We start from the raw sequence: 57,671 nt of genomic DNA, 5'->3' as shown, positions 1-57,671 counted from the left end.
ACCCCTTCTTGTTCTGTCGTTACTCTCCATTTTGAAAGAGAAGGATAAGACTAATGTTTTTATTTTGTTATTAATCATAACTGGCGTATTCATATCTCTTTTCTGTGAATTTTTTTATATTCAGGATGCGCTCGGAAGCGCAGATCCGATTTATATTCGTCTGAACACTGTTTTTAAAATGTATCTCCAGAACTGGATATTCTGGGGTATTTGCGCCGGTTATATCGTATTCCATCTGCGTGATTTTTTTAATTCAAAAAAAGCATGGGGGATCGCAGCTGTCGCCCTCATCCTGCTGGTTTCCATATATCCTGTTTTTGCTACAATCGGAAAATCCGGCAGTTTCAGGGGTGTTCCTGAACTTGACGGCATGGAGTATGTTAAAAAAGAGCATCCACACGACTACCAGGCGATATTATGGTTCGGGAATATCACAGGGCAGCCCGTTATCCTGCAGGCGCCGGGTGAATTATACGAATGGAATACTGCCATAACAACCTTTACAGGACTTCCAACAGTAATAGGATGGGCCGGGCATGAACTTAACTGGAGATTCCCGAAAAGGAGCGAGATAGACATGCGCTGGTCAGATGTTGGTAAAATATACACATCGAGTGATATTACAGAAGTAAGCGGGCTTTTGAGGAAGTATAACGTTTCGTATGTTTATTTTGGTGAGGCTGAGGCAAAACGATTCAGGAACCCTGGGCTTTTTGAGGAACACCCTGAGTTGTTTGAAAATGTGTTTGAATACGGGGATGTGCGGATTTTCAAATTAAACCGTTAAAGCTTTTTACTAATAAGTTGTGCAAAGTTGAGAAAATAATGAAAGAATGGTATAATCCGCATGAAATAGATGAAAAATGGCAGCGCAAATGGAGTGAAGCCAGGATATTCGAGCCTGAACCTGATGATCGTGAAAAGTTTTTCATTACGATCCCATATCCATATTTGAACGGTAATCTTCATGCAGGGCATACAAGGACATTCACTATTGGCGATGTAATTGCGCGGTATAAACGCATGGTTGGATATAATGTCCTTTTCCCGATGGGTTTTCATGCAACAGGAACGCCAATTGTAGGTCTTGCTGAACAGATAGCAAAAAAAGATCCTGAGACCATGCGTGTATATAATCAGCTCCATCAGATCCCGCTTGAGGTACTGGACACTATCCAGACACCTGAACAGATCGTTGAATTCTTCAGCAAAGAAGATGAAGCTGCTATGAAAATAATAGGATTTTCTATTGACTGGCGAAGAAAATTCACAACAACTGACCCCCATTATAAGAAAATGATAACGTGGCAGTTCAACCTGCTTCGCAGCAAGAACAGGGTCGTAAAAGGGGCGCATCCTGTCAGATGGTGCCCGCATGATGAAAATCCGGTTGAGGACCATGATATCTTAAAAGGCGAGGATGCCACGATCATTGATTATACGCTCATTAAATTCAGGCTTGGGGGTGACATCCTCCCATGCGCCACGCTTCGCCCTGAGACCGTATTCGGGGTAACGAACCTGTGGGTCAATCCGAAAATCCTCCATGTAAAAGCCAGGGTAAATGATGAGACATGGATTGTAAGTAAAGAGGCCTATGATAAACTCAAATTCACAGATAAGAAAGTGGAATTTATCGGGGAGATCGATGGCGAAGAACTGATAGGTAAGAAAGTCACAAATCCTATTACAGGTTCCCTTGTTTTGATACTGCCTGCATCTTTTGTAAGCCCGGAAAATGGCAGCGGTATCGTGATGAGTGTTCCGGCGCATGCGCCATATGATTACCTTGCACTTCGCGATCTAAAAGGTGCTGATCTCTCAAAATACGCAATTACAGAAGATGTCTCCACAATTCCCCTCATTTCGCTCATAAAAGTGCCGGAATACGGAAAATATCCTGCTGTGGATGCGGTTTCTGAATTAAAAGTAAAAGACCAGAATGATCCCAAAGCAGAAGAAGCGACAAAACTCGTTTACAGGCGGGAATTCCATTCGGGCGTTCTTACTGAGACAACCGGGAAATATGCAGGAATGGCAGTCTCAAAAATTAAAGATGTTCTTACCCACGACTTTATTGAACAGGGGATAGCGGATATATTCTATGAGTTCAGCGAACAGCCGGTAATATGCAGGTGCGGCGCCACGTGTGTTATAAAAATGGTAAAAGACCAGTGGTTCCTGAATTATTCAGATCCTTCATGGAAAGAACAGGTTTATGAATGCCTTGGAAATATGCAAATAATACCACCTGAATTACGAGTGGAATTTGGAAATAAGATAGACTGGCTGAAAGATAAAGCATGTGCGCGCCGGAAAGGGCTTGGAACAAGGGTTCCATGGGACCCGGAATGGGTAATAGAATCGTTGGGCGATTCAACCATTTATATGGGATATTATATTGTTGCAAAATACCTTGATGAATTTGAACCCGAACAATTAAAAGCCGAGTTTTTCAATTATTGCTTCCTTGGTGAAGGGACAGCGCAAACTACAGCCTCAATTACAGGGATCGATGAAAGCACGATCAATAGTATAAGGCAGGATTTCCTTTACTGGTACCCGGTTGACCTTCGCTCTTCCGGGAAAGACCTTATCCCGAATCACCTGTTGTTTTTCCTGTTCCATCATGTAGCTATTTTTCCAAAAATCCACTGGCCGCGTGCTATTGCCATCAATGGTTTTGTCTCACTTGAAGGGCAAAAGATGAGTAAATCCAAAGGCCCTATCCTCACATTAAAATCCGCTGTAAAAGAATATGGCGCTGATATCACACGTCTTTATATCCTGAGTACGGCCGAGCATGTCCAGGATGCAGATTGGAGATCTGCTGATATTGAATCCACACGAAAGCAATTTGAAAGATTCTATAAAATGGCATTTGATTGTCCGCCCTGTGACCGGAATGCCGGGAATTACGAATTGAAGTTCATAGATAAATGGATGCTCAGTAAATTACAATACAGGATAAAAGAAACTACTGATGCCCTGAATAAAATGGAGATAAGACGGGCGGTGCAGAATGCTTTTTATCACATGATGAATGACATGAAATGGTATGAACGGCGTGGAGGCGTTGCAGTAAAAGCAGACATCATAGGTGTCTGGATCAGATTAATGGCGCCATTTACACCTCATATCTGTGAAGAAATCCATGAAAGATCCGGAAAGGATTTCATTTCATTGGATAAGTTCCCTGAAGCAAATATTTCATTAATTGACAGGGGCGCAGAACTTGCAGAAGAAATAACGGGTAATACTCTCAGGGATATTGAGGAAATAATAAGGCTCATTAGAATCAAACCAAAAAGAGTAGTTCTATATACTGCAGCTTCCTGGAAGAAAAAGGTCCTGGTAAAAGCTATCATGATGAAAAAAGATAATGTTCTTGATATGAAAACTCTCATGAATGCACTCATGAGCGATCCTTTGATGAGGCCATTTGCAAAAGAGGTCCCGAAATTTGCGCAAAAGATAATAACTGATGTCCAGGGGATGGAAAAAGAAATGATGGACTCCCTGACCGAAGTGGATTTTGATGAAACAAAAGCTCTTTATGAAGCTGTGGATTTCTTAAGCTGCGAGATAGGATGCAATATCGAGATATACAGCGCCGATGAGCCAGGATATGATCCGCAGGGGAAAAGCAAGCATGCAGTTCCGATGAGGCCTGCGATATTCATTGAATAAGTTAAAAGCAAAGTATTGTTATTATAAAATTATATCCCGTCAATGGAAAAAAAGTAAATATCGAAATATATATCCATTCACCATCCACTAACAAATCTAGGGATTTCCCTATCTTTAGGTTTTTTTTGCAGAAATGAACGGTATACAGATACCCATATAATATTGTTAATATTATAATAATAATAATATATTTATGAAAATAACCCTTGGAATAAGAAATCATGAGCCAGGGGATGAGAGTAGAATTCAAAGTTAAGAGTAGATATTTTGTATTATTCAATCCAAGAAGAACTGGGATTGTCCTTACTCCATTTACTCTATCGCCTTCAATATCCCGGACATCGAATAGAACCGAATTAATAAAACATTTAACAAAAATAAAAGAAAAAATAAGCACAGTGGAGGCAAAGGGTTTAGACGAAACTGCTAAAGGAAGAAATGTTCCTACGACTGCCCATGATAATGCAATTGATATGTTCTTTAAGGCAGGAATATCTTTTAACCGAAAATTCGATATCTTTATGCTATATATCAATCCAATACATAAAGGAAAAAGAATTACATAAAGGGCAAGAGTATTTTTTAAAAGGGCCAAAGTGAGAGCAACAATATACGATGCTATTGTTACGTAAATTAATATTTTCCTGTACCTGACAATAAACTCCGCCCTTTCTGGCAAGCTTATTGAATCTTCATTTATATTGGATAATTTATCAATGCTGTATACAGTAAAAGTAAGGAGATAGGATGATAAAAGTAAATAAAAATCGGGTTTAATATTATACATCAGAAAAGTAAAATAAGGTAATAAAATACCGACTAACGCAATCAATATCGAAGATATCGACAAGAATGATACAAAATTAAAAGTTAATAAACTGATTTTTTTTAAAATATTTTTATATTCAGACATAATCTTTTCCTTATTTGGAGGAAAAAGATTTTCCATTAGCTTAAGTTAATTGAATTAATAAGTAAATTTCGAATTTCATAAACGAATCATTTTTGATTTTTTAGCGTAATATTCAAACAAATCATATCCCCAAGCTATTGCATCTTTATCATAGCTAATTAAATCTTGATTCCAGTCGTATATGCCTTGATGATCGTAAAAACCGAGGGAAAGGGCAGAATCAGTACTCATAAATCCGATTTTAATATTTGGTTCGCTGATGTATATTTCAAGTTTTTTGTCCTTAGAATTATAAATTTCATTAACGGTTTCTTTATCTATTCTGCTCATTACTTCCTCTGTTAATACAAGTTTTGTATCAATTTTTTTATTTAAAATCAGTTCTTTAAATGTAGATGGATAATCAGGAGCAAATACGGAAGATATACCTCTAATTTCTTTTCCACTTTTTAGCATTTCGATAAATGTGGAATAAACTTTAAAAATATTAGTGCTGGGAGCTTTTTCAATAAAAGAGTTTTTTAGCTTTCCAATCTTCTCCATCAAATGATCAGGAATTCCACTTATATCGTGATCAAGCCAGAACCTTTCATGCTTTCTCATCACCTCGGCAGCATTACTGAAATCTATAAGCTTCAGGGTTATAATCCTTCCTGTATTTGTGAGCGCATAATTTTTATTTTTCTGTTGAAAGGTCAGGTTATTCTTTTCAAGCTCTTTTAATGCATGCAGGACCGTAGTTGAACTTATATTCAGCCCCTTTCGCAAATCACCCAGCGATTTATCTTGTTCAATCATGCTGATAAGGATATTCCTTCGCAGATCAGAGCAGGCTGTTAGATGGAGTATATCCCTGGTATTCATATATTTATCACCTTACTTCGTTTTTTCAGCTAAATCAACACCTATAGTCTATACTGTAACAATTGAAATATTGCTTAATTGAAGCAATATAATTAATATAATACGTGCTTAAATAGATTGTCAAATTATGTTTTTATTTTATAGCAATATTGCTTAAATTAAGCAATATTGTTTGAATGACAATCTTCTTATATATCTAAATCATACAGTAATATGTCAGATTCGATACGTACATAATGATAATGTATTAATTGTAATCTGTATGATTCAAATGTGATAGTTAAAAATAAAGTAATTTTAACATAATATGACAACAATAGAAATGCTTGAAAAGGTACTGAAAAATATCAATAATATCGGGGGTGTTGAAGAATCGGCTGTGGCAAGCAGGGATGGTTTGCTGATCTGTTCGACTATAAGTAAAAAGCAGCATGCTGAGACCTTTGTGGCCATGTCAGCTACAATGATAGGAGCGGCGGAAACAGCAACAACAGAGCTTGGAAAAGGCATTCCTGAGAGAATAATTGTTGAATCGAATAGCGGGAGAATAATCGGAACAGGTGCTGGACCAAAAGCATTGCTTCTGGTCATGACAAAACCAGATGCAAGTCTTGGATTGGTCCTAATTGAAATGGCAAAAGCATCTGAGCAGATAAGAAATATTATTGGATAATGTTTCTTTCATGTGGCTAAATAGAAAAGATAGAGAAAAGTTGTTATAGTCTCAAATCATAAAATGAGCATGTCATGAAGCAGGTCATAACAGGAGTAAATGGTCTTGATAAAGTACTTAAAGGAGGTTTCCTTAGACCCTCAATTGTATTGATAGCAGGTACTGCCGGGACTGGAAAAACAACACTGGTAATGCAATCAATTTTTAACTCTGCAAAAAATGAGGAGATCTGTATGTACATAACTGCAATTTCCGAGCCCATTGCCATGATCAACAACTTCATGTCACAATTCTCTTTCTATAATATTTCACTTCTTGCAAAAGGTAATGTTAAGTATGTGCCTATCGGTATCGATATAATTCATAAGGGTTCTGAAGCGATCATTAAGGAAATGGAGCGGAATATTGAAATAATCAAGCCTGACAGGATCGTCATTGACCCTGTGAACGTGTTTGCTTATGGATTGGATAGCGAATCACAGAGGCAGTTTTACTATGATTTTTTTACCAGCATGAAAGGATGGAATTCTCTTGTCCTATTAACCGGGGAATTTACAGGAGAGGAGCTTATCAAGAGTACACTGAGTTATATGGTCGATGGTATAATCCAGATCAGCAATGAGCCATTTTATGAAAAAAACATCAGATACCTGAATGTTCTCAAAATGAGGGGACAGGAAATCCAGGGTGGTAAACATTCGTGTAAAATTAATAAAGATGGATTTATAGTATTTCCCAGAATACATGCAATAGCCAGGAAATCTGTCTTCAATGAACGGATATCAACAGGTGTAAAGGGACTGGATAAAATGACCGGTGGAGGCTTCGTACGTGGTTCTTCAATATTGATCTCCGGCTCAAGTGGAACAGGGAAGACAATACTTGGGATACAATTCATCATAGATGGCCTCTTAAAAAATGAACCTGGTATAATAGTTTCTTTTGAAGAGGACACAGAGCAAATCCGTGAAAATTCTAAAGTGTTCAATTGGAACCTGGAGGAATTTGAAAATAAAAAATTACTGAAAATAATATCTCCTCTTGAATATGATGCATATGAACTGGCACTACAGATCGAAGAGACAATTGACACTATAAAAGCTACACGTTTACTGCTGGATGGGACAGGAAGATTACAGAGAATGTTACCCCAATATGCACAACTGCCTGAATATATGGGGACGGTCAGTAATATCCTAAAAAATAAGAATATAACGGCAGTCTATACAAATGAGACTTCAAACCTGACAGGAGCAACACAGATCACAGGAACGGGCATCTCCCCGTTTCTGGATACAGTTATACTGCTTCGGTACGTAGAGATAAAAAGCGAGATGCGAAAAGCCATATCAGTACTTAAGATGAGGGGAAGCGACCATGATAAAGAGATAAGGGAAATCGTTATCACTAAGAATGGTGCTGAAATCAAATTGCCTTTCAGTGAATACTCAGGTTTATTATCAGGCAACCCTATTAAGATTCCATCTCAGGCTTTTGTGGAAGCGTTTAAGAAATAACCTTATGATTGAAATATCACTTGAGCAAATCATTAAAATTTATTCCTGGATAATTGCCAGTTTTATCATGATTTTTATAGCTGCAATAGCCATGTTTTATCAAAAAAAATTTGGAGTGAAGACTTTTTATTATTTTTATCTTATTCCGATAATTTTCCTTTTTGCTGTAGTCATTAATTTGTATTCATTCAATAAGCTTGAAAGTGAATATGTGGAATTTATCGGGGTATTTATCTCTTTCATTGCTACTTATTACCTTTACAGAATAATGGTGGGAGTAAAATGATAGACTATTTTGAAATTCTTGATATCGTTTCTTTTCTTTTATTCGCTCTTATACTATATTTTCTGAGTGTCATAAGCAAACGATTGGGCAATGTTATGGGATTGAGAAAGTATTATTATATTTATTATCTTGGAATATTTTTCTTATTATTTGCTTCTATCATAAAGATATTATCTGTAGGAATTCAATATACAGATTTTTATGGATATGTCTTTTTTTCAATCGGGCTTACTCTGGGTCTTATCGCATCAATAAGATACTGGGGCTGGTTAATTATAGAATTATTTAGAGGTTAATCGTAATGAAATATGTATATATACTATCTGTAACCTTTATTTTATTAATATCGGGCTGTATTGATAAAATCGAAAAAATAGATCTTAATGTAATTCAGGAGCCTGAAACCATAAAGAATGATTCTTCAATTAATGTGGCGATCGCTTCGGTAGTTTCCCCAAAAGAATCATATGAATATTATAACGAAATGATCCAATATATTTCCCGGTCTCTGCGTGGTAATGTAAAAATAATACAGAGAAGAAGTTATCAGGAAATAAATGAACTTATTAAAAACAATGAAATTGACTTTGCTTTTGTATGCGGCGGGGCATACATTGATGGAAACTCGGAATTCGGGATGAAGATCCTTGTTGTGCCTGAAGTTAACGGGAATACAACATATCATTCATATATAATTGTCCACAACAATAGCAATTATACCAATTTGATCGACTTAAGAGGCAAGAAATTTGCTTTTACAGATCCACTCTCAAATTCAGGAAAACTTTATCCGACATACAGGCTTTTTCTTATTAATGAAACGCCGGACTCATTCTTTGGAATTGACGGGCAGGGAAGAAATAATTGGTTTTACACATACAGTCACGATAATTCCATAATTGCAGTAGCTGAGCAACTGGCAGAAGGAGCAGCGGTAGACAGCCTTGTATACGAATATATGAAAGAAACGCGCCCTGAAATAATAGCTAAAACGAGAATCATTGAAACATCACCATCTTTTGGTATTCCTCCTGTCGTTGTTTCAAAGGATATGGATCCTTTTCTGGAGGAAAGACTCAGGAATGTTTTCTTGAATATGGATAAAGATGAAGAGGGAAAGAGAATACTTTCATTGGTCAAGGTCAACAGGTTCGTTTATCTCGAAGATAATGCTTATGATTCTATCAGGGAAATGAGGAAACAAATAAAATGAGCAGCCTTCGCGGCCGGCTCATAATATCCATGCTGGCAATTATTTTTTTGATCGTTGCAGGTTCAAATTTTGTTATCCAGGATATACAAACAGGAATAATCGAAGGAGAATTCAGGAATGTAGGTTTTTTATTGGCAAATAACCTTGCTTCGGAAATTTCAAATAATTTTCTTATAAATGATTTTGTTGAGGTGAGTAAAACAGTAGATAATGCAAAGAACAGCTATCCTGAGATCGAATATATATATGTGGTGGATTCACAGGGAATCGTGCTTGTTCATACGTTTGAAAACGGTTTCCCAAAAGCACTAATCGATTTTGCCAAGCCTGAAAATGTCCGGAAAGAAAAGATATTAGAAACTGAAAAGGGAATCATACATGAATTTGATGCACCTCTTTTCAAGAATATTGGGTATGTACATATCGGATTATCAGAAAACAAGGTAAGAGCACAAATCCTTGATGCATCACGAAAAATCCTGTTTTTGGCTATCTGCGCCGTGCTGCTTGGTGCGATTTTTATCTATTTTATAGGAAAACGATTGACAGAGCCTATCATAAGGCTTAATGAAGGGGCAAAAAGAATAAATAAAGGTATTCTTGACCAGAAGATAGAAGTAGGTTCCAATGATGAAATGGGGGAACTTGCACGAACATTTAATGATATGTCTTATACCCTTGATCAAAAGATCAAGGAACTTATTACTTCAAAAGAAAAAACCGAAAATGCAGAAAGATATCTGGAGACATTGTTCCACAGTATTGAAGATGGAATTATTGTCATGAACATTAACCATGAGATCATTAAAATGAACAGCTCTTTCTTGAAAATGACGGGAATGAGTGAGAAAGAGGTTTTAGGAAAAACATGCCATGAATTGATTTTTGCAATATTACCTTCTCAAAAGGAAGGGTGTCCGATCAATAGATTATTGCAAACGGGGCAGCCAATACGATTTATGCAAGAGAGTAAATTCAATTCCAGCACAAAAATTCTTGATATAAATTCATCACTGTTCATCGATAAAAAGGAAAATCCAAATATTATAATGGTAATAAGGGATGTAACACAGCATAAAAATCTTGAAAATGAGATATTGCTTCGAAATCGTGAACTTACGGTGCTAAATGAAATTTCAAAGAATATTAGTGAAGCATTTGATATTGATAGAATAGTAACAAAATCTCTTGAAAATATTCTAAAATTGACAGATATGGAATATGGGAAAGCTTATCTGATTGATGACAAAACCGGGAAATTTACCCTGATAAATCATCAGGGTGAAAAACACAATGATTCTTTTGAACCCGGGAAGGTAAATGAAGTACTGATCGTTGAAGGCAAGGAAAATACTTTACCGACAGAGGATGTTAATTATTCTTATGCAGTTATTCCACTTAAATCAAAAGATAAAGTTTTTGGGGTAATTAAGATCACAAGCAAGAAAAATCATATTTTTTCAAGCAGGGAAAAAGAACTTTTCTCGGCTATAGGAAACCAGATTGGTGTGGCCATAGAGAATATAAATTTCTATGATAATATAAAATATCTTAAAGAATTTAACGATGAAATCCTGAATAATATAAATCTTGCGTTGCATGTTGTTGACAGGGATATGAAAATCCTTGCTGTAAATGATGAATTAATAAAACTTGGCAGGATTAAAAGAGAAGAGGTCATAAATAAGAATCTTTACGATATATTTTCATTCCTTAAGAAAAGACATGTCGATCAGGAGTATGATCATGTTATTAAAACCGGAGAAATTTTTCAAAGTGAGGAAAAAATACAATATTATGATGAAATAATATATACAAGCACCAGCAAAATCCCCGTCAAGGACAAGAATGGATCAGTTGAAAAGATTATAACTGTTATCAAGGATGTATCTGAAAAGAAAAAACTTGAGGAAGAACTTAAAGACTCTTATGAAGAGCTTAAATTAACATATTCGAAACTCCAGGAACTGTATAAGATCAAAGATAATTTTCTTTCAAGTATATCTCATGAACTTAGAACTCCACTTACATCTGTTATGGGATATACTGAACTAATGCTGGAAGAAAATTTGACGCAAAAACAACGTCATAAAATTGAAATCATATTCCGGAATTCAAAACGATTATACAGGTTGATAAGGTCACTTCTTGATACCCAGATAATCGACTCAAGCGATCTCCAACTCACCAGAGAAAATATAGTGATTAATGAACTTATCACGAGTGTGGTCGAAGATATGAAGAACATTGCAGTTAGTAAGAATATACCTATAACCATTGATATCCCTGACTCCCTGATTGTTGAAGGAGATAACGAAAGATTAATAGAAGTATTTTCAAATATAGTGGAAAATGCCATTAAATTCACAATCGCGGGTGAGATAATTATAAAAGGAGAAACGGATAATGAAAAGGTCCATATTGTGATCAGCGATACAGGGATTGGTATCCCTGAAGATAAGATGGAAAAGATATTTGACAGGTTCTATCAGGTGGATTCATCAGATAAACGAAAATTCGGCGGTACTGGATTGGGTTTATGGATATCGAAGAAAATTATAGACGCGCATAATGGCAGAATATGGGCGGAAAGTAAAAATAGGGGGAGTACCTTTCATATTTTGTTGCCAAAACGGGTGAAATAATGAGTGCAGATAATTCAACAAAAAAAGTTCTTGTAGTGGATGATGAACCTGATACGCTCGAACTTGTTAAGCTGGTACTTGAGAGCGGGGGTTTTGAAGCGATTCTTGCAAATAACGGAAAGGAAGCTCTGGATCAAATAGCTACCGTACGGCCCGATCTGGTCCTTCTTGACATCATGATGCCTGACATGGATGGATGGGATGTATTCAGGAAAATGAAAGAAAGAGACCCGGGCATTCCCATCGCTATTTTGACCGCAAAAGCGCAGAATATCGATAAATTGCTTGGGCTGCATGTTTTAAAAGCTGATGATTATATAACTAAACCATTCGGGAAAAATGAATTAATCAGCAAAGTGAAGAAATTGACAGAATCAACGGAAAAAAACAAATAACGACCATAAATTAAAATATTATTCAAAACAATGAGAGAATATCATGCAAGTACAAAAAATTATAATTCCCTTTTATACACAGGAAAGATGGCAGAACTGGATAATACAGGTCAAAGAAAGCGGTTTTAAGATCGATGACCAGCAAAAAGGAGCGATTTTTGTTAATATGGAAGATGACGTTGTCCTTGCATGTCTTAAAATTATTGCAAAATTTGATAAGAACTTAATCACAAAAGAAGATGCGCTGGGACAGATCACAGCAATTAAGGAAATAGTCCTTAAACAAGTTGAGCCCATTTCTGAGGATATCGATATGATGATCGAATCCACGCAATTATCGCTAATGGGTGTTTTTGCTTCATGTGAATGTTACATAGAGAAAGCGTTTGAAAAAACAAAATCTCTCAAGCCTTTGATCAAAAAAGCAATAGAAGCTGAGAAAGAAGAGAATATGGGAGCAGTCCTTGGAAATATTGCAGAGATCGGCGCAAACATCCTTGCGGGCGGGAAAATAAAAGATAAGGACCTTGAGGATATTCCTGACGGACTTGTGGCTGAATGGCTTGATGGGGTAGATTCACTCCGGGCAGCAATGATAGGGGATACAAGCTATCGTGACGATGAACCCGATGAAGGCAATTGAAATTTAGATGCTTATCCACAAAATCTTATGTCTTCCTGAAAATGAGAATATCTGTTTTGTTGAAGAAAGTTTTGCTTCTTTAAAAAACAATACGCTTACATTGCAGTATCTGGGAAATATCAGGAAAGACCCGGATGCCCTGGTATCAGGGATAAAAGATGAAAATGATAACGTTATTGGACTTGTCCTTATTAATCCTGAATCCGAAGAATCAGAATCGTTCCATGCAATTTTTACAAATATAATTTCATCAAGGCCGGTTCCAAATAATAGCAGCATGATTTTTTCCGGAATTGTTAAAGATATGAAGCTGCAAAATTCGTATAACACAACGATCCGGGAATTTAGCGAAGCTGTATATGAATATTTTTCCATCGAGCTTGTTAGCAGGCATCTATGTGAAAATTGCCACGTGAACAAAGAACCCTATAATATGGTTTATATTGAAAGCAGGAATGCCAGGCTAAAAGGAATCCTTGATAAATACAGACTTGAGGGCAGCATACTGGAAATATGCTGCGGGAACGGGATGTCCACCCTGCCGCTCCATAATATGGGATATGATCCTCTATCTATTGATTATGATAAATGCCAGATATGCCAGGGACTTGAACATAGTGTGCTTGACCCGAAGAGGACAATAGTTATTGATGCCACGAGGCTTTCAGAATTCTTCAATATAAATTCTTTTGATACAATAGTGGGCTTTATGCTTGGGACGATATATCCTTTCAATAAAAGTATATGGGAAAAAATGATGGTTGAATCAGTGTCGATTCTCAAACCCAGAGGAATGATCCTGTTGACAGTAAATAAGAAAGAAGAGATAGAGATATTGAAAAACGCACTTGAAATAAATGGGATCAGGGGACAATTAATTGATAATACCGATAGCAAAGGCATTTATGACCAGTGGGTATATGCAGGAACTAAAGAATAAAATATTAATAGTAATAAAGGATTAAAAAATGCCGCGAGACAGAAGGGATTTTTTCTATAGAAAAGCAAAGGATGAAGGTTATCGTTCCCGCGCTGCTTTTAAACTCAAGCAGATCAATGAAAAGTTTAAGATAATTAATAAAGGAGATACTGTTGTTGATCTTGGCGCAGCGCCCGGGGGATGGCTCCAGGTTGCAAAAGAACTATCTGGCGGAATAGTTGTAGGCGTGGATATTCTGGATATCGAGGAGATAGAAGGTGTGGATGTAATAAAAGGTGATATCCGGCTTGATAAAACCATTGAAAAGATAAGGGAGAAGATCAAGTCGGATAGGGCTGATGCTGTAATTTGCGATGCTGCGCCCAACCTTTCAGGGAGCTGGAGTTATGACCATGCCCGTTCTATTGACCTTTCAACTTCAGCTCTTGAGTGCGCAAGAAAGATACTAAAGAATGGAGGAAATTTTGCGGTTAAAGTCTTCCAGGGAGATATGTTCCCGAACTTTCTCAATAAGGTCCGGGGGATTTTTGGAAAGGTACAGGCTTTTTCTCCCGAAGCGTCCAGGCAGCAGAGCGCTGAGATCTATATTATCGGAAAGGAATTATTGACAGACGCGGTCAAGATGAACGGGGAATATGCTGTAACAATAGAGGACACAGGCGCAAGCGGGGACGGGATCGCAAAGATCAATGATTTCGTTGTGTTCGTAAAAGATGCAAAAAAGGGGGAGAAACTCAATATCCGGATCAGGTTCATCAAACCCAATTTTGCATTCGGGGATAGAATTTAATCGGAATCAAAACAGTTTCAATTCATGTTGGTAGTTTTGTCAATGTGCAACACAATTTATAAATACATGATTTGTGACTCAGAACGATAGGGGTTCTCATGCATCTGTTAACATATCTTGAAGCGTTGGCACGGAATGATTTTATGGCATCAGGTGTTGATATTTTATAATAGATAGCAACTATGAGGTAAAATTAACAATAAATATATAGATATACTTACTGATATAAAGAAGATTTAGGAGAAAAATATGGGTATAAAGTCTTTCCATGACATCATAAATCTTTTAAAAAATACATTCATGCAGCATTTGAATATATTTTTCGCGGTTGCACTTTTTAACATCTTCTTTTTTGTCGGTGGTTACATCTTAACAGGATATACTGGAGATTTACTATTAGATGATGAGGTTCTTCCGGGGAATACCTTTGCAGGCGAATTTTTTGTCTACGATATTAAAGACATAACCTTTATTTTCAGTGCCACACAATCTTATATATATTCACATGAACAACTGAAGATTACTATCATAGACCCAAATCGTAATTCTTCTTCCTTGAATATGGCGTTTCATGTTCCGAATAAAGAGAAGGATGATTATAAATCAAGCACTACTTTTACAACCCTTATCTTTTCGCCAAAAACAACTGGAAAATATCAATTATATATAACCGGGGCAACAATTCCAACTTTTCTCAAGATAAGATTGGGAATGGTGAATGTCAATTTTTTATATGGATGGTTTTGGATCGTTTTTTGGATTATTGTATTGGCAGTTATAGGTAAGTATTTAGGGAGTGGCGTTATTTTATCTAAAGGAGAGTCTTTAATTGCGTTGTCGTTAAGTATAGTCATAACATATTATGCAATTTATTATTTTTCTAGATGAATAGGGAAAAATTTTAATCCCAAAGTAATTTTTCTTCGGTATGCCCAAGGTAAATTAGTGCAATTTTTATCGATCTAAAGCAAAACAACACATAAGCAATCGAGACCTAATGCACCCGCGGGGATGCCTTCTGAATTCTATTTGGGGTAGTGACGAATATATATTTTTGAGAAAATTGCGTGTAAGTTTTTGTAATCCGCATGACAAATTGTGGGGTTAAGGGGTGAGCGCAAGCCTCCGGCTTTAGCCGTGGGGATAGCGAACCCCTTAGTATCAGCGACTACATCATTTAATAGTAGTAGATAACTATACACACAACAACAACAACATTATCGTATCTCAGGTGATAAAACGAAAAAATCAGATTATGCCGAATATTTAAGGCAAAGACATTATGCTCAAAGCACCGAATTATCTAAATCTCTTGGAAAATCAAAACATGATTATGAAGAGATGATTAAAAGACAATCGGACGATGAGATTATTGGTTCTTATTTAAATTGTACTTGTGGTCACGAAATATTGAGTAAAAAAGAAATGGAGTCGTTAATACAAAAATATGATGATCCCGAACGAATTTATAATGAACTTCCATCCGGTTATGAATAATTTCACATGCAATATAAACATTCAAGAAATAAGGTATTTCTCATAAACTATCACCTTATCTGGTGTCCGAAACGAAGGAAGAAAGTATTAGTTGGCGACATTAAAATACGGTTAGAGCAGATCATAAATGAAGTAGCAAAAGAGAAAAATGTGGAAATCTTAGCCCTTGAAATCATGCCAGATCATTTGCATTTGTTTGTATCATCTCATCCGAACATATTAATTCATAATCTCATCAAAGCCTTCAAAGGCAGAAGTTCAAATCTATTAAGAAAAGAGTATCCTGAGCTTTTGAAACTCCCTTCTCTGTGGACTCATTCTTATTTTGTATCAACTGCTGGAAATGTTAGCAGTGAAACGATCAAGGAATATATTCAGGAACAGAATACACAATGAGATCAGAAACTCCATCGTTCGTAACAGAACTCCCCTTAAAAACCACATCGGCAGACGAAGCTACTATACTTATACGTCTGGATACTGGCAGGCAGTTGTATCATGCATGTCTTGGGGAAGCCCTGGAACGACTTGGACTTATCCAGCAATCAAAAGAGTATCAGGAAATCCAGAAACTCCCAAAAACCATTAATGGTAAACAGAAAAAGGAACGAACAAAAGCATTCAATGATCTTAACAGGAAGGAAGGGTTTACCGATTATGATATTCAGCATTATGCAACTGGAATAAGGAATAGCTGGATGGAAGAGCATATTCATGCTCATATCGCTCAGAAATTAGCAACGAGAGCCTTCAAAGCAGTCCAGAAAAAAGCATTTGGAAAAGCGAAAAACGTGAGATTTAAAGGAAAAAACCAAATGGATTCTCTGGAAGGAAAAAACAATGAAACCGGATTAATATTCAGGGACAATAGCCTCTATTGGTCTGGTCTTGAAATACCATGTATTATCGACCAGGATAATGATTTAATCGCATACGGTTTAAACCATAAAGTTAAGTATTGTAGAATTGTCCGAAGAAAGATCAATGGCAAGAACCGATTCTATCTTCAATTGGTCAATGAAGGAACACCATGCCAGAATCCTAAAAACAAGATCGGGACAGAAGGGGTCGGGCTGGATGTAGGAACAGGTACAATAGCAACAGTTGCAGATACAAAAGCTACTCTGAAACAGTTTTGCGGTGAGTTAATCCCGGATCAGAAAAAGAAACGAAAACTACAACGTAAACTTGATCGGTCACTCCGGGCTACCAATCCTGATAATTATAATAAAAACGGAACGGTTAAGAAGGGAAAGAAGTTTAAAAAATCAAATCGGTATAAAACAATAAGCAAAGACCTTGCTGAAACAGATCGAATCTTAGCTGCACATCGAAAATCCCTTCATGGAAAAGATATAAACGAAATAATCGCAATGGGTACACAGATAAAAACCGAAAAAGTATCATATAAAGGCTGGCAAAAGCGATATGGCAGATCGATTAATATGCGTGCTCCATCCATGTTCATGAATAGCCTCAAACGAAAAGCTGAAAATGCTGGTGGCTACTTATTTGAATTTCCAACACCGACAACGAAACTATCTCAAATATGCCATATATGCGAGCAAGCTGTTAAGAAACCACTTAGCAAACGATGGCATATCTGTTGTGGTATCAGGATGCAGAGGGACTTGTATTCTGCATTTCTGGCAAAATGTGTGGATAAGGAAACAAGCGCCCTTGATTTAGCCAGAGCGAAAGACCTCTGGCAAGGTCTGGAATCTATCCTTAGCGATGCGATTTCAAGGGCGAAACAAACTGCGATAGGTAAGGTTTGCCCTACCAGCTTTGGATTCAAAGGAATCCAGAGCCAGAGTGGTTCGCTCGTTAATCCTGTACGAATTATAAGTGAGGCTATGGATGCTGTAATCCCCCTAGATGAGAGCCATAGAGAGCTTATATGAGCGTATGGGAATCTCCCGGCTTTAGCCGTGGGAGAGGGTTCAAATAAAGAAGTAAAAATCAAACCAACGAGCACTGCAACAGCCTCTCGAAATCATAAGGGTTATATGCTTGAGTATCTAATTGTAAATAAGTTATCAAGAGTGAAATCCGGCAGGAAAAAGAAAGTGAATATTTTGACTTTATACACACCTCTTCATAAATTATTGATTTTGAGCCTTATTTTCATCTTTTTGCCTTCATCAGTATCAGCGAACTGGCAGAATTATGGTGGGGATCTTGCGCATAGCGGTTATTCAGATAGTTCGCCAATTCCACTGGAATTAAAGTGGAAATACCATATAGGGAATTCAGAAATATCTGCACCTATAATTGATGCAGGAATACTCTTTGCAGGCTCTGACGATAATAATTTGTATGCTATAGACGCTGTTAAGGGTGAGTTAAAATGGCAGTTCCCCACTCTTGGAAAAGTCTATACTCCGGCAGCAAAGAACGGGGTGGTTTTTGCAGCTTCTTTTGATAATAATATTTACGCTATAGATTATAATGGAAACCAGAAATGGAGCTCAAATACCGGATTTAGTACGGCTTCACCACCAATTGTTTATAACAATATTCTATATGGGGGATCTGATAGATACATTTATGCGATATATGTTAACAATGGCAGTACAGATTGGAGATATGCAACCGGTGGATGGGTCGAATCCGCGCCTGCAATTTCACAGGGCATGGTATATGCAGGTTCAAATGATAATTACCTGTATGCTCTTGATGCAGGAAATAAAAATCTCAGATGGAAATACCCGGCTGGCGGGAGCATCACATCATCTCCGGCTGTTATCAACGGCATTGTATTTGCAGGAGCAAATGATTTCAATGTTTATGCAGTTGATGCGAATAGCGGAGAATTGAAATGGCGAGAAAAAACCAATGATGTAGTAAAATCATCTCCTGCAGTTTTTCAAAATTCGGTTTATGCAGGTTCTAATGATAATACATTATACGCAATAGATATGGATAACGGGGATATTATCTGGAAATTTGTAACCGGTGGATGGATCGACTCACAGCCAATAGTGACAAAGGATATTGTTTATGCAGGATCAAAGGACGGAACTATTTACGCTATTGACAGGGAAAAAGGAACTAAAGTCAGCAGTTATGATGCAGGTAGTGGAATAATATCCCTGGCAATATCGGATAATATATTATATGCCACATCAAATGATGGTTATGTTTATGCTTTTGGCACAGAGGTCCCTGAATCTACAACAATATCTAAAGTTGCCCAGGATTTGATACCTCCTGAACTTAGAATAAATCCTATTCCCATAAATATCACTTCTGAAACACTGACCGTTTCAGGCACAGCAAAAGATCCGGCCGGCATATTAATTGTTACAGTAAATGGTATCGATGCCGGCGCAGATAACTGGAAAGCAACATTAACACTTTCTGAAGGTATAAACATTATATCAATAAAGGCAGTAGATAAAGCAGGAAACATTAAAACTGAGATTCGCACGGTTAGATATATTCCTCCGGAAATCCAGGAAACACCTGCTATTCAAACCCCGGGATTTTCATTTTATTTTTCTTTAATATCCTTTGCAGCAATTGTAATTGTTAGCAAAATTAAAAAAAATCAAAAAATTATTTTTGCAAAGCTTAAATAGTAATATTATTGTATGAGCATTAATGCAAAAATGATAATTTGGAATAAAATAAAGTTGGATCTTAAGAGCCATATTTACTTATTTTTAATACTTTTGATCGGTCTTATTGTAAGGTTTTTTACTTTTTCGCAGGTATTTGAACCTGGCAGGATAGTGTTTCTTGAGGCAGATCCGTATTATCACATGTGGAGGGTATTTTCATATATTGAGTCGTTCCCTGAAACATTCTTTTTTGATTCGTTTATTAATTATCCGTACGGTGTTGTTGTGGGCTGGCCGCCTCTCTTTGATCAAATTATCGCGCTAATATCTTTAATAGCAGGTCTTGGGAAACCCGGCATACATCTTGTTGAAACTATAGGCGCATTTATACCTGTTATTTTGGGTATTTTCTCAATAATTTCAGTATATTATATAGCAAAAGAAATTTTTAATGAACGAATCGCCATTTACAGTTCCCTTTTACTTGCAGTGATGCCTGCACACGCCCAGATATCTTTTCTTGGATTTACAGACCATCATATTGCAGAGGTCCTGATTTCGGTATTAGCTTATTTGTTTTTTATAAAATCATTAAAAAACGATTCATACGAATTTTCTATCTTATCCGGGATCATGATCGGGTTATCATTTCTTACATGGATCGGAGCTCCGATATTCATCGGGATAATATTATCCTATATAATCATTCAATTCGTTCTGGATAAAAAATCAAATGTTAATTCTAATTATCTTCTGAAAAACGGTACTATTTCATTTTTGATCGCATTTGTTACGATTATCTTTTTCTATCTCTGGACACCATGGCAAAGGGATATCCAGGCAGGTACTCTCTCATATTTTCAGCCGCTGTTTGTATTTTTATGTGCATTAACAGTAATTTTTGTAGGAATTATTTTCAGGATAATGAAGAATCAAAAATGGTTTTTATTTCCATCAATAATTCTAGTTATGTTCGCTTCATTCGTTTTAATACTGATATTTAGTTTGCCATCTTTCTATGACAATCTATCAAATAGCATAGGATATTTGCTCAGGGATGCACCTGTATTAAAACAAATAATTGAGGCGCAGCCGTTATTTTATACATATGACGGGTTTTTCCTGGGATGGCAATTCTTCAGTAACCCTGTCTGGTATTCATTTGCTTTTAGTTTTTATCTTGCGATCATCGGACTTTTCTTGTTGTTATATTATAATCGAACAGGAATAGATAAAGGAAGATTGTTTCTTGTAATATGGACATTGATCGTCCTTGTGCTTGCATTGTTCCAGAGACGGTTCACTTATACTTTCGCAGTGAATGTTGCGATATTATCGGGATTTTTTATAGATAAGATCACCAATATACGTGATATATATAATTTTAGGGTTTTGAATTTGAAACCGGGTCATATCGCTTTGTTTATTCTCATGGTTCTTTGTATTCCAAATTTGGTATTGGCGTATAACATGGCACAGTCCCCGCCCAGGCCATCGGGTGACTGGTATGATTCATTGACATGGTTAAGAGAGAACACTCCTGGTCCTGGAAAACCTCCTCAATATGGAATTATGACATGGTGGGATTATGGGAACTGGATCCTGTATATCTCAAAGCGCCCTGTTGTTGCCAATAATTTCCAGATAGGGGGGGATGAAGCTGCCAGGTTTTTTATTCAACCTGATGAAGCTCTTGCAAATAAGATAATGGATATGCGAGAAGCAAGATATGTTGTCGTTGACCGCAGGATGGGCCTGAATAAGTTCATGCAGAACGGACAGCCCGTATTAAAAGGAACGTTCATGACGATCTTGAGTTTTGCAGATAAAAATTTTGAAACATATTTAGATAAGTATAACCTTCCTAATGATAATTATTTTCAAACCATGTATGCCAGAATGCACGTATTTGACGGGAATGGACTTAATAATTACAGGATGATATACGAATCAAAAGAAACACATTATAACTTATTTGACAGACCCACAGGGAGTATCAAAATATTTGAATATGTAAAAGGAGCGAAAATTACAGGAAAAGCGTCATCAAATGGAACTGCTTTTATTTCGGGAAAAATAACTACAAACCAGGAACGAATATTCGATTATTCACAGGAAGCAAAAGCTGATGAGAAGGGATATTTTGAGTTCACTGTCCCATATTCCACAGATAGCTCTTACGAAACACGATTATTAAAGGATTATTACCTGAGATACGACAATTCAAGTATTTCTATCAACATATCAGAGAATGATGTCCTGAATGGAAATATAATTAAGGTGAACTTATGAAACCCATATGCAAAATAATTATAATATTAATTATACTTTGTTCAGCTATTTACCCGGCATTTGCTGAGGAGCCGGAATGGGTGGACCCTCAGGAAAAAACAATGAGAATGACAGAATCTTTTACAAGAGGAGGCTATGTGATAGAAGCAACCGACTTCTATGATTCTTCAGCATTGATAACTGTCTTTGATACAAAAGGAAACCTTGTGACAAGAAATCTTACAAGAATCAATGATTATTTTGTGGTTGATGACAGGATGAATATTACAATTATTGACCTTCAAGAAGTCAGGGGAAACATAGGCGCAAATCTCGGATTCAATGTATCTGTGGATCAATGGGTAAAGATAGAGACGAGAGTAAAGGGAAGTCCCTCAATTAAATTATCAATTATTCCAAAAGGGATAGAAATCAAAAATAGAACAATTGTCAGGCGTACTTATATTCCGGGTTCGGAAATCCCAATAAATTTTTCTATCAGGAACGAGGGTAAGGCCAAGCTAAAAGATATGATCTTGAAAATCAATACCTCGATGCCTGTGCTTTATAATGAAAAATTAAATTATGAAATACTCGAATTGGGGGCAGGAAACGAATCAGATGTGATCACTGTCAGGTTCCAGGCACCGTACACAGAAGAAAGAAAATTAATATCGATTTCAGTGGAGGCTACAGGTTATGATATATTTGGAAAGGCACATCGTGCAGCTGATTCAGCATCTGTCGAAGTAATACCTCAATTTGATAATAAAATTGAACTTATAAAATATGTTTCGGAAAAAGTATATATGGGTGACGTTGCAACAGTTTCTTTGTCTATCAAGAACAATGGAAGTTATAAAATTGATAATGTAAATTTAACTGAAAGTCTTCCACAAGGGATTGAACCAATAGATACAAATCTTTCATGGAATTTTAATCTGGGACCATTTGAACAAAAAACAATATCATATATGGTAAAACCCCAAAAACCCGGAACTTACTTATTCTTACCTGGAGGTTCAATTATTGAATATCAGGGAATATTGGATTACAATAAAAAACCTGTCAAATTGATTGTCGGCGGTCCCTATGTGATTTTATTGAAATCTGCAAGTAGTTATGATCCTGTAAAAGGTGAAAAAATCAATATAACAATAGAAGCTAAAAACCTGGGAGATGCCACTGCAATTGTAAAACTTATTGATACTATCCCGGTGAATTATTCCCTGGCTTCAGAGGACCAAACATACGATAATATTTCAGATACTATGGTACTTCATCCTGGGATATCGGGATCATTCTCTTATTTGATTTTTACATCTGGCACAGGAAGTTTTATTCTCCCGCCAGCAAGAGCAACAATCCTTGACAAGATCATGTATAAGGATGAACGATATACACAAAATGCCACTTCGGCTGAATTGATAATAAAAGTTAGAGAGCCATTGGAAATAGAATCTCCCTCTGTTAAAATAACTTCCGCCCCCCGAAAATCCGCCAGTCCTGTAAGTATTGAGACAAATGTTCCAGCCGAAACACCTAAATCTTCACCCGGATTTGAAGTATATATGCTTATTATTTTCTTCCTGGTTATAAGAAAATTGAATATTAGAAAATGAATTAATAGGTTTCCTATATGTTGAAAGAATTCGTTACAAAAAAAAACAGGGAATGTCAGCTAATAAAGAGAACCTTAATATTATCTGTCTTAATAATTTTAGTTTCATCTCTGGCAATATCAGTAAATGCATACGAAAGGCCGGAATATAGGGACGGATTAACTGATAAATGGCATCCTGGCGCCTATTGTATACCCTGTCATTATACCCTGCTGAGTACTGATAAAGCCCAATCGATATCCTCTGGCTGTAAATGTCATGATTACAGGCCGAAAAATATAGAAGATAAATATAGTGTTGATATGAAACAGATTTTCAATATCCATAAGGATATTGTTTGTATCAGATGCCATGTTGGTGTGAAGGACGGAACAAATGTGACCGCGGCTGATTTCCACAGGATAATGAGCAAACAGGCATGTATGACCTGCCATACTTATGAGAATGGTATAATCCAGAAGCCGCTAAAAACGAACTGCTCAGACTGTCACTCAGGCGATCCGCATGTAGTTCACGGCAACAGGCTGGAAAAAATGTGTGAGACATGTCATGGGGAGTTTGCGAAAAACTATGTTGGGGACAAAACAATAAATCCTGTATCAACCAGGCCTGAAGCAGCAGTTAAGGAATACCCGACAATCGGGCAGATTATAAGTAATCTGGTTGAGTCTGTAATGCAAATATTCAGGTGAGTATGAAATTGAAGTTAATTTTAATGTTGTTTTTCCTTTCAGGAATGATAGTCTCAGGCTGCATAGGAAATTCTACAAAACAAGTGCCTGTAGTACATGTTAATATGACACTGGTTGAAAAAGACGGATATGTTCAAGTGGAAAATTACAAATTAACCCGGGAGATGGTCAATTATCTTAGCAGGCCAAGAGCCACCAAGGCAGAATCTTTCCCTGCCATAACTGCAAGAACGATGATAGTGAAGGGTAAAAATAGTTCCATAGGGCCATGGGAAACATTGCCCTATAAAGGAAATGGAACATATTCGTTTAATATTGGATTTAAAGAAGATAAGTATCCTCTACTGAACGATACAGTGCATATTTCAATTATGATTGTTGATAGAAAGGGAGGACAAACAGGTTATTTTGTGCAGGATATGATCTGGAAATGAAAATCATAAAGTATTTATGCGAATAAAAGAAATAATTAAATATGAGAGGTATGGATATTTGCTCTAATAGGTGGAATGTTTTATGACTAACAAAATGATATTAATTGGGATTGCCATAGCGGCAATAGGATTAGTTGCATTACCGCAAACATTAGCATTATTTGCAGGACAGCATAACTTTTATGATACCATAGGCGCTGGTGCTGCATCTGTACCATGCGAGAAATGTCATGCGGATGTATTTTCAGAACTGAGCCAGCCCGGGTCAGTAAATGCCATTCATATGGCACAAGGATGTGAAGGATGCCATGTAACGACAGCACCAACAAAGGAAGGTCTCACCCAGGGAGGAGCTCTGGGCAGTGATTTCCATGCAGCTGCATTGCCTTTATGTCTGGATTGCCACAGCGGCACGGGACCGGGGCTTGATGCCAGATCGATTCTTAGTGGTCCGGCGGAAGCTCATGTAGCATTTGCAGGTCAGGCTAATGACTCTTTGCTCCTCAGGGGTTCCAATGAAGCCTGTATTTCATGTCATACACACGTTGCGGTGGATATCAACTGGACAAAGGCATATAAGATTAGCTTTAATGCTATGGAAAATGCAACAACTGGCCTTCACGAATGGACTGTTAATAACTTCGCTACAGAAGGAACTGTCCAGATACAGACATACGGTAATAGATCCGGTGAGATCAATAGTGCAACAGAACCAGTAGTATCTATTTCACCCACACCATTAGGATTTGATCCAGCCAATCCATGAATAAATAGGAAAAATTAAAATTTTTTCCTATTTTTATCTTTTTTATGTATATATCATTAAATGATATACTGTTTCTTTTAATACTTTTGGTATTTTTAATAATGGTATATAGAAGAATTATTTATAGCATTAATTCTTTTGAGCCAATTATCCAGACTTTTAAAACATTTGACAGGAAGCACAGGATCAATGCTTATATTAAACAAATAAATCAAAGACCAGAAGAATCCCAGAAAGTTATATTCAAAGAGCTATTTATTTTTACCATTGCACTAATTATAATGTTCCTTTTTGCGTCAAAAGCAATTTTTTTCACTGCTGTGGTATCAGGCAGCATGTATCCTACTTTCAATAAGGATGATCTTGTCCTGATGCAGAATATCGATCGTACATACAAACCTGGAGATATAATAATGTTCGAGAGGCCGGATACTTCATATCCCATTGTACACAGGATAAGCCTGATTACAGACAAAGGCATAAATACAGCAGGAGATGCCACAGGTCAGATAGACTGGTGGGAACTCGAAAAAGAAAATATTTCCGGAAAAGCTATTATGATACAGAAAAAACCAGTAGTTATAAAAGAATATGGTAAGTTCTTCATAATTGATGAACGAAGTCAAAACTTTGGTCCTCTGGGGAAGGATTACGGAAGATACTTTTTGTTTTTCCAGGTTATAAAAATTTATGGATACGTTATTGCAGTATTTTCTTTATTCCTTTATATTGTTATGACATTAAAGCAAAAGCCATGGCAAAGTAGATAATATGCAGAAATGATAGGTACATAGATGGAAAAGAGGCATATCTTGCTTATCGTGGCGTTACTTTCTGCAATAGTATTCGTAATGCCAAACATTTATTCTTTATTTGCTGGCCAGCACTGGTTTTATGATACCGGAGTATCCTATTGTCTAAAATGCCATTCTGATATCAAACAGGAGCTTGATTCTCAATTTCATCATACTTTTACATGTGAAAACTGCCACACTGTCAATACGAATTCAAATGCAACGCATGGAAATGTGGTTTTACCAAGATGCCTTGATTGTCATTTCAATCCCGGCCGTATTGTGACAGATTCAAATGGAAATACATTCCTTACTCCTCTTGCAAATGTTTTTGGAGAAAATGTAACAAATGCGGAATCCCATAATCCTTTTATAGCAGGGGCAAATTCATCGCCTCTGATGAAAGGCGAAAATGAAGCATGTGTTTCCTGCCATACCAGGAAATCTGTAAGCATCAATATACGTTATGCAGATACATACACATTGAATTCCCGCAGGGTCAATGACAGCTGGCAAATATGGAATTATTCGAAAAATGCAGAAAATTCAGCAAATTTGAATATTCAATCCAGTGAATCTTCCGGGAAGCATCTGTTTTTATCATTAAATCAATTGAAATGTGAAAAATGTCATCCGAATATTGAAGAAGACCTCACAAATTCCTCCCATCATATATCCTTTTCATGTATCTCCTGCCATCAGTTGTATTCAACATACCATGTTTCAAGTATTCCCCCATGTCTTGAATGTCATGGCAAGGAACCAAAGATGGTCACTGATGTGAAAAAGAATACATATGTTGCATCTGTAGCTCAGGTTTATGCGGAAAACCCGGCAGGTGCAGATGCACATATCCCTTTTGTCCTGAGTGCCAATTCAAGTAATTTATCTGCAGGCAGTAATATTGCATGCTCTTCATGCCATTCCGGTTTAAATAATAATATTATCTTTTCAAGACCGGAATATATTGAATGGGATGTTGAAAATTCAGGCGGCACGTGGACAGTACAAAATCTTGCATTGGGAGAAACAAAGGAAGTAAAGGTTACAAAATATTTAGATGGAAAATCTCATAATATCTCGATGGAGACAAGTTGCATATCCTGTCACGATGACATAAAGCAGGCAGTCTCTAATGGCGGGCATTCTAACGAGCAGTGGGGAATGAAACATAATTATACAGGTTATAGCGATATGAACGTTTATTGCAGTTCATGCCATGATCCCTTTACTAAAGATAACCTTAATAATTCCCCATATCCAGCCTATCCTTTTAACTCCATCAATCATGGTTCTATTAAAATATCATGTATGGACTGTCATGGCAGACCAGGAAGCTTCTCAGTAAATTTCAATGGAATTATGAAGACGCCACCTTACAACAGTACTTCCATGGGCAGCATAGAGACTTCAATCAGTTTCCAGCCGGATTTTATTCAATCGTACCTGTGCATAGCATGTAAGAACACCGGGAATCCTGTTCCGAATACTTCATTACACTTTAAATTATATACTGAACCAGAGGTAAAGGTTTATGTCAATGGGACGCAGCAATATCCAAAATAAAATTAAGAACCCTCTACTTGATGTAAATGAAGATGTATCCATCAGGCCTCTGGAGCATTATTCGTTCTTTGATAAAATAGGCGTTGCCAGTGCTCTGGTCCTGACAGTGGCGATATTATTAATGTCAATCATTTCTCTTTATATCGATTTTATTGTGAAATCAAATTATCTTAATACTTTCATAGATTTATTTATTTTTATATTCTCCCTCGGCGCTGTTCATTTTGTCTTAAATGCTTTTAAGAAAAGAGTAATCACTGATATATTGATAGATACTGCATTCCAGGAAGGAGTTTATTCAAGACTTGCGCCTTTAGTGGAAAATATAGCTGAGTCGCATGTGGATACAAATATTATTCTGGACAGGATGTCCAATATAGATTTGAAGGTTGAAAATATCTTAAAGGAGCGTTATGCAAGGGATGTAAAATCAGGTAATCTTTTACAGGAGCCCATTGCTGTTGCAACCTCAATTAAATTCGCGATCAAATCGATTTTTTTAATAGTTGTGACAATGGCTGCCTTTATGTTTCTTTTGAATTTTAATCTTGGAGGCATTACTCCCTATGCTGTTCTCCTGGTATTTATTGCATGGTGGGGATTCATAACTAATGAATATAATTTATGGAAAGAATCTTCAGCATGGGTAATGGCTTTTTTCCCCATACTTGTGATACCTGTAGCTGTCATGCTTTTAGCTAATCTTTTGAATTATAACGTATTAATGGCAACACTATATGTATCTGTTGGATTATATACCTTTATTTATTACATCTGGGCTGTATATGCATCAACAGGAAGCCTGCCATTAATCGCGCCAAGAAAACAAGAACAGGTAGAGAATGGATTTTTCGCTTTACAACAAAAAGGTATGCTGAAAAAAGTTTTTGATGCATCAATTTCAAAAGTTAAACAAAAATTACAGGAAGACAAGGAAAAGCAGGAATCAGATTATATATGGAAAAAGTCTTTGAAGGACTGACATACTTTCATTCTTGAATTTAATTACATCACGAGATTTTTGGATTGTACGATATTTTGTTTCAGTTCTTTTCATTGTCACGTTTCTATATTTTGTAACTTCTTTTGTTGGCGGGATTATATCGTATTTAAATTCCGTAATAGTTTCGTTATAACTTAGTTTGATTGTTTTCGTTTCTCCGGATGAAATATAATTTCCAGTCGAAGATAGTTTAGTGACCGATGGAATAAGTATACCCTTTTTAGTAGTAATATAAAAATCCACATTAAAATTTCCATTTATTGTGTCATTATTCTTGATTATAACCCATACATAAGATGGGGAAGACAATGCAGAATCTGCATATTGGGCATCCATTATGATATAATCAAGTGGCACTTCCGCTATGTATGATTCGTTAACTGTATAATTATAATAGTTAAAATCTGTATATGGTTCCTCAAAAGTATAATATTCAGTATCGGAATAAGGTAGGGCTGTTTTAAAAGGTATATTTATGGCAATCAACAGGGAAAATGCAAGGATAATTACAGTGTTTTTACGGTTTATTCTTTTCATAGTATCATATATAAATAGCTGCAATCTCTTCCACCAAATAAATTCCTCCGTTCTTTCGTGCGAGATAATGGAAAAGATCCGGTGAATCAAATATGATCCCTCCTCCATCGTAGATAAATATAATAGAATCATATCTTTTTCCATCTTTTCCATCCATAACAACGAATTGCCCGTCACTGTTTGAAACCCCATAAACCAGATGCTTGCTATCAGGGCTAAAAATTAAGGAACCTTCTATGATACCATCGTATTGATTCCCTATACTGCTAATAACATCTTTTGCGTCATCGTTTCTGACCTCACCAAAATTGCTGTCAGGTCTGAAGGTAATAATATTTTTAAATCTATCCCCATCAGTTGTTTCCTCTATCACGAACCATTTATCTCCTTCTCGTGCTGCATAAGCAACCCGTTTGCTGTCAGGGCTAAATACGGGAGTATACTTCATGATATCATCATATCGTTTTCCTTCCTTTCCATCCACAACTACAAACCACTTATCTCCTTCTCGTGCTGCATAAGCAACCCGTTTTCCATCGGGACTGAAAGTAAGAGTATGTTTCAATATGCTGGCATATCGCTTCTCCTCTTTTCCATCCACCACTACAAACCATCCATCTTTATCTTTTGCTGCATAAGCAACTTTGCTATCCGGGCTGAAGATGGGAGTATATTTCAGAATCTCATCAAATGCTTTTCCTTCGTCTTCATTCATTACCACAAACCACTTTCCATCTTTTTTTGCCACATAGGATGTTTTATTGCTATCCGGACTGAAGATAAGAGTGTTTGCCAGGATGCTATCATACCTTTTTTTCTCTATTCCATCAAATACTGCGAACATTTTATCTCTGTCTCTAGCAATATAAGCCACTCGATTACTATCAGGACTAAAGATAGGTGTTAAACTGATTTCAAAATGTTTCTGTTCTTTTCCATTTATTAATACAAACCATTTATCTTCGTTTCTTACTGCATATGCCACCTGCTTGCTATCAGGGCTAAAGACAGGTATTTCGCTACGATCGTATCTATTCTCCTCATTTCCGTCTATTATAGCGAACCATTTTCCGCTATCATTTGCCACATAAGCCAGGCGCTTGCCATCCGGACTGAAGATCAGGCTTTTCACATTTTCATAGTGGGTTTGTTCTTTTCCATCAATTGCAACAAAAGACATATTATTCTCTTTTGCCACATAAGCCAGGCGCTTGCTATCAGGGCTGAAAGTGAAACCATTTATATCATCATATTTCTTTTCATTTTCTCCATCCAGGACAATGAATCGCTTTTCTCTTTCTTTTTCAACATAAACAAATCGCGTACTATCCGGACTTACCTTGAAATTCTCCGGAATCCCGGAAAAAAATCCGAATTTAACAATAAGTTTTTCTGAAATCACCCTGCCAGCTATTTCTTTATTATTTTGAGTTCTTAATGGAGTTTCCTGTTGGATACAACCACTTGCTAATATTAATATTAATATTAATATTAAGAGATTTATAATAAATATACTTCTGTGTCTTTTCATATTTTCAAAATCTTTATAAGTTAATCAGTATATTGTTGTGCGTGGAATATAAACTTACTTTACTAATTATGGTATTCATTATCTTAACCGTTCCCTCCATGGCTGTTGATAATGGATATGCCAGGATAGTTTATAATGTAAGAGGATTGCAGGATTATGATCTGCACTGGAATGACAGGTTTCCTCCCGGAAGCATTTTAAAAATTTATGCAGAAGCAAACGGTGTGAATCATCAGCGTGAGGTGGCAGTTGATTACATATTTATCATTAAAGATCCAAATAATAATGTTGTAGATACGTCATTATATAGCAACAGATATGAAGATTACAGGGAAAATGATTTCATGACATATTCAAAAAATGTGCCTCAAGGGTGGGTTGATGGGGTTTATACGGCTGATGTACATATTTTTGACCTGTTAAATGAATCACTTATGGATACATATTATAGTGAACTTATAAATTCATATTTGAATGAGAGTGACAGGCCTGATCTTCCGGTAATGAATAGAAGCAATGCATCAGCTCTGCCGGAACAGCACCTGGTAATTACAAAAACATTTTTTGTCGACAGGTATGCAAATAAATACCCTGTTGACAGATTCAGAATTGAAAAAATCATGCTTGATAGAACAAGTGTGGCACCAGATATGCCAGTTACAGTTAGCGTAAATGTGAGCAATACTTTTTATGATAAAGGTTCCACGTCACTTGATTTGTTATTAGATAATAAAGTAATTAACAAAACTACACTGGAAATTGAAAGTTATAGCTCCAGCCAGACTAATTTCACAGTTTCCAGCGGAATTATCGGGGATCATACTGTAGAGATTATACCGACTGGAATGAATACTATCGGGTTAAATATGTCTGTTGTCTTCACAGTGAGCGCAGAAAATAAGATAGAAACACCTACGGAATTTGTTTATCAGGATATACAGATAGATAAATTAAGCGTCGAGCCAAACCAGACCGTGACTATTGCTGTGACAGTAAAAAATACCGGAAAGGAAGGAACCCAGCCTGTAGAGTTGTTTATTAACGATGTGCTGGAAGAGGGAAAACAGGTAAATCTAAACTTTTCGGAAATTAAAGATGTTTATTTCAATGTAACTAAAGGAGATGTTGGCGCATACAGGGTTACAGTTGATAAATCAAATCTCAGCAAGATTTTTTTTGTGGAATCAAGCACACCTGTTCCTGCCGCAACAGTTGAACCCAAAATAGAAAAAAAGCCGCAGCTTAGGGTCGTAATCGGCCTTTCAGTTATTGTTATATTGATATATTTATTAAGATTATATTTAAAAAACAGGTGGAAGTGATAAAATGGTAGCAAGAGTAATCGCTATAGCTTCTGGAAAAGGTGGTGTCGGTAAAACGACTATCGCATTGAACCTGGGATTTGCTATGGCCTCATTAAAAAAGAATATTCTGGTCGTAGACACTGACGTATCTCTTCCGAATCTGGATCTTTACACAGGACTTGAAAAACCATTAATAACTCTTCTTGATGTATTGAATGGCTCAGCAAATATCCAGAGCGCAATATACTCTATCCAGATGGGACTGAACATCCTGCCATGCGGTTCTTCTATTGAAGCTTTACGTGGTGCAGATATTGATAAGTTGGGAGAAATAATTACAGAATTAAAGAACAGCGAATTTGATTTTATAATTCTTGATGTTCCTGCAGGCCTTTCCAAGTTCAGTTTATTGCCAATGACATATTCCGATGAGGTTATACTCATTGTCAATCCGGATGCTGCTTCTATATCAGATGCCCAGAAGGTAAGAACAATTTCCGGTCTTACTGATATGAAGATCACAGGCATAATTGTGAATAAATATAAAAAGAGTAGTTATGAGGATATTGGAATAAAATTAGGACTGCCGGTTATCGGGGTCGTACCTGTAGATGATGCTGTCGTTAAATCCAGGGACTCAAAAAAGCCTATAATAATGCTGAAACCAAAGTCAGCTCCTGCAAAAGCATTACTGCAAATAGCAAGAAAAGTGTGCGGGATCCCGGAGAAAAAAAGTATTTTAGAGAGATTATTAGGATAATTATGGACAAGACTAACGACAGGAAAGTTCTGGATTTTCTTATGGATGATGGCACATGGGAAAAAAGTCCCGGGAAAAAGACCGTTCAAAAACAACAGGAAATTGAAAAACAAAAACAAGAAGTCAGCCCATCTGATAAAATCACCCTTGAAAATAAAAAATCTGAAACTATGGGGCATATAAACGTCGCAAAAGTATTAACAAAAGATATTGATGCAAAAACCGATGTTTCTGAAAATGAATTTGGTGAAGTGGATTATGCTATCCTGAAATCAGTGACTCTGGGTTTTAAGACCATAAAAGAAATTGCAGAAGCGCTGCAAATAAGGACAATGGTCATAGAGAAGCATATCTATAAACTTATTCAAGATGGATTTATAAAATATTTTCAATATTGTGTGATTACTTCCAGGGGAAAAGAAGCCATAGAAGACTTTGTGAAAAATAATCCCGAAGATGTCTGGATGCCAATAGACGAATTTATTTTATCAGTTATAGAACAGAAAAAAGAACGAAATTTAAAGTTTCAAAAGATGGTCGATTTGATACTTCTTGCCTCGATGATAGTTTTAATTATACTGATCATTTACTTTGGGCTCATCGCATGATTTTAAAAAAGGACAAAATCCAGACAACCCGAATACGCCATAATAGTACACGGTATCCCCGGCTGCATAGTGTTATGTTTCAAGTCCGATTTTTGCCTTGATCTGCAATATATCGCTTTCGATTTTGATCAATTTTTCATCAAGATATGATCTTAAATCCAGCCGCAATTCCTTGATCTCACTGCTGATCTCCGTCCTGGTTTGATCTAACTTCCCCAGAGTCTTCTCTTGATTTTCCAGCATCTGGTCTTGATTTTCCAGCATCTGGTCTTGATTTTCCAGCATCTGGTCTTGTTTCTCCAGCATCTGGTCTTGTTTCTCCAGCATTTTATCCTGTTTTCTGTCTATGCTCAGGATGGCTGGTATTCCCTTGCTTAGCTGCTCTACCTGGATCAAATGCATATAATCAACTATTCCTATCAGATAACCAGTATAGTCTTCAAAAATGATATCTGATACCTTTGCATTTTCAGGTTTATTATTCTGAACATAATCCTGGAATATCGATATTTGATCGCTGTCACCCTCCAGGAATGAAATGAGTACCTGATCTCCGTTCTCCTTTGTGTTATAGGCATTGAATCGCTCCGCCCCCAGCTCAAGGGCTTTTCGAAGCAAGAATACACGGTAGCCTACTTCATGCACCTTGTTTCCAATTATTTTTGCCTTAATCTTCATTGTGGTAATATTTGTATCGGGCTACAAATAGATTTTGCATTGAGACCTCTCCACGGCTGAAGCCGGGAGATTCCAGAGTTCATATAACCTCTCTGTGGCTCTCATCTTCATAGATTTGATCTCGGATTACAGCATCCACAGCCTCGGTTACAGTCGCTTCCGGTTTAACGGGCGATCCGCTCTGTCTCCGGTATTCCAGACCGAAGCTGGCAGGGCAATTCCAACCATTTGCAGATTGAATTACCCTTGATATCGCCGCGCTCAGGACCGGTTCCAGACCTGGCCAGAGCATTCTTGCCCTGGCTATATCAAGGGAGCCTGTATTCACATTAACACATTTGCTCAGGAACGCTGAATATAAGTCTCTCTGCATCTCTATACCACAGCATATATGCCACCTATGGCTAAGCGGTTTCTTAACCGTATTTCCGCAGATATGGCATACCTGAGACAATTTTGTTGTGTGTGTTGGAAAGTCGTTAAAGCTGCCTCCAGCATTCTCAGCTTTTCGTTTGAGGCCGCTAATAAACATTGATGGCGCTCTCACCATCACTGATTTACCAAAATTTTTCTGCCATGATTTGTATGGGATTTTTTCGGTCTTTATCCTTGTTCCCATAGCCATTATCTCGTTAATATCTTTACCGTGAAGGGATTTTCTGTGAGCAGCTAACTTTCTATCGAGTTCTGCTGCATTGCTGCTTGTTTTCTTATAATGATTGGATTTTTTCCATTTCTTCTTACCCTTCTTGATAGTTCCATTCGTATTAAAATTTTGAGGATTGTTTGCCTGTCTCTGCCGGTCCATTTTCCTCTGCAGTTTCCGTTTCTCTTTTTGCTTCGGCACAAGATCGCTGCAAAACTGTTTCAGTTCAGCTTTAGTATCGCCGACAATTGCAATGGTACTCGGGCCTACATCAAGTCCTATTTCTTCAAAACCTATCTTGTTATCCGGGTTCTGGTATGGTTTTCCTTCGAGAATGAGCTGGAGATAGAACCTGTTTCTGGAATTGATCTTCCTTCTTACAATCCTACAGTATTTGATTCGGTGTTCTGGTTTTAATCCATACTCTATGATTTTATTATTCTCTTCGATTATGCAGGCTATTTCCAAACCTGACCAATATAAGTTATTGTTTCTGAATATCAATCCTGTCTGGTTGTTTTTCCCTTCAAGAGTATCAAATTCTTGAATCTCACAGTTCTTTCTTTACCATCCGGCAATATTATGACTTTCTGAAACTCTCTGGATTGTCTGATATGATCAAGTCTTTTCAGAGCTTCTCCAAGACAAGCATTGTACAGCTGCCTTCCAGCTTCCAGCCTTGTTAAAATGATAGATTCCTGTACTGATGTGCTTTTTAACGGTAGTTCCAGTACGAAAGAAGGAGTTTCGCTTTTCATATTTCATATCGTTGTATGGACATTTTTTGTCTTGAGTCTTAGCTGAGCAACCTGAAAGTATTCCATTATTATTACAAAGGGGCAATTCATCTCCACGGCTGAAGCCGAGAGCTTTCTTGCCCCTTTGAACCCGTTTCTGTAACATTCTGAAAAATCATTGTGATCGGGAGTTAAATTTAAATATAGAAGCTTAATTATATAGCCACTTGAAGTGGTGCAATCCGAATACCAATGCATAAAAAAATTGTCAAGTTAATTGAATCTAACCGAATTCCATTAATATTATTTTTCATTTCACTTTTTATATTTCTTAGCTTTGCAGGCACACGTATGCTCTTTTCGGATGAGGGGATTATCGTAAGCCAGTTTTATAATTTTATACATGGTTCTTTAGATTTACAAACAGCCAAAGTGAACGTGGAAAGCGGGATATACATAACTGTTGAAAATCACCTGTATGGAAAATTCAGCTATTCATTGCTTATTTTGTCATTACCTGTATATTTTGTATTAAGAAGTATGGATTATCTGTACGGCGCTCATTTATTCCTTTTGCAGATATGGGCATTGAGCGGCGGGATCAGTGTTTATCTTCTCGCAAAAACCTGGAAAATAAAGAATGCGGCGTTCGGTGGGGTTGTATCTTATTTCATATTAATAATTGTCAATCTGCGATCATTTGATCCAATTTATTTTCCTAAATGGGGGGAAATTATCTCAATTGAATTTACTAATATCCTGATTTCTTCTTTTTTGGTTTTAATGGTATATTTCTTATTCAGGAATTTATTTAATAATAAAATCGCTATCTTTGCATCTCTTTTTGTTATATTCGCTACGCCCATTTCCTTTTATTCAATTACTTTAAAGCATCATTCTCTTGCTCTGTTATTAACTGTATTGGCTTTTTACTTTTTTTATAAATACCAGGAAAGAAAAGAAAATAAGTTCATTTATTCTGCTTATCTATTAGCAGGACTTTGCATCTGGACGAGAATTGCAGAAGGTGCGGCGCTTCTGCTGTCATTCCTGATAGTGGATATATTATTTTTCAGGCGAAGCATCAAACATATAGTATTGATCTCATTGATCATTCTTATATCACTTATCCCTTTTTTCACATTTAACCAATTAATACTGGGGAGTCCATTTTCGATAATAGAAGCACACCCTTTAAGTGATACTCCAATGAAAATGCAGGTTGAAAAAAATATGATCAGACTTAATGAAAGTGCTTTCAAAGACAGACAAATTGAACTTCTGAATAATCTTGGCTTTATCTGGAATCCGGAAATCAGGACTGGTTTTCTGGACATTATGTCAGATATAACGGTTCGGAAATTAGGAAACACATTCGGTCTTCTCTTAATAAGTCCTTTCTTGATAACTGCGTTTGCGTTTGTAATAGACAGGATAAAAAAGAAAATCAGGTTAAATGTAATAGATAAACTATTGGGGCTATATGCTTTAATATTTGTTTTATTACATAAAAATTACATTCTATTAATAATTACTGATACCCCGATAGTTCTTGAGTACAGGTATTTACTAATAATGTATATAGTGCTGCTTTATTTTGCCCTCAGAATAGATAAAATAAGAGATCTGATCGAAAATAACTTTAAGAAAATAGTTCAGTTATACGCAGCCGCAGTGATAATACTGATATTATATTTTATCAGTATATATCCTCCGCCTTTTATGAATATTTATTATTCTTTGGCGCTGATCACTTCAATCGTTTTATTAATCTCATTATCAATGAGCCTTTTAATTGAGAATAATAAACCTCTTGCTGATTTATTGGATAAAATTACATTATTTTTAATCGCATTATCGCTTGCGCAAGCTTCCATAATACTGATTTTTTATTACTGGGTTGTTACTATTACCTATATTTCGCCATCACAAAACTATACCATACTGCCAATCCTGGAGAGTATTTTGAAATGGATGTACCAGGCACTTTTGTGAATTTCCAGCATGAAATTAATGAATCGAAAAGTATATATGTTCTAAACTCATATCCTAATAATACCCAAATTGATACCAAATTGGGAAAATGGATAGGATAGGAGAGATAGCAAAAGGAAGATTGTATTTGCTTGATTCTTATTCTAAAAAAACCAACTTGGATTAGGGTTTAAAGATAGGATGTGAATAATATATGAACGCAAAATTTACTTTAGCCATAATTGCGTTAGTTGGAATAGGCGTGTTCGCCCTGCCATCAACCATGTCGTTGTTCGCTGGCCAGCACTCGTTCTATAACATTGACGCAACAGGCAACCAGGTCCCGTGTGTGAAATGCCACGGTGATGTGAAAGCAGAATTGGGATCAAACGCAAATACAAATCCAGCCAATGGACCCCTGACAGCAGGACCACACGCAGCATTTAAGTGCGAGTACTGCCACAGGATAGAACAGGGTGCTTCCAGCGGTGACAATGCAGTTGCAATAGTTCCATACGAAAATGCGACAGGAGCAATTATAAGGGCAATTGCAATACCAGTATCAGACATGGAAGCAGGTAATTTCCCAACTGGAATTACGGGTGCTATGCTATTTACTAGCAGCAGTACAACTCTTAATGGTACAAAATTACAATTCGGTAAGGGTGCTATCAGTGCAGCTACAGCCGATGCAACATTAGAAGTAGCTCCCAGACAAGATTGGACAATAATGGCATCATATGATGCAACTACTGGCTTACCCAAGGATACAAACGCATCCACAATGTATGGTGGAATTGACCCATCGAAGATAAACGTCACTATAAATACTGCTAGACCATACGTTAGTCTTGATTTCTTGAATGCAGGTTCACAGGCAGTCAACCCGGGCAGCAAATATCATGCGGCATCACTTGTATCATGCATGGAATGCCACGGTGGCGAAGAACCACTGGGTCACTATACCAGAGTTACAAGCGGAACCAGATGTTCTGACTGTCACTACGGTTACAACCCAGTTCCAGGTGCAAGATGGACTCAGCTCGCAGCAGGCGGCTTCGGACTTACAACATCCGCAAATGACACTGGCACATCAGAAGCCCACACCCCATGGGTAGAAACCAATGATGGCGTAAATAGATTCGGTGGACAACAGGGCAAGGAAGCAAACAACGGTGCATGTATTGGATGTCATACCCACGTAGCAGTCGACATTTCCTTCAATAAGGGATATAAGCTCGCATTCACTGCAACCGAAACCGCAGAAGGTGTATATAGCGTTAGCAACACAGCAGTTGAGGGAACAGTCCACGTTGACATATACGGCAACGGATCTGGCGCAACCTTTGGTGTAGGCGACAAGTCTTATACCTGGACACCAACCACGCCCTTGTATCTCAATGGGAACGGAACTTTAATTACCGGTCTCGATGGAGAAACAAGCGACAGCGCAGATGCTCTAACAAACTAAATGAAATGGGAATTCCCCATTTCTCTTTTTTTATTTTTCTCTTTAACTGAAATCTTATTTATAAAGTGAATATTTCTGTAATAACTTATTGGGGATTATTTTTGCGAATTTTGAATACTAATTACCGCTTTTATATACCCCTTCAATTGTTTTCAGGTTCTCAATCATTTTTCTTCCGGCATGGGTCAGCATATATACCTTCTCGCTGTCTTGCTCAATGACATTATATGACTTCAGGATACGAAGATGAAAGCTGAGTTTTGTAGCATCATCTATCTTAAGTATGTTTTTAATTTCTGTGAACTTGAGTTTACCTGCTTTATTAAGAAGTTTCAGGGTGTCTTTTCTTATTGGATTTGAGATCGCCTTAATTAAATCAGATTCAAGGAGTTGCGGATATTTATTAATCTCTTCCATTGCAATAACCATCCTGATCTTTGTCTGTACCTCGTCTATCTTAAATGGTTTTGTTATATAATCCGAAGCTCCAGCCTTTATTGCATCTACAGCATTTTCAATTGTCCCGAATGCTGTAATTATTATTACGTTTGCTCCCGGTTTAATATGTTTTATTTCCATTAAGACCTCCATTCCCCCCATTACAGGCATAATAAGATCAGTTAAAATAACATCAAATTCCTTTTTCTTGATCTTTTCAAGCCCGACTTGACCATTCTCGGCAGACTCTACATTATACCCTTCATCTGTTAATATTTCTACTAATCCATCCCGCATTTTCTTGTCGTCTTCTATTACCAGTATATTTTTCATATTTTAATTGTTATTTCTCCATTTTCTGTATTTGACTGAATTGCATTCATGAACAGATTCATTAACTTATTTATCTCATTATTTATATCTATCGGACATAACTTCAAATCAAAAATATATCATAATATGACCAAAAATTGCAGAAATTTTAAAGATAGGATGTGATTTATCACCAAGGATGTCACATCCAAAATCTCTATTAGAATCTCACAATATAAAAACATTTTTTGAAGTAAAGTTATAACTAACCCAGTTTATTGAAAATAAGTTAAATACTCGAATTTAATTGGAGATTTTTTCAAATAAATACTAAATATTGAAGTTTTTTACAATAAAATAGCTTATTGAATCTTTTTTCAAATAAAACCCTCTTAATTGAAATGTTTTTCAAAAAACTATTATATAATGTGAAAGTCATTTTAGAAATACGCCCATTATGGGCTTGGATAGGTTCGTTTGAAGAATTCTTTTCCCAGACGGACTTTTAGGAATAAAAAAATAGGATGTGAATCAAAAAATGAACGCAAAATTTACTTTAGCAATAATTGCGTTAGTTGGAATAGGCGTGTTCGCTTTGCCATCAACCATGTCGTTGTTCGCTGGCCAGCACTCGTTCTATAACATTGACGCAACAGGCAACCAGGTCCCGTGTCAGAAATGTCACGGTGATGTAAAAGCAGAATTAGGATCAAACGCAAATACAAATCCAGCAAATGGACCTCTTACACCAGGGCCACACGCAGCATTCAAGTGCGAGTACTGCCACAGGATAGAGCAGGGTTCAGCAAGCGGTGACAATGCATTCGGGCGCATTTTCTATTATAATCAGCCTGATGGGGCTGGTGTAAGAGTCAGATCTGCAATATTGACAGTCGCTGATTGGGAAGCAGGCAATTATCCTGCAGTTATCAACGGCACAGACTTATTCACAAACAAACAAACAACTCTTGCTGGTGTAACTCTGTTACATGGGGCAGGTCAAATTTCTCCACTAGATGTTAATTCCAATGCTACTGAAAATGCAACTCTATATATAGGTCCGAAGTCGAGTTTCAGATTAATGCAAACCTATAGTACAACAACTGGTAAACCATTGGATACAAATACTTCGTCAGCTGAAGGTGGATTAGATCTGTCAAAAGCAACAGTTGCCGCCGATGGGAGTTTTTCACTGGACAATGCTGGTTCTAAAACAGTCAACCCGGGCAGCAAATATCATGCAGCATCACTTGTTTCCTGTATGGAATGCCATGGAGGAGAAGAACCTATGGCACACTACAGACGTGTCGAACAGGAATCAGGAACAACGCCATGCAATAACTGTCACTATGGTGGTTCCGGAACTTTAAACGGTGCGAAGAAAATGACTACTTTGTCTGCAGGCGGATTCAATCTCACCGGCATGTCAGATGACACTGGCACATCAGAAGCCCACAATGCATGGGTAAAAACTGATGATGGCTTAAACAGATTCGGCGGACCGAATGGTAAAGCAAATAACGGTGCATGTATTGGATGTCATACACACGTAGCAGTGGACATTTCATTCAATAAGGGCTACAAGCTCGCATTCACTGCAACCGAGAGCGCAACCGGTACTTATAGCGTTTCCGATACAAAAGTTGAGGGAACAGTCCACGTTGACATATACGGTAACGGCTCTGGCGCGACCTTCGGTGTGGGTGACAAGTCCTATACCTGGACACCAACACAAACTATGTATATTAGTGATGGTACCAGCAATACAACGGTTGTTCCAGCTCTAACTGGAGAATCAAGCGATTCCTACGCTGCATTGACAACCCCGTAAATTAAATGGGAAATCCCCATTTCTCTTTTTTTTCTTTTTTAATGTTTTCTTGTTCAATGAAAAGTTTTTTGGATTATAATAATTATTGATTAAAGATGTTTTCGTTGAGTGTAAACAACTTTATATACCTTAGTTACATTAATTACTTTGTGATGGGATGAAAGTCATCAGGATAGACGATGTTGATAAGATCAGGTTTGACAATATCAAAGCTGAGTTTAAATCATGCTTATCAAAAGAAGCTCAATGTAATGTAGCAGAGATAAGTACGCTAAAGGATTCATCATTCTTGAATCTATTACTGGAAGTTTGGAAAAATACTGCTCATGAAGAAATAGTTGAAAAACTTTCAGACTCAAAAATGTTCAACAATTATAGAAATGGAAAAAAAAATGAATAAAAACATCAAATTCTTATTTATTATCTTTTCAATTTTATTCAGTATCGGGCTTGCGAAGGCAGGAGAAATGGATTGGCATAAACCTACCCCATGTTTTGGGTGTCATTTAGAAACCATAAAAGCGGATTATGGAAGTCAGGAATGTGGTAACTGCCACGATTATAAGTTTAACATTCCTCTTCTGGAATCTGATCACAATCCAAAGATTTGTACAGCTTGCCATTTTGGAAATACAATGGTCAATGCAAGCCAGAAACAGATCTTCCACAATGGTCACAATAATATAGAGTGCACCAGATGCCATACAGAGGATAACTTTACAGTAATAAAGATCAAAAACAATGGATATGTTTGCGTATCCTGCCATAGCAATAAGGTCCATTCGATCCACATAAAAAACATCGATAATATCTGTCCTATATGTCATGGTTCATGGGCAAAAGGAAAAGTATATAATACCAATGCCCTATCATCAAATACGTCTCAAGAACAGGCTCAGTTAGAAAAATTTACAGTATTCTATTTCATAAAATCATTATTTAATATTATATTCGGAGTGAAATAAATGGATAAAAAAAACATAAAATATGTAATTATTGCATTGCTGATTTTTTCAGTCGCCGGTTACTATCTTTATCAGCATGCAACAGATATGGGTCTGGCAAAACCCGTGCTAGTATTAAAGATTTCAACAAATCTGTCAGAAAAAGGAGCTATCCAGATAAATAATGTCACATTTGTGCAGTCAAATGTTCCGGTTTTTTATAAGCGGGCGGATGCGATACCCACTTTTCCGGAAATAGAAGTTAACGCCCGTCTGAACGCGTTGGATACTGCGCCTGCAAGTTTCTGGGCATCAACACCTTTTACTAAAGATGATGGGCATTATGAGGTAAAGATCTATTTCAGGGATGGCAAAGAACCAAAGCAAGGAGATATTCTTATTTTGCCGATAAGGATCATTGGCAGTACAGCTGTTGTAATGTATAAGACAACAGCTTTTTATGAGTGGGAGTGATATGAAATTAGTGTGGGTATTGCTTGCATTAGCAGGGATTTCAATATGGCTTATCCCCAATACCCTCTCTATCTTTAGCGGTGGACATAGTTTCTATAACATTGATCCCGTCGGCTCCCAGGTCCCATGCAAGAAATGTCATGGTGAGATAGATATGCAATTACATTCTGGTTTTATACATAACAACTTTACATGTTCCGATTGCCACCGTGTCCAAAAAGGCGTTCAATACGCAAGCGGCGACAATGCTTATGAACGATTGATATATATAAACGTAACAGGACCATCGAGCATAGGGAACAGGGTTCTTGCGACCACAATCCAGAACTACCAGAGTGGAAATTTCCCAAAATCAATCTCAGGTGAGATCACAATCGACCAGTGGGCAGCTGCTGGAAACGATGAGGCGCAATTCCGTGATGAAAACGGCCAATATATGGGAAATATGACACTAGGGGAAGCTGGTATAATTTATAATTATGAAAGAGAGAACGCAATTTCAACGTATATTAACGGTGTGCCAAAAGACACAGATCCGGCCACTTCGAATTCGGCTCTTGAAACAAGGAAAATCAATGTGAATCCATATCCAGATGGTACTGATGATCTTACAGGCTCAGGATCAAAAGTAATAACTTCAGGTACATTAGCCCATGCATCTTCCACTATACTTTGCGCAGACTGTCATTCAGAATACCTGAACAATACTCCGGATATAATACATGAGGCATTCATCAAATATGGTATGGAACATAATACCAATGACAATTGTATATCCTGCCATACTTCAACAGCAGTATCGATAAACTGGACGCGTCCGAGCACCATAGCTTTTGAAACCAGTTCTGATGGCAACAATATTACAATTACTAAAAACTACCAGACCAATCCAGTAAGAATAGAGACCTTTGGGACCCAATCCGGTGATGTTTTTGCAATATCAAATGAGACCATAGTCTGAGATAATTAATCATTATAATCATTATAAACATTATTATATATATGGATACGAATATAAACTATATAAACCTGACAGACCAACTATCAATCTGAGATAATATGAGATATGTAATTATTTCCGTTTTAATTCTACTGCTCTTTTCGCCACTTGTATCAGCCCAGGGTGAATTCCTTTTTGATCTTGCAGCCAAAAGCCAGAGTGATGGCGCTTATGTAAAGCACTGGTCTGCTGCATATCCTCCGGATCCGAAGGCTGATATAATCGTTTATTCGGAAGCTAAAAACATGGCATATAAACGATTGTCAGCCCTGGGTTTTGTCTATGCGGTTTACGATCCTATGGATAATATCGTGGCAGTAGAAAAAATAAGTTCCTTCAAAAGAAGTTACGACCCTAATATTGTTTATTATACCCTGCATCCCAAAGACGATTGGATAGAAGGAATCTACAAGATCAAGATCGTTGTATTCGATATGGTTGACCGTGAAGCATACGATGAAAATGTTTCAAGTGACCCATTTGCTATCGGCATTAATCCGGATATGTATAAGACATTCTACGATACTGGTGCAAACGCTAAAGATCTGGGTGTGCTTCGTGAGCTTGGCGTTCCGGCAGCACGGGCAGTATTAAATTTTAAGATAGACAAAAATATTAGTATATATCCGCCTGACAGGCTCCTTCTTCATGATGTCAGGTTCGTTGATGATAGTACTGACCGCATAATTGGAGAGAAACTCCTGATCGAAGTCAAGATCGATAACAATTACAAAGATGATGCCCAGATCAAGCTTGCTATGCTGGTGGATAATAGTCTTGTATCTACAAAAGACGTTACTGTAAAAGGGCTCAGTACCTCCAATATTACCTTCGATGCAAAAGCAGGAAAAATCGGAACTTTCAAGTTGCATTTCGGGGCCGACACAAATGATGTGAAATACAGGAATGCTGAGTTGACGTTCACCATTAAGAATGAGACCGATTCCACGAGACTTGAACTTCCAAAAATAACAATAACCGGAATGAATGTTAATAAAGAGTTTGCCGGAGTAGGTGACAATGTGATCGTAACAGTGAACTTGATCAATAATGGTAAGACCGGAAACAAGACCATAACGGTTTATTCTAACAGGGAACCGATCGGTTCGTCTGAAGTCGAGCTGCCGTATCTTGAAGAAAAGTCGATAGAAATACCCGTAACTTTGAAAAATACAGGGATAAACAAAATAACAGTATCTGATGCCCCTGCACTTTTCAGGAATGTATTTGTGCAGGATGGCGGAACTTCGGCAACAGGACAAAATACTGTTCTTACTAAAGTTAAGGAGAACAGTTTGAAATTATCGATGGTAATGGTGTTCCTTATGTTTGCCGGAATGCTTTACTATGTAAGAAATAAGTTAAAAGAAGAAATTCCCGTTAATGCTCTTTCACAGGGAATTTCGAATAAGCCCGAAGAAAATAAGATATCGGATATAAAGATCAAACTCACCAATCAAGTAGAAATATTCAGCAGTAAGATAAAAAAAATACTTAAGAAAAAACCACGCGGCTGATTTAAATGAAAGAAGTAGATTACACAGTGCCATTGCTTGTTTCGGGGATTTTTGCATTAGTACTGTCAGGATTTTACCTTTACAAATCTGAAAATTCTGTTTTTATGCGCCTTGTTTCTTCATGGTATATGAAAAACAGATACAGCAGAGCTGTTATACAAAAAGATACCCGGAAGCAAGATATTGTCCTGTTAATTATCCTGATAATTCTTATAGCAGGATTTGGCTTAAAACTTATTGGATTTGCAGCGGTCATATCGGATTCTATGAAGCCTCAATTCCAAAGAGGTGATCTTGTAATGACACAATCGATATCTAAAGACCCCCAAATTGGAGATATAATTACATTTAGGGCAGCCAATGTTCCAAATCCTGTGACTCACAGGGTCACCGGTATTCAAAGTAATTATGTATCCACAAAAGGAGATAATAATCCTGCGGCTGATGATTATGGAACAACTAAGAATGATGTTATTTCAAAAGCTGTTGTCATAGAAGGCCATCCTGTCGTGCTAAAAGGTGTTGGGTCTCTTTTCATCCTGGATTTTTCCAAAGAAGGTAAACTAAGCAGATTCGGTGACCAGTATGAATTCTTCCAGAATCTCTTCATGACAATAAGAACATGGGGATACGTCATAACCTTAATTGCTTTTAGCGCTTTAATATTATCTATGTTTGGGAATAAAAGATGAATAAAAATAAAAGTTTATATAATGTAGTAATTCTTGCAGTTATAGTGACTGCATTGATTCAAACAATTTCATTTATCAGTAACGATATTCCAATTTTCCAGCAAGGCCAGGATAAATGCATAAATTGCCATGAGAATGTAAAGAACCAATTATCCGCATCATCCCAGCACTCCTCATTTTCCTGTACAAACTGTCATCCCAAATCACCGCTTAATCATACAAATAAGGCTCCGGAATGTGAATACTGCCATGATGTAACGCAATTGGGTGATACCGATGAAGCCCATTTCGATTTCATACCTTTGAGTTCAGAAGGTTGTATAGCTTGTCATACGAACTATAATGTAATAATTAATTATTCAAGACCCGAATTTATTTCTTACACAATCACGAACGATTCGGGAAACTGGATCATCTCCAATTTAGCAACAACAGGCGTATTGAATCTCTCTTATAATGCAATGAAATCCGGAGGCAACCATAATGTTAAGAATGTATCGTGCAAAGATTGCCATAAAGATATATTCGATGCGGTTTCTGTGAAGGGTCATGCTGTCGTCGAAGGAAAAGATGGGAAAGAATCACTTTACCATAATACAAATAACACAATAAGCAGGGAAGCATGGTGTCTCACATGCCATAATCCGAGAGATAACAAATTTTCAGCACAGCATTCAGCACGCAAAACAACCTGTGAAGAATGCCATGAAGCCTATAATTTACCAGCCCATCCGGGTAATTTCTATACTAATATCAAAACTGTTCCTCGTTTATACCGAAGTCTGGTGTGCATATCATGTAAATCTGTGGGATGGCAGGTACCTGGCACAACATTGAAGTTTAAAGTACATCAAGAGCCGTATTTCGATGTAACGATGTCGTGATCAAATGTTCAAGCTCAAGCTCATATTCCCCGATGATATCCAGAGTATTTAAGAAAAATGAATAAGAATTTATATCTGATAGTAGTTTTGGTTTTAGCAATAACCACTATTAGTCAGACCGTTTCCTTCATTATCGGCGATCATCAATTTTATCAATCAGTCCAGGACAAATGCATAAAATGCCATGGAGATATCAAGGCACAGCTTTCCACATCAGACCAGCATACAAATTTCTCATGTGTTAACTGTCATGCCAGATCTGCAACTAACCATACTAACAAGCAACCAGAGTGTGGTTACTGTCATGCTACATCGAGTATGAGCGATACATTAGAAGCCCACCCGGATTTTTCACCTATGGGTTCACAAGGGTGTGTAGCCTGCCATTCGACCTATAACGCGATCTTAAACTATTCCCGGCCAGAATATATCGACTATACAATTAAAAATAATAATGGAAACTGGATAATCTCAGATTTTAAAACCGAAGGAACATTAAATCTATCATATGATGCTATGAGACAGGGGGGAAAGCATAATATAAAAAATGTCTCATGTAAAGACTGCCATAAAGATATTTTTGATGCGGTTTCGTTAGGCGGTCATGCTGTGGTACTTGCCAGAAATGGAACGCAAGTGGATTACCATAATAATTCTAACTCCACCCCTGAAGAATGGTGCAGGACATGCCATAACAATAACGATACGAAATTCCAGAACCAACAACATTCCATAAAAAAGACTACGTGTGAACAATGCCATCAAGCTTATAATTCAACGCATCCAGGCAATTTCTTTTCAAATATAAATACAGTTCCTCATTTGTACCGCAGCCTTGTCTGCATATCATGTAAATCCGCGGGCTGGCCAGCACCTGGTGGCGCAATAAGTTTCAATGTTCGTGAAGAACCTTATTATGATGTTGAATTCCGGATAATTTTTCCTTTGAACATAACCGATTCATCACCTGTCGGCGACCCAACCACACCAGCGGGTGTATCTCAAACATTTTCCGCAACCCTGAACAGATTTGCAGATATCACCTGGTATAATAACGGTTCTGAGATTTTCAGGGTCTTAAGCGTGATATCTGCAAGTTATACAGATTCAAAAAGAATTCCTGGAGTTTATAATATTACAGCAATTGCCAGTGATCGTTATGATTCAACCGCAAGGACATGGATATGGAATGTCACTAACGGAACCGGAGGTGGAGGAGGCGGTGGAAGCGGTGGAAGCGGCGGTAGCGGCGGAGGTATAGGAAGTGGTACTTCGAACAATATAAGCGGATATGTATTCGATAATTTTGGTACACCACTTTCAGGTGTGCTTGTTCAAAATGGTAGCTACCAGAATAATACCTCAGAATCAGGCTTTTACTCGATAACAGATATCCCTAATGGCGAATACAATTTCACATATTCCAAAGCCGGATTTGACAGTGATTATTTCATATTTTCACTTGGCGGCATTACTATGGAAAATATGAATAAGACTCTCTTTGACAGGACACCTCCGGGTTCGGTTACCGATCCAAATTCAACAACCGGTAATTTCTTCATAAACAATACATGGATAAATCCGCAAGATATTGACTTCAATAGAACGATGTTCAGATATGGCAATGGAAGTACTTTCCAGAGTCTTAACAACTCTACAAATTATCTCAATCTTACTTTTTCCCCGCATTATGTTCAGAATATTACTGCCCGGACGGTAGATAATTTCGGAAATGAGAATGAGACTCTTGTATGGTTCAATGCTACCATACCGGATAATATCCCGGTTTTGTCTCCAATTGGAAATAAAACAGTAAATGAAGGCGAATTGCTTGCATTCAATATCTCCTCTGTGGATGCTGATAATGACACAATGACTTATGGAACTAATGCAATAAATGGCACTTTAAATGCAACTTCAGGGCAGTTCTTATGGGTCCCTGGCTATGGAGATGCAGGTGTATATATATTGGATTTCAATTCCAGCGATGGATATGGTGGTGTGGCGAATGAAACGATTAATGTTACAGTTAATGATGTCCCTTTTTCTATCATAGATTCATTACCACCTGTAGATCCCGTTACTCCATCCGGTATTGCTCAAACATTCGGCCTGACTCTTAATAGAATTGGAGATGTCACCTGGTACAATAACGGCATTGAAAAATTCACGGTCACGGGCATATCATCTGCAAATTATACAAATTCAGTAGCAAGCGTTGGAATTTATAACATAACGGCCATTTCAAACGATGGATATGATTCTATTTCACGCAACTGGAGCTGGAATGTTACGGCTGGAAGCATGGGAGGAGTAGAGGGGGGAGGGGGCAGCGGTGGAAGCAATAATAGCATAAGCGGGTTTGTATTCGATAATTTTGGTTCACCGTTATCGGGTGTGCTGGTGCAGAATGGCAGTTATCAGAATATTACATCTCCTTCAGGCTACTATTCAATAACAAATTTGTCAAACGGAACATATAATTTCAGCTATTCTAAAGACGGATTTAGTACTGGCTATTTTGAATTTTCATTTAGCGGAGCAGTTATAATAAATGCGAACAAAACGATCTATGATAATACGCCGCTGGACTCAGTATCTAATCCGAATATGATAACAGGTAACTTTTATATCAATAATACATGGACTAATCCGGCGGATGTAGATTTCAATAATACCAATTTCAATTATTCAAATGGAACCGCTGCTTTTGTGGCTAACAGCACTACAACTTTCTGGAACCGTACCGGATTATCGCCGCATGAGATTCAGAATATCAGCGCCCGGACCGCTGATATATATGGAAACATTAATACAACAAATGTCTGGTTCAACATTACAATACCTAACAATGTGCCCGATCAGACCATAATTGGAAACAAGACCGTAACAGCAGGCGACCTGTTAATCTTCAATGTCTCAGCAACAGATGCGGATAATGACACGATCACTTATGGGACAAATGCCACCTACGGCAGCCTTAATGCCACAACTGGAGAATATTCCTGGCCAACAAATAGTACTGACGCTGGAATTTACATTTGGTACTTCAATAGTACTGATAATTATGGCGGCACATCGACTGAAACCATCAACGTGACCGTAACCGAAATCCCGGCCCTTGTTCCGCCAGTTCCTGTTAACCTCTCAAGTACCCAGGGTAACTTCTGGATAAATCACACCTGGGAACCGGGAGCAGGTAATGCTACGGATAGCTATAACGTAAGCGTGAACGGCATCTGGACGAACGGAACTACAAGCACATACAACAACACTACAGTTGAACCGCATGGCTGGAGCAACATCACAGTTTATGCCTACAACAGTCTGGGCCCAGGCACCCTGAACGCCACCCCTGTCTTCCAGGATATCCAGCTTGCCAATAACATCCCTGTCCAGATAGGTATTGGAGATAAGACAATAACAGCAGGCGACCTGTTAACCTTCAATATCTCAGCGACAGATGCGGATAATGACACGATCACTTATGGGACAAATGCCACCTACGGCACAATCAATGCCACAACCGGAGAATATTCCTGGCTAACAAATGGTACTGACACTGGAACTTATGTATGGTACTTCAATAGCAGCGATAATTATGGCAGCACAGCGACCGAAACAATAACCATAACCGTTACCGAAATTCCGGCTTATCTCCCGCCAGATCCTGTAAATCTCAACAGTACCCGTGGCAGCTCCTGGGTCAATTACACATGGGAACCAGGAGCAGGCAATGTTACGGATAGCTATAATGTAAACGTTAATGGTACATGGACAAATGGAACAACCAGCACCTACAATAACACTACAGTCGGCCCGCATGGCTGGAGCAACATAACAGTCTATGCCTACAATGCTTCAGGCAGTGGAACCCCGAGTCTCAACCCGGTTTCCGGTGAAACGCAGGTATTGAATGCTGCTCCCCTGCAAGCCCCTATCGGGGATAAAGCAGTAACAGCCGGAATGGAACTGACCTTCTCCATCATCTCCACGGATGCGGATTCTGATCCACTCACCTACGGCACAAATGCAACCAACGGCACACTGAACACCACAACCGGAACCTATTCCTGGCCAACAAATGCAAGCGATGTCGGGACTTATGTCTGGTATTTCGAAACAAATGATACGTACGGCGGATCAGCGACCGAAACAATAACTATAACCGTTACCGAAATTCCGGCTTATCTCCCGCCAGATCCTGTAAATCTCAACAGTACCCGTGGCAGCTCCTGGGTCAATTACACATGGGAACCAGGAGCAGGCAATGTCACAGACAGCTATAATGTAAACGTGAACGGCACATGGACAAACGGTACTTCGAATAATTACATCAATACCAGCATCAGTCCGCATGGCTGGAGCAACATAACAGTCTATGCCTACAATGCTTCAGGCAGTGGAACCCCGAGTCTCAACCCGGTTTCCGGTGAAACGCAGGTATTGAATGCTGCTCCCCTGCAAGCCCCTATCGGGGATAAAGCAGTAACATCAGGCTCATTGTTAACCTTCATAGTTTCAGCGACAGATGCGGATAATGATACAATCATCTACGGCACGAATGCAACGAACGGCACGATCAATGCCACAACCGGAGAATATTCCTGGCAGACCAATAGCAGCGATACGGGAATATATACCTGGAACTTCAATTCCAGCGATAATTACGGTGGAGTTGCGAGTGAAACTATTACAATCACAGTGACCGCAGTATTACCCGTGAATTACACGCCACCATCACCGGTCAACCTCATTAGCACCCAGGGCAACTTCTGGATAAATCATAGCTGGGAACCAGGAGCAGGCAATGTCACTGACAGCTACAATGTAAATGTTAATGGCACATGGACAAACGATACAATCATCAATTACATCAATACCAGCGTCGACCCGCATGGCTGGAGCAACATTTCTGTCTATTCATACAACAGTTCAGGCACAGGAACATTGAATACTACTGCTTTAACCCGGAACACCCAGGTTTCCAATAATTTAGTAACGATCGGAAATATCTCATCCAGCTATACTATTACAGCTGGTGACACAATTTCTATCTATCCGATATCAAGCGACCAGGATTTAGATACGCCGGCTTTTGATCGGAACTTCACCAACGGTACATTCTATACCAATAACGGTACATTCATCTGGACAACAGCAAGCAGCGATACAGGCATCCATTCGTTGCAGATAAACGTAACAGACGGGTATGGTTCAGTTTCATCTGCAAATTTCACCGTAAATGTAACTGTAACCGAAATTCCGACCTATCTCCCGCCAGTTCCTGTGAACCTCATTAGCACCCAGGGCAACTTCTGGATCAATTATACATGGGAACCGGGAGCAGGCAATGTCACAGACAGCTACTATGTAAATGTTAACGGCACATGGACAAATGGAACAACCAGCACTTACAATAACACTACAGTTGCAGCACACGGGTGGAGCAATATTTCGGTATATTCATACAACGCCTCAGGCACGGGAACCCTGAACACCACCCCTGTCTCCAGTAATACACAGCTTGCCAACAATCTGCCTGATCAAACCACAATTGGAAACAAGACAGTTACAGCAGGCTCATTGTTAACTTTCATAGTTTCAGCAACAGATGCGGATAATGACACAATCATCTATGGTACGAATGCAACGAACGGCACGATCAATGCCACAACCGGAGAATATTCCTGGCAAACCAACAGCAGCGATGCGGGAACCTATGTCTGGTACTTCAATAGCACCGATAATTACGGCGGAACAGCAACAGAAACCATTACCATCACAGTGACCGCAGTATTACCCGTGAATTACACGCCATCATCACCGGTCAACCTCATTAGCACTCAGGGTAACTTCTGGATAAATCATAGCTGGGAAGCAGGATCGGGCAATGACACGGACAGCTACAACGTAAGCGTTAATGGCAGCTGGACGAACGGTACAACCAACAATTACGTCAATAACAGCATAGTCCCGCATGGCTGGAGCAACATAACAGTCTATGCCTACAATGCTTCAGGCAGTGGAACGCTGAGCCTTACCCCTGTCTCCCAGAATATCCAGCTTACCAATAACATACCCGACCAGACGAGTATTGGAGATAAGACAATAACAGCCGGCGATCTATTGGCCTTTAATGTTATGGCTAATGATTTAGATAATGACACAATCACCTACGGCACCAATGCCACTAACGGCACGATCAATGCCACAACCGGAGAATATTCCTGGCTAACAAATGGTACTGACACTGGAACTTATGTATGGTACTTCAATAGCAGCGATAATTATGGTGGCACAGCGACCGAAACAATAACCATAACCGTTACCGAGATTCCGACCTATCTCCCGCCAGATCCTGTAAATCTTAACAGTACTCTGAGCAGCTCCTGGGTCAATTACACCTGGGAACCAGGAGCAGGCAATGTCACTGACAGCTATAATGTAAACGTTAATGGTACATGGACAAACGACACGACCAGTAATTATATCAATTCCAGCATCGCCCCGCATGGCTGGAGCAACATAACTGTCTATGCTTACAATTCTTCGGGCAGTGGAACGCTGAGCCTTACCCCTATTTCCGGTGAAACACAGGTATTGAATAATATACCAGTCCAGTCCCACACAGATAATCAGACCGTATCGGCCGGCGACCTGTTAACATTTACAGTTTCAGCAACAGATGCGGATAATGACATAATCACCTATGGAACAAATGCAACGAACGGTATGATCAATACCACAACTGGAGAATATTCATGGCAGACCGACAGCAGCGATGCGGGAACCTATGTCTGGTACTTCAATAGCACCGATAATTACGGCGGATTTGATGGTGAAACCATTACCATCACAGTGACCGCAGTATTACCCGTGAATTACACGCCTCCATCACCGACCAACCTCATCAGCACTCAGGGTAACTTCTGGATAAATCATAGCTGGGAACCAGGAGCGGGCAATGATACGGATAGCTACAACGTAAACGTGAACGGCCTCTGGACGAACGGAACAATCAACACCTACAATAACACTACAGTTGCAGCCCATGGTTGGAGCAACATTTCGGTCCATGCCTACAACGCTTCAAGCGCGGGAACCCTTAACCTTACTCCTGTCTCCCAGGATATCCAGCTAGCCAATAACATACCCGACCAGACAGGTATTGGAGATAAGACAATAACAGCAGGCGATCTATTGACCTTCAATGTTACAGCTAATGATTTAGATAATGACATAATCACCTACGGCACCAATGCCACCAATGGTAGCCTTAATGCCACAACTGGAGAATATTCATGGCAGACCGACAGCAGCGATGCGGGAACCTATGTCTGGTACTTCAATAGCACCGATAATTACGGCGGATTTGATGGTGAAACCATTACCATCACAGTGACCGCAGCATTATCCGTGAATTACACGCCACCATCACCGGTCAACCTCATCAGCACCCAGGGCAACTTCTGGATAAATCATAGCTGGGAACCAGGAGCAGGCAATGACACGAACAGCTACAACGTAAACGTTAACGGCGCATGGATAAATGGAACGACAGCCAATTATAATAACAGCACAGTCGGTCCGCATGGCTGGAGCAACATTTCTGTCTATTCATACAATAGTTCAGGCACAGGTACATTGAATACTACTGCTTTAACCCGGAACACCCAGGTTTCCAATAATTTAGTAACGATCGCAAATATTTCATCCAGCTATACTATTACAGCTGGTGACACAGTCTCCATCTATCCGACATCAAGCGACCAGGATTTCGACACGCCGGCTTTTGGTCGGAACTTCACCAACGGTACGTTCTATACCAATAATGGTACATTTATCTGGACGGCAGCAAGCAGTGATGCAGGCATCCATTCCTTGAAGATAAACGTAACAGACGGGTATGGTTCAGTTTCATCTGCAAATTTCACCGTAACCGTAACTGTAGCTGAAATTCCGACCTATCTCCCGCCGATTCCCGTGAACCTCATTAGCACCCAGGGCAACTTCTGGATAAATCATACATGGGAAGCCGGAGCAGGCAATGACACGGATAGCTATAACGTAAGCGTTAACAACCTCTGGACGAACGGAACAATCAGCACCTACAACAACACTACAGTTGCAGCCCATGGTTGGAGCAATATTTCTGTCTATTCATACAATAGTTCAGGCACAGGAACATTGAACACGACCCCTGTCTCCAATAATGTCCAGGTTTCAAACAACGTGCCTGATCAAACCACAATTGGAAACAAGACAGTAACAGCAGGCTCATTGTTAACTTTCATAGTTTCAGCAACAGATGCGGATAATGACACAATCACCTACGGCACGAATGCAACGAACGGCACATTGAACAGTACAACAGGCACCTATTCCTGGCAGACCAATACTGATGACGTGGGAATCTATGTCTGGTACTTCAATAGCAGCGATAATTATGGCGGAACAGCGCCTGAGACTATCACTGTTACCGTGAAATCCATACCATCTTATAATGTAAGCGGTTATGTGTTTGATAATGCCGGTGCAGGATTGGGAAGTGTCCTGGTCCAGAATGGCAGCAAACAGAGTAATACCTCAGCATCAGGATATTATTCCATAACCAATCTTTCAAATGGCACCTATAACTTCAGCTATTCAAAAGCCGGATTTAATACCGAATATTTAGAGATCACAATTAGCGGAGCAGACAACACCAGCGCGAATAAGACACTATATGATACCACACCGCCAGCCAGTATCAACACCATTTCAGCTACTTCAACACCTTTGTATATTAACTGGACATGGTCAGATCCGTCAAATCCTGACTTTGATCATGTGGAAATATATATCGATAGTGTGTTCAAGACGAATGTAACCAGAGGCTGGCAATTCTACAATGCAAGTTATTTTGCACCGAATTTGACATACACAATTTCAACACGAACGGTGGATAATTACAGTAATGTGAATACTACATGGGTCAATAATACAGCAGCTACTTCCTCTGAACTCACTTATGTATTTAGTTTCATAAATGATACAGGAACAGTATCGAACTTCAGCAGCGCCCGGAATGCAAGTGATGGGGCTGTTTCAGTCTTTGCAGAAGTTAATGCGAGTGGATCGTACCAGCTCAATGTCACAACGAATACCACTGATATACCGGACGCCAGTATACATACACTGGAGCTGAGATACAATGTTTCCGGAGATAACTTCACGGTGCAGCTCTGGAATGGTTCATCATGGAACAACAGGACAACTCTAAACGATACATCACTATCCTACCGCAACATTACTTTATACCCCGAAGAGTTGATCTCCTATGGAACACTGGCGGGTAATGCAGGAAGTATTAATAAGTCCTATTCACTTGTTCGTTATATGGATTTGAACGCAAGCGCACAGCAGCAGGGAATCTTATACCTTGATTACCAGAGGATTTATAATTATTAGAATTTAGAATTATTAAATTTGAAAAATCATATGAGATGATAAAAAATGAAAGATAAAATCGCAGTCTTCAGTGCTATCTTACTGGGTATGGTAGTAGGCTTATTTGCAACAATATCACTTATAATTGATGCATTTTTTATCGGTAATCTAGTTGGTATCCTGATAGATCTCATTATAATAGTCTTCTCTTACATGACTGCATGGATCGGTGTCAGGCATATTCTTATGCAGAAAATCGCTAACGATAAAATGGATAAGGAATGGGATTATAAAATTAAGCCAATTATGAATATGCTTACTGATACGGTTGGCAGGATCAATGCAATGGAAACACAGGTAATGCAGACCAATCGAAGGGTGGATACGACTCTTGATTATGTGACAAAGATGCAGGACATGGATGCTTCAAAAGTATATATTTTTCCGGGCGCATCTTTTAAATTTATAGCAAAAGTTCTTGTAGTGATAGTCTTTACGTTCTCTGCATTAGTATATGTGGCTGAATATCCGCTGGGTATTGTTCATTATTTTATCCTGGTTATTTACCTGATATGGTGGGCATTATTCACATCAGAATATAAACTTTTCAATAACAAGATGGCTTGGGTTTGGGCGCTTGCTCCAATAATGACCGTTCCTGTCGGGGGAATTATACTTGATGCAGCATGGGGACCAAATATTATGATGGGTATTTTATTCGGTCTATTATTCTTCTATGTCTATCTTTATTATTCCTGGGCAGCCTATGTTACTGTAGGGTTCAAATTGTTCGATATGACAATGATCAGGGATTATCTCCTTAAAAACATGGATACTTACTTCGAAAAGGAGAAAACTGAGCGCAAGATAAACAGGAAATGGATCGATGCAGTAATTCTTGCCTGCATAGTGATTGCAGGAGTAATTGCGATCTGGATTTTTATTTAATGAATATATAAGAACGTGTAAAGTAACTTTACTCCGCACTTTTAAAGTGCGGAGCATTATCACTATGTTCAGTATCAATTCCCTTGCGGGCTTCAACTTCATCACATGCGATGTACGGATGAGTTACAGGCAGCCTGCCGTTTCCAGATATACCGAGAACGGCAATATTCCGA

46 protein-coding genes (1 of these 46 running past the window's edge) are annotated in these 57,671 nt (G+C 38.1%); 38 read left to right on the top strand and 8 right to left on the bottom strand.

Annotated features, from left to right (window positions below):
* Together CL181_RS18560 and leuS are read left to right on the top strand one after the other, a co-directional pair.
* Positions 1–787, top strand: partial view of a DUF2298 domain-containing protein gene (locus tag CL181_RS18560; protein WP_097300816.1) — the 3' portion only. Its footprint begins 1,388 nt before the window's first position; only the last 787 of its 2,175 coding nucleotides appear in the window; its start codon lies off the left edge, out of view; it ends in the stop codon at positions 785–787.
* A gap of 38 nt (positions 788–825) precedes the next feature.
* A complete protein-coding gene (gene leuS / locus CL181_RS18555) occupies positions 826–3,690 on the top strand; it encodes a leucine--tRNA ligase (RefSeq protein WP_097300815.1) in 2,865 nt (954 codons plus the stop codon).
* Between the two features lies 1 nt (position 3,691).
* On the opposite strand, the gene CL181_RS21610 is transcribed toward leuS, so the two are convergent.
* The gene (locus CL181_RS21610) at positions 3,692–4,477 is read right to left on the bottom strand and encodes a UbiA family prenyltransferase (RefSeq protein WP_369332923.1); all 786 of its coding nucleotides are present in this window, start codon (positions 4,475–4,477) and stop codon (positions 3,692–3,694) included.
* Between the two features lie 201 nt (positions 4,478–4,678).
* A complete protein-coding gene (locus CL181_RS18545; protein WP_097300813.1) occupies positions 4,679–5,467 on the bottom strand; it encodes a winged helix-turn-helix domain-containing protein in 789 nt (262 codons plus the stop codon).
* 307 nt (positions 5,468–5,774) lie between these two features.
* Between CL181_RS18545 and CL181_RS18540 the strand changes: the two genes are divergently transcribed.
* The 21 genes from CL181_RS18540 to CL181_RS18435 all read left to right on the top strand — a co-directional run bounded on the left by CL181_RS18540 (position 5,775) and on the right by CL181_RS18435 (position 28,759).
* Positions 5,775–6,140: a roadblock/LC7 domain-containing protein gene (locus CL181_RS18540; RefSeq protein ID WP_097300812.1), complete on the top strand. Its 366-nt coding sequence runs from the start codon at positions 5,775–5,777 to the stop codon at positions 6,138–6,140.
* Between the two features lie 74 nt (positions 6,141–6,214).
* Positions 6,215–7,657: an ATPase domain-containing protein gene (locus CL181_RS18535; protein ID WP_097300811.1), complete on the top strand. Its 1,443-nt coding sequence runs from the start codon at positions 6,215–6,217 to the stop codon at positions 7,655–7,657.
* A gap of 282 nt (positions 7,658–7,939) precedes the next feature.
* Positions 7,940–8,239 carry a hypothetical protein gene (locus CL181_RS18525; RefSeq protein ID WP_097300809.1) on the top strand — a complete coding sequence of 100 codons (300 nt, stop codon included), beginning with the start codon at positions 7,940–7,942 and terminating at the stop codon, positions 8,237–8,239.
* Between the two features lie 5 nt (positions 8,240–8,244).
* Positions 8,245–9,156 carry a phosphate/phosphite/phosphonate ABC transporter substrate-binding protein gene (gene phnD / locus CL181_RS18520; RefSeq protein WP_097300808.1) on the top strand — a complete coding sequence of 304 codons (912 nt, stop codon included), beginning with the start codon at positions 8,245–8,247 and terminating at the stop codon, positions 9,154–9,156.
* Positions 9,153–11,801, top strand: a complete 2,649-nt coding sequence (locus tag CL181_RS18515; protein WP_097300807.1) for an ATP-binding protein — start codon at positions 9,153–9,155, stop codon at positions 11,799–11,801. Before phnD ends, CL181_RS18515 begins: the two co-directional genes overlap by 4 nt.
* Positions 11,801–12,196 (top strand): response regulator transcription factor, encoded by a 396-nt coding sequence (locus CL181_RS18510; RefSeq protein ID WP_097300806.1) that lies wholly within the window; start codon positions 11,801–11,803, stop codon positions 12,194–12,196. Before CL181_RS18515 ends, CL181_RS18510 begins: the two co-directional genes overlap by 1 nt.
* A gap of 43 nt (positions 12,197–12,239) precedes the next feature.
* Positions 12,240–12,839: a DUF2150 family protein gene (locus CL181_RS18505; protein WP_097300805.1), complete on the top strand. Its 600-nt coding sequence runs from the start codon at positions 12,240–12,242 to the stop codon at positions 12,837–12,839.
* A gap of 7 nt (positions 12,840–12,846) precedes the next feature.
* Complete coding sequence (locus CL181_RS18500) at positions 12,847–13,779, top strand: bifunctional 2-polyprenyl-6-hydroxyphenol methylase/3-demethylubiquinol 3-O-methyltransferase UbiG (protein ID WP_097300804.1); 933 nt, start codon at positions 12,847–12,849, stop codon at positions 13,777–13,779.
* A gap of 28 nt (positions 13,780–13,807) precedes the next feature.
* Positions 13,808–14,569, top strand: a complete 762-nt coding sequence (locus CL181_RS18495; protein ID WP_097300803.1) for a 23S rRNA (uridine(2552)-2'-O)-methyltransferase — start codon at positions 13,808–13,810, stop codon at positions 14,567–14,569.
* A gap of 249 nt (positions 14,570–14,818) precedes the next feature.
* On the top strand, positions 14,819–15,457 hold the full coding sequence (locus tag CL181_RS18490; RefSeq protein ID WP_097300802.1) for a hypothetical protein: 639 nt from the start codon (positions 14,819–14,821) through the stop codon (positions 15,455–15,457).
* 615 nt (positions 15,458–16,072) lie between these two features.
* A complete protein-coding gene (tnpA, locus tag CL181_RS18485) occupies positions 16,073–16,462 on the top strand; it encodes an IS200/IS605 family transposase (RefSeq protein ID WP_097300801.1) in 390 nt (129 codons plus the stop codon).
* On the top strand, positions 16,459–17,970 hold the full coding sequence (locus tag CL181_RS18480; protein ID WP_097300800.1) for a transposase: 1,512 nt from the start codon (positions 16,459–16,461) through the stop codon (positions 17,968–17,970). The genes tnpA and CL181_RS18480 overlap by 4 nt, the downstream gene beginning before the upstream one ends.
* A gap of 105 nt (positions 17,971–18,075) precedes the next feature.
* The gene (locus tag CL181_RS18475) at positions 18,076–19,650 is read left to right on the top strand and encodes a PQQ-binding-like beta-propeller repeat protein (protein ID WP_217993219.1); all 1,575 of its coding nucleotides are present in this window, start codon (positions 18,076–18,078) and stop codon (positions 19,648–19,650) included.
* Between the two features lie 30 nt (positions 19,651–19,680).
* Entirely contained in the window at positions 19,681–21,924 is a 2,244-nt protein-coding gene (locus CL181_RS18470) for an oligosaccharyl transferase, archaeosortase A system-associated (RefSeq protein ID WP_217993218.1), read from the top strand.
* The gene (locus tag CL181_RS18465; RefSeq protein ID WP_097300797.1) at positions 21,921–23,525 is read left to right on the top strand and encodes a hypothetical protein; all 1,605 of its coding nucleotides are present in this window, start codon (positions 21,921–21,923) and stop codon (positions 23,523–23,525) included. The genes CL181_RS18470 and CL181_RS18465 overlap by 4 nt, the downstream gene beginning before the upstream one ends.
* A gap of 17 nt (positions 23,526–23,542) precedes the next feature.
* The gene (locus CL181_RS18460; RefSeq protein WP_097300796.1) at positions 23,543–24,217 is read left to right on the top strand and encodes a hypothetical protein; all 675 of its coding nucleotides are present in this window, start codon (positions 23,543–23,545) and stop codon (positions 24,215–24,217) included.
* A gap of 2 nt (positions 24,218–24,219) precedes the next feature.
* Positions 24,220–24,651 carry a hypothetical protein gene (locus CL181_RS18455; RefSeq protein ID WP_097300795.1) on the top strand — a complete coding sequence of 144 codons (432 nt, stop codon included), beginning with the start codon at positions 24,220–24,222 and terminating at the stop codon, positions 24,649–24,651.
* Positions 24,652–24,733: 82 nt separating this feature from the next.
* Complete coding sequence (locus CL181_RS18450) at positions 24,734–25,417, top strand: hypothetical protein (protein WP_097300794.1); 684 nt, start codon at positions 24,734–24,736, stop codon at positions 25,415–25,417.
* Between the two features lie 101 nt (positions 25,418–25,518).
* The gene (locus CL181_RS18445) at positions 25,519–26,187 is read left to right on the top strand and encodes a signal peptidase I (RefSeq protein WP_176505326.1); all 669 of its coding nucleotides are present in this window, start codon (positions 25,519–25,521) and stop codon (positions 26,185–26,187) included.
* A 24-nt stretch (positions 26,188–26,211) separates the two neighbouring features.
* Entirely contained in the window at positions 26,212–27,777 is a 1,566-nt protein-coding gene (locus CL181_RS18440) for a hypothetical protein (RefSeq protein ID WP_097300792.1), read from the top strand.
* Positions 27,746–28,759: a hypothetical protein gene (locus CL181_RS18435; RefSeq protein ID WP_097300791.1), complete on the top strand. Its 1,014-nt coding sequence runs from the start codon at positions 27,746–27,748 to the stop codon at positions 28,757–28,759. The genes CL181_RS18440 and CL181_RS18435 overlap by 32 nt, the downstream gene beginning before the upstream one ends.
* Here the strand turns inward: CL181_RS18435 and CL181_RS18430 are convergent.
* Together CL181_RS18430 and CL181_RS18425 are read right to left on the bottom strand one after the other, a co-directional pair.
* Positions 28,724–29,317 carry a hypothetical protein gene (locus CL181_RS18430; RefSeq protein ID WP_141398972.1) on the bottom strand — a complete coding sequence of 198 codons (594 nt, stop codon included), beginning with the start codon at positions 29,315–29,317 and terminating at the stop codon, positions 28,724–28,726. The genes CL181_RS18435 and CL181_RS18430 overlap by 36 nt on opposite strands.
* 4 nt (positions 29,318–29,321) lie before the next feature.
* A complete protein-coding gene (locus tag CL181_RS18425) occupies positions 29,322–30,848 on the bottom strand; it encodes a PD40 domain-containing protein (RefSeq protein WP_097300789.1) in 1,527 nt (508 codons plus the stop codon).
* A gap of 41 nt (positions 30,849–30,889) precedes the next feature.
* Here CL181_RS18425 and CL181_RS18420 point away from each other — a divergent pair, with 41 nt between their 5' ends.
* From CL181_RS18420 to CL181_RS18410, 3 genes are read left to right on the top strand one after another with little or no spacing between them, the layout of a single operon-like run.
* Positions 30,890–32,170, top strand: coding sequence for a hypothetical protein (locus CL181_RS18420; protein WP_141398971.1), 1,281 nt, complete (start codon positions 30,890–30,892; stop codon positions 32,168–32,170).
* Between the two features lie 4 nt (positions 32,171–32,174).
* On the top strand, positions 32,175–32,912 hold the full coding sequence (gene minD, locus CL181_RS18415) for a cell division ATPase MinD (protein ID WP_097300787.1): 738 nt from the start codon (positions 32,175–32,177) through the stop codon (positions 32,910–32,912).
* A 2-nt stretch (positions 32,913–32,914) separates the two neighbouring features.
* Positions 32,915–33,520, top strand: coding sequence for a hypothetical protein (locus CL181_RS18410; RefSeq protein WP_097300786.1), 606 nt, complete (start codon positions 32,915–32,917; stop codon positions 33,518–33,520).
* 72 nt (positions 33,521–33,592) lie between these two features.
* On the opposite strand, the gene CL181_RS18405 is transcribed toward CL181_RS18410, so the two are convergent.
* The 3 genes from CL181_RS18405 to CL181_RS18395 form a co-directional block, all read right to left on the bottom strand.
* Positions 33,593–34,198, bottom strand: a complete 606-nt coding sequence (locus CL181_RS18405; protein ID WP_097300785.1) for an acylphosphatase — start codon at positions 34,196–34,198, stop codon at positions 33,593–33,595.
* Between the two features lie 79 nt (positions 34,199–34,277).
* Entirely contained in the window at positions 34,278–35,312 is a 1,035-nt protein-coding gene (locus tag CL181_RS18400; protein ID WP_141398970.1) for a zinc ribbon domain-containing protein, read from the bottom strand.
* 32 nt (positions 35,313–35,344) lie between these two features.
* Positions 35,345–35,602, bottom strand: a complete 258-nt coding sequence (locus CL181_RS18395) for a hypothetical protein (RefSeq protein WP_097300783.1) — start codon at positions 35,600–35,602, stop codon at positions 35,345–35,347.
* 330 nt (positions 35,603–35,932) lie between these two features.
* Between CL181_RS18395 and CL181_RS18390 the strand changes: the two genes are divergently transcribed.
* Complete coding sequence (locus CL181_RS18390; protein WP_176505325.1) at positions 35,933–37,576, top strand: glycosyltransferase family 39 protein; 1,644 nt, start codon at positions 35,933–35,935, stop codon at positions 37,574–37,576.
* A 193-nt stretch (positions 37,577–37,769) separates the two neighbouring features.
* Entirely contained in the window at positions 37,770–39,026 is a 1,257-nt protein-coding gene (locus CL181_RS18385) for a hypothetical protein (RefSeq protein WP_097300781.1), read from the top strand.
* A gap of 117 nt (positions 39,027–39,143) precedes the next feature.
* On the opposite strand, the gene CL181_RS18380 is transcribed toward CL181_RS18385, so the two are convergent.
* A complete protein-coding gene (locus CL181_RS18380) occupies positions 39,144–39,797 on the bottom strand; it encodes a response regulator (protein ID WP_097300780.1) in 654 nt (217 codons plus the stop codon).
* A 517-nt stretch (positions 39,798–40,314) separates the two neighbouring features.
* On the opposite strand from CL181_RS18380, the gene CL181_RS18375 reads away from it, so the two are divergent.
* The 10 genes from CL181_RS18375 (at position 40,315) to CL181_RS18330 (ending at position 57,498) form a co-directional block, all read left to right on the top strand.
* Entirely contained in the window at positions 40,315–41,607 is a 1,293-nt protein-coding gene (locus CL181_RS18375; RefSeq protein WP_097300779.1) for a hypothetical protein, read from the top strand.
* Between the two features lie 157 nt (positions 41,608–41,764).
* Positions 41,765–42,007, top strand: a complete 243-nt coding sequence (locus tag CL181_RS18370) for a hypothetical protein (RefSeq protein ID WP_097300778.1) — start codon at positions 41,765–41,767, stop codon at positions 42,005–42,007.
* Positions 41,988–42,572 (top strand): hypothetical protein, encoded by a 585-nt coding sequence (locus tag CL181_RS18365; RefSeq protein ID WP_097300777.1) that lies wholly within the window; start codon positions 41,988–41,990, stop codon positions 42,570–42,572. The genes CL181_RS18370 and CL181_RS18365 overlap by 20 nt, the downstream gene beginning before the upstream one ends.
* Positions 42,573–43,025 carry a hypothetical protein gene (locus CL181_RS18360; RefSeq protein ID WP_097300776.1) on the top strand — a complete coding sequence of 151 codons (453 nt, stop codon included), beginning with the start codon at positions 42,573–42,575 and terminating at the stop codon, positions 43,023–43,025.
* A gap of 1 nt (position 43,026) precedes the next feature.
* A complete protein-coding gene (locus CL181_RS18355) occupies positions 43,027–43,986 on the top strand; it encodes a hypothetical protein (protein ID WP_097300775.1) in 960 nt (319 codons plus the stop codon).
* A 98-nt stretch (positions 43,987–44,084) separates the two neighbouring features.
* Positions 44,085–45,542 carry a hypothetical protein gene (locus CL181_RS18350; RefSeq protein ID WP_097300774.1) on the top strand — a complete coding sequence of 486 codons (1,458 nt, stop codon included), beginning with the start codon at positions 44,085–44,087 and terminating at the stop codon, positions 45,540–45,542.
* A gap of 5 nt (positions 45,543–45,547) precedes the next feature.
* On the top strand, positions 45,548–46,234 hold the full coding sequence (locus CL181_RS18345; protein WP_097300773.1) for a signal peptidase I: 687 nt from the start codon (positions 45,548–45,550) through the stop codon (positions 46,232–46,234).
* Complete coding sequence (locus tag CL181_RS18340; protein WP_097300772.1) at positions 46,231–47,118, top strand: cytochrome c3 family protein; 888 nt, start codon at positions 46,231–46,233, stop codon at positions 47,116–47,118. The genes CL181_RS18345 and CL181_RS18340 overlap by 4 nt, the downstream gene beginning before the upstream one ends.
* 57 nt (positions 47,119–47,175) lie before the next feature.
* Positions 47,176–56,571 (top strand): carboxypeptidase regulatory-like domain-containing protein, encoded by a 9,396-nt coding sequence (locus CL181_RS18335; RefSeq protein WP_176505324.1) that lies wholly within the window; start codon positions 47,176–47,178, stop codon positions 56,569–56,571.
* A 45-nt stretch (positions 56,572–56,616) separates the two neighbouring features.
* Positions 56,617–57,498, top strand: a complete 882-nt coding sequence (locus CL181_RS18330; RefSeq protein WP_097300770.1) for a hypothetical protein — start codon at positions 56,617–56,619, stop codon at positions 57,496–57,498.
* The last annotated feature ends 173 nt before the right edge of the window (positions 57,499–57,671 follow it).

The organism is Candidatus Methanoperedens sp. BLZ2 (assembly GCF_002487355.1).
In the GTDB taxonomy this organism is placed as follows: domain Archaea; phylum Halobacteriota; class Methanosarcinia; order Methanosarcinales; family Methanoperedenaceae; genus Methanoperedens.
Note: the sequence above shows the minus strand (reverse complement) of the source record. Positions and strands in the feature narration are given on the sequence as shown.

What these genes read in the sequence shown, in the direction of transcription:
- leuS (WP_097300815.1), top strand. Translation starts at nt 826, where the DNA reads ATGAAAGAATGGTATAATCCGCATGAAATAGATGAAAAATGGCAGCGC.
- CL181_RS21610 (WP_369332923.1), bottom strand. Translation starts at nt 4,477, where the DNA reads ATGTATAATATTAAACCCGATTTTTATTTACTTTTATCATCCTATCTC.
- CL181_RS18545 (WP_097300813.1), bottom strand. Translation starts at nt 5,467, where the DNA reads ATGAATACCAGGGATATACTCCATCTAACAGCCTGCTCTGATCTGCGA.
- CL181_RS18540 (WP_097300812.1), top strand. Translation starts at nt 5,775, where the DNA reads ATGACAACAATAGAAATGCTTGAAAAGGTACTGAAAAATATCAATAAT.
- CL181_RS18535 (WP_097300811.1), top strand. Translation starts at nt 6,215, where the DNA reads ATGAAGCAGGTCATAACAGGAGTAAATGGTCTTGATAAAGTACTTAAA.
- CL181_RS18525 (WP_097300809.1), top strand. Translation starts at nt 7,940, where the DNA reads ATGATAGACTATTTTGAAATTCTTGATATCGTTTCTTTTCTTTTATTC.
- phnD (WP_097300808.1), top strand. Translation starts at nt 8,245, where the DNA reads ATGAAATATGTATATATACTATCTGTAACCTTTATTTTATTAATATCG.
- CL181_RS18515 (WP_097300807.1), top strand. Translation starts at nt 9,153, where the DNA reads ATGAGCAGCCTTCGCGGCCGGCTCATAATATCCATGCTGGCAATTATT.
- CL181_RS18510 (WP_097300806.1), top strand. Translation starts at nt 11,801, where the DNA reads ATGAGTGCAGATAATTCAACAAAAAAAGTTCTTGTAGTGGATGATGAA.
- CL181_RS18505 (WP_097300805.1), top strand. Translation starts at nt 12,240, where the DNA reads ATGCAAGTACAAAAAATTATAATTCCCTTTTATACACAGGAAAGATGG.
- CL181_RS18500 (WP_097300804.1), top strand. Translation starts at nt 12,847, where the DNA reads ATGCTTATCCACAAAATCTTATGTCTTCCTGAAAATGAGAATATCTGT.
- CL181_RS18495 (WP_097300803.1), top strand. Translation starts at nt 13,808, where the DNA reads ATGCCGCGAGACAGAAGGGATTTTTTCTATAGAAAAGCAAAGGATGAA.
- CL181_RS18490 (WP_097300802.1), top strand. Translation starts at nt 14,819, where the DNA reads ATGGGTATAAAGTCTTTCCATGACATCATAAATCTTTTAAAAAATACA.
- tnpA (WP_097300801.1), top strand. Translation starts at nt 16,073, where the DNA reads ATGCAATATAAACATTCAAGAAATAAGGTATTTCTCATAAACTATCAC.
- CL181_RS18480 (WP_097300800.1), top strand. Translation starts at nt 16,459, where the DNA reads ATGAGATCAGAAACTCCATCGTTCGTAACAGAACTCCCCTTAAAAACC.
- CL181_RS18475 (WP_217993219.1), top strand. Translation starts at nt 18,076, where the DNA reads ATGCTTGAGTATCTAATTGTAAATAAGTTATCAAGAGTGAAATCCGGC.
- CL181_RS18470 (WP_217993218.1), top strand. Translation starts at nt 19,681, where the DNA reads ATGATAATTTGGAATAAAATAAAGTTGGATCTTAAGAGCCATATTTAC.
- CL181_RS18465 (WP_097300797.1), top strand. Translation starts at nt 21,921, where the DNA reads ATGAAACCCATATGCAAAATAATTATAATATTAATTATACTTTGTTCA.
- CL181_RS18460 (WP_097300796.1), top strand. Translation starts at nt 23,543, where the DNA reads ATGTTGAAAGAATTCGTTACAAAAAAAAACAGGGAATGTCAGCTAATA.
- CL181_RS18455 (WP_097300795.1), top strand. Translation starts at nt 24,220, where the DNA reads ATGAAATTGAAGTTAATTTTAATGTTGTTTTTCCTTTCAGGAATGATA.
- CL181_RS18450 (WP_097300794.1), top strand. Translation starts at nt 24,734, where the DNA reads ATGACTAACAAAATGATATTAATTGGGATTGCCATAGCGGCAATAGGA.
- CL181_RS18445 (WP_176505326.1), top strand. Translation starts at nt 25,519, where the DNA reads ATGGTATATAGAAGAATTATTTATAGCATTAATTCTTTTGAGCCAATT.
- CL181_RS18440 (WP_097300792.1), top strand. Translation starts at nt 26,212, where the DNA reads ATGGAAAAGAGGCATATCTTGCTTATCGTGGCGTTACTTTCTGCAATA.
- CL181_RS18435 (WP_097300791.1), top strand. Translation starts at nt 27,746, where the DNA reads ATGTCAATGGGACGCAGCAATATCCAAAATAAAATTAAGAACCCTCTA.
- CL181_RS18430 (WP_141398972.1), bottom strand. Translation starts at nt 29,317, where the DNA reads ATGAAAAGAATAAACCGTAAAAACACTGTAATTATCCTTGCATTTTCC.
- CL181_RS18425 (WP_097300789.1), bottom strand. Translation starts at nt 30,848, where the DNA reads ATGAAAAGACACAGAAGTATATTTATTATAAATCTCTTAATATTAATA.
- minD (WP_097300787.1), top strand. Translation starts at nt 32,175, where the DNA reads ATGGTAGCAAGAGTAATCGCTATAGCTTCTGGAAAAGGTGGTGTCGGT.
- CL181_RS18410 (WP_097300786.1), top strand. Translation starts at nt 32,915, where the DNA reads ATGGACAAGACTAACGACAGGAAAGTTCTGGATTTTCTTATGGATGAT.
- CL181_RS18405 (WP_097300785.1), bottom strand. Translation starts at nt 34,198, where the DNA reads ATGAAGATTAAGGCAAAAATAATTGGAAACAAGGTGCATGAAGTAGGC.
- CL181_RS18395 (WP_097300783.1), bottom strand. Translation starts at nt 35,602, where the DNA reads ATGAAAAGCGAAACTCCTTCTTTCGTACTGGAACTACCGTTAAAAAGC.
- CL181_RS18390 (WP_176505325.1), top strand. Translation starts at nt 35,933, where the DNA reads ATGCTCTTTTCGGATGAGGGGATTATCGTAAGCCAGTTTTATAATTTT.
- CL181_RS18385 (WP_097300781.1), top strand. Translation starts at nt 37,770, where the DNA reads ATGAACGCAAAATTTACTTTAGCCATAATTGCGTTAGTTGGAATAGGC.
- CL181_RS18380 (WP_097300780.1), bottom strand. Translation starts at nt 39,797, where the DNA reads ATGAAAAATATACTGGTAATAGAAGACGACAAGAAAATGCGGGATGGA.
- CL181_RS18375 (WP_097300779.1), top strand. Translation starts at nt 40,315, where the DNA reads ATGAACGCAAAATTTACTTTAGCAATAATTGCGTTAGTTGGAATAGGC.
- CL181_RS18370 (WP_097300778.1), top strand. Translation starts at nt 41,765, where the DNA reads ATGAAAGTCATCAGGATAGACGATGTTGATAAGATCAGGTTTGACAAT.
- CL181_RS18365 (WP_097300777.1), top strand. Translation starts at nt 41,988, where the DNA reads ATGGAAAAAAAAATGAATAAAAACATCAAATTCTTATTTATTATCTTT.
- CL181_RS18360 (WP_097300776.1), top strand. Translation starts at nt 42,573, where the DNA reads ATGGATAAAAAAAACATAAAATATGTAATTATTGCATTGCTGATTTTT.
- CL181_RS18355 (WP_097300775.1), top strand. Translation starts at nt 43,027, where the DNA reads ATGAAATTAGTGTGGGTATTGCTTGCATTAGCAGGGATTTCAATATGG.
- CL181_RS18350 (WP_097300774.1), top strand. Translation starts at nt 44,085, where the DNA reads ATGAGATATGTAATTATTTCCGTTTTAATTCTACTGCTCTTTTCGCCA.
- CL181_RS18345 (WP_097300773.1), top strand. Translation starts at nt 45,548, where the DNA reads ATGAAAGAAGTAGATTACACAGTGCCATTGCTTGTTTCGGGGATTTTT.
- CL181_RS18340 (WP_097300772.1), top strand. Translation starts at nt 46,231, where the DNA reads ATGAATAAAAATAAAAGTTTATATAATGTAGTAATTCTTGCAGTTATA.
- CL181_RS18335 (WP_176505324.1), top strand. Translation starts at nt 47,176, where the DNA reads ATGAATAAGAATTTATATCTGATAGTAGTTTTGGTTTTAGCAATAACC.
- CL181_RS18330 (WP_097300770.1), top strand. Translation starts at nt 56,617, where the DNA reads ATGAAAGATAAAATCGCAGTCTTCAGTGCTATCTTACTGGGTATGGTA.